The sequence below is a fragment of the Streptomyces sp. NPDC002476 genome, from assembly GCF_042889785.1.
Classification (GTDB): domain Bacteria; phylum Actinomycetota; class Actinomycetes; order Streptomycetales; family Streptomycetaceae; genus Streptomyces.
The window spans coordinates 57672-115342 of the sequence record NZ_JBIARH010000024.1 but is presented as its reverse complement, the minus strand read 5'-3'; the positions used below and the strand labels follow the sequence as shown (position 1 = coordinate 115342).

Below are 57671 nucleotides of genomic sequence, written 5' to 3'. Positions count from 1 at the left end.
GACAAGCTCAAGGACGTGGTCGCCGACGCCCCGGTCAAGGCGATAGAGATCAAGCTCTCCCAGGGCGCCAAGCCAGGGTTGGGCGGGATGCTGCCGGGCGCGAAGGTGACTCCGGAGATCGCCGAGATCCGGGGCATCCCGCTCGGCAAGGACTGCGCCTCCCCGTCGCGGCACACCGCGTTCAGCGATGTCGACTCGATGCTCGACTTCGTCGAGCTGCTCGCCACCGAGACCGGTCTGCCGGTCGGGGTCAAGAGCGCGGTGGGAGAGATGAGCTTCTGGCAGGAGCTGGCCACGCTGATGGCGCGTGGTGACCGCGGTGTCGACTTCGTCACCATCGACGGCGGCGAGGGCGGCACGGGGGCGGCGCCGCTGATCTTCAGCGACTCGGTGTCGCTGCCGTTCCGGATGGGCTTCTCCCGGGTCTACGGCACCTTCGCCGAGCTGGGGCTGACCGACGATCTGACCTTCATCGGCTCCGGCAAGCTCGGCCTGCCCGAGAACGCCGCGGTCGCCTTCGCCCTGGGCGCCGACATGATCAATGTGGGCCGCGAGGCGATGCTGTCGATCGGCTGCATCCAGGCGCAGAAGTGTCACACCGACAGGTGCCCCACCGGCGTCGCCACCCAGAACCCGTGGCTGGCCCGCGGCCTCGACCAGGCATCGAAGGCCACCCGGGCCGCTGCCTATCTGCGCACCCTGCGCAAGGAACTGATCAAGGTCTCGGCGGCCGTCGGCGTCGCCCATCCGGCACTCATCACGGCCACCGACATCGAGATCATGAACGGCGACTACGACGCCCGTACCCTGGCCGGTGTCTACGGCTACAAGGACGGCTGGGGCGAACTCGGCCCGCATCTCGCCGATGAGATCACCGCACTGCTCGCCACCAAGCCGACCTCTTTCCCGAAGCCGGCTGTCTGACCCGCCGACAGCGACAAGCACCGCGCTCACCGCTCTCCTGCCGGTGCGATCGACCTGCCGGACTGTGGGATCCGTGATCCGGGGCTGGTGAATCTTCGCCCACGGAATTTCGCGACGCCACCGGTCCGTTGCCCGTTCTTGTACGCACGCCGTCCCCCTCGGGTCTCGATCCTCGGATCTTAGGATCTACTGCCCTTGGGGGAGCGGTGAGTTGTCGGTCCGGCCCTACGATTTTCGGCCCGGTGCGCGAGGGCTGCTCACGAGGCGAGCGGCAGCACAGCAGGCGAGTGCCCGCTCAGAAGGTGAGGGCGTCGTCCATCTCGGTCTGCCAGTAGGTGACGAAGCCGTTGTTGCCCCAGTAGGTGTCGGCCGGGAGCTTCAGGTTGGCGGGGGAGCCCGTGGAGCCCGAGTTGCTCTTGGGCATGAAGTACACCGCGAGGCGAGTGCCCTTGTGCAGGTCGTTCATGTCGTCCTCGCCGCTCAGCCCGATGGAGGCGTAGGCGGACTGGCCCGGCTCAAGGGTGACCACGGCCTGCGGCATGCTGTCACGGAGGACCGGGAAGGCGGCCTGGGAGTCGTCGAAGCGGAGAGCCGGCGCGTGGTACGCGTAGCAGGGGCGGTTGCCCGTGTTGGTCGCGGTGAGCAGCAGGTGGTTGATGGGACGGCTCACCTTGCTGACGGTGACCTTGGTGTTGTCGCCGGTGCACGTGACGGGGGAGCTGTTGGTGTTGCCCTTGTTGCCGTTGCTCGTGCCGGCATTGCTCGTCCCGCTGCCGGAGCCCTTGGAGGTGCCGGCGGCGTTCTCGGCGGGGGCGTTGGCCTTGCTGCCCGCGTCCTTCGCGTTGTCGTCGGCGGTCTTGCCGGTGTCCGTGCCGGTCGTCGAGGACCGCTGGTCGCTGGTGCTCGCCACCGGAGCGGCGGCGCCCGCCTTTTCGGCCGCGGCGTCGTCGTCGCCGGTGCAGGCGGTGAGGGACAGGGCGGCCAGGAGCGCGGTGGCGGCGAGGCCGGTGGTGCGGAAGCGGTTGCTGCGCATGGTGAAGGTACTCCCCGTAAGAGTTGGTTCGAGCAGAGTCGAGTTGAGGTCTGTATGTGAGCTGAGGCCGTGTGCGGCACGGTGGTGAGGCCGCTCAGTGACGGCCGCTCAGGTACACCACGATCGCGGTCGTCACGATCAATACGCCGATGGCCACGGCATCGATGGGTTCGATGCGGAAGGGCGTTCGCATTGCGTCGTCCCGGTGGTTTCTGCGGTGTGGTCACAGATTGCAGGACATCGGATTCCGGCCGCAACGCCGAACGGGCCATTGGGGAAGCTGGAATGCCTGCGCGTACGCTGACCTGGGCAGATTCCACGTCCCTGGAACGGCGTTCCGGGACGGACGAGGAGGGGGAAGGCCGCAATGGCGACGCCGGAGGCCGAGGATTTCGCGGCCCTGCTGAAGGAACTGAAGGGACGGTCGGGGCTCAGCTACGGGGTGCTCGCCGGAAGACTGCACGTCAGCACGTCGACGCTGCACCGGTACTGCAACGGGGACGCCGTTCCCAACGACTACGCGCCGGTCGAGCGGCTGGGGCGTCTGTGCGGGGCGAAGCCGGACGAACTGGTGGAGCTGCACCGGCGATGGATCGTCGCCGATGCGGCGAGACGGCGCCCGGCACCGGCGGCGGCGGCCGAGTCCGCTTCCGCCCCTGCCTCGGACTCCGTCTCCGCCCCTGTCTCGGACCCCGGGACGGTTTCCGATGCTGCTCCTGATCCGGCTTCTGTTCCCGGACCTGCTTCCGGGGCCGCTTCCGCGCCGGGGACCGTTCCGGAGCGTGATGTTCCGGTGGCCGGTGGTACGGCTTCGGCCGAGGGGGCCGACGCGGGGCCCGCCGAGAGCGGTGACCGGGACGGCGGCAGTGCGGCGGACGACTGGAACGACATGGCCGCGACCGGGTCCGGGGCTGCGACCGCTACCGGCACGGCGGCCCGGTCCCGGCGGTTCCGGTCCTCGCCGCGCATCCGCGTCCTGCTCGCCGCGGCGGCCGTGGTCGCGCTCACCGTGCCGACCACGATCGTCGTCAGCAAGCTCTCCGGGACGGACGACAGCGCGTTGAGCAACGCCCCCATGGTGGACGGGGTGGAGAACAGCATGTCCGCGCCGCCCACGGCGGAGGACAGGAAAGGGACGACCGCATCACCGGGTACGCCGAGTGCTTCGGCCACGTCCGGAGCCACGCGGACCCCGTCCCTGAAGCCCGGGGGCGGGTCTTCCGGCTCCGCGGCGGCCGGGAGCGGCAGGGGGGCCGGAGCCGGTGGTACGCGGACGGGCGGGGGCCTGCCCGTGAGCGCCACGATCAGCTCGTACAACTGGGCGGCCCCCTGCGGGCAGTACTACGTCCTGGACCGGGAGCCGGAGAACGTGCCCCCGCCGCCCTCGCCGCAGGACACCCGCGGCTGGGCAAGGGCGCTCGGCGGGGTGGACGGCGGGCACATGCAGCTCGAACTGACCCTGCAGGGGAAGTCGGGCGACGCGGTGGTGCTGCACGACCTGCATGTGCGGCAGGTCGCCAGGAAGGCTCCGCTGCCGTGGTCGGCGTACTCGATGGGGGAAGGGTGCGGGAGCGGCATCACCCCGCAGACCTTCGATGTCGATCTCGACGACGGCCGGCCGGTGCTCAGGCCGGTCGCGGGCGAGAAGGCCGGCAAGCCGGTGCCGCCGAAGGATTTCCCCTTCCGCGTGACGTCCACCGACGTGGAGGTCTTCGACCTCGACGTCCATGTCGAGGCGCACGACGTCAGCTGGTACCTGGAGCTGGACTGGAGCAGCGGCGGCCGCAAGGGGACCCTGCGCATCGACGACGGCGGGAAGCCGTTCCGTACGAGCGCCATCGAGACCCGGCCGCTGTACAAATACCAGTACGACACGGTCCAGTGGGCGACCGAATGAACCACCGCGGCCGCCCACCGGGCTGGTGGGCGGCCGCGAGGTGATTCGTTCAGCTGTACTGAGAATCGCGCCAGAAGCACTCGAAGACGCTCAGAAGTACTCGGAGACGCGTCAGAGGCGCTCGGGGGTCCTGATGCCGAGCAGTTCCATGCCCTGACGCAGGGTGCGGGCGGTAAGGTCCGAGAGGAAGAGGCGGTTCTCGGCCACGTCCTGCGGGACGTCCGACTTCAGTACCGGGCACTGGTCGTAGAACGTCGTGAACAGCGACGAAAGCTGGTAGAGGTACGCGGCCAGGCGGTGCGGCTCGTACGCGGCGGCGACCTCGGCCACGACCTCGCCGAACTGGTCCAGGTGCAGGCCCAGTGCGCGCTCGGCCGGGGCCAGCTCCAGCTCCGGGTGCGCCTGCGGCTTCAGCTCGCCCGCCTTGCGCTTGATGGAGCAGGAACGGGCGTGCGCGTACTGGATGTACACGCTGGTGTCGCCGTTCAGCGACACCATCTGGTCCAGGTCGAACTTGTAGTCGCGGGCGGCCGACGTGGACAGGTCCGCGTACTTCACCGCGCCGATGCCGACCTGGGCGGCACGCTCCGCGATCTCCTCCTCGGTGAGGTCCTGGGCCTTCTCGCGCACGACGGCCGACGCCCGGTCGATCGCCTCGTCCAGCAGGTCCGCCAGCCGGACCGTTTCGCCCTCACGGGTCTTGAACGGCTTGCCGTCCTTGCCGAGCACCGTGCCGAAGGCGAGGTGCACGGCCTTGACGTCCTCGTTCAGCCAGCCCGCCCGGCGGGCCGTCTCGAAGACCATCTTGAAGTGCAGGGCCTGCCGCGCGTCCACCACGTACAGCAGGGTGGACGCCTTGAGGTTCTGGACCCGGTCGCGGATCGCGGAGAGGTCCGTCGCCGCGTAGCCGAAGCCGCCGTTCGACTTCTGCACGATCAGCGGCACCGGCTCGCCGTCGGTGCCCTTCACGTCGTCGAAGAACACGCAGAGCGCGCCTTCGGAGCGGACGGCGACGCCCGACTCCTCCAGCAGGCGGCAGGTCTCCGCCAGCATGTCGTTGTAGCCGGACTCGCCGACGATGTCGGCGTCGCGGATCTCCATGTCGAGCTTGTTGAAGACCGAGTAGAAGTAGATCTTCGACTCGTCGACGAAGCGCTGCCACATGGCGAGGGTCTCGTCGTCACCGGCCTGGAGCGCGACGACGCGGTCCCGGGAGCGGGCCTTGAACTCCTCGTCGGAGTCGAAGAGCGCGCGGGACGCCTTGTAGAGGCGGTTCAGGGAGGACATGGCGGCCTCGCCGTCGCCCTCGCCGCCCTCGTGGTTCAGCTCGCCCGGGTGCTCGATCAGGTACTGGATGAGCATGCCGAACTGGGTGCCCCAGTCACCGATGTGGTGCCTGCGGACCATGGTCTCGCCCGTGAACTCCAGGATCTGCGCCATCGCGTCACCGATCACCGCGGAGCGGAGGTGACCGACGTGCATCTCCTTGGCCACGTTCGGCTGGGCGTAGTCGATGACCGTGGTGCCCGCGGCGCTGTTGTACGGGACGCCGAGGCGGCCCTCGTCGTCCGCGTCGCGCGCGGCGAGGGTCTCGATGATCGCCCGGTCGCTGAGCGTGATGTTGAGGAAGCCGGGGCCGGAGACCTCGATCTCCTTGACCGGGCCGCCCGCCGGGACGGCCGCGGTGACCTGGGCGGCCAGCTCGCGCGGGTTGCCCTTGAGCTTCTTGGCCAGGGCGAGGATGCCGTTGGCCTGGAAGTCGGCCCGGTCGCTTCGTCGCAGCAGCGGGTCCGCGGTGCCGGCGTCCGGCAGTGCTGCCGTCAAGGCGTCCGCGAGCTGCTGCCGGAGCGTGGAAGCGAGGGAATTGACCGAGGCCATGGGCTTGGATGCCGTTTCCGTAGGGGTACAGGGGCACAGTGACGCGGCACGATGGCTGCGAAGTATCACACCAGTATTCCACGGTGGGTAAACCCGCTTTCCGGCGTCGCTGCCGGGTGTCGTCGCCGGTTCGGGGCCGGGCCTTGGCGGAGCCGTGTTCCGGCTCGGGTCCGGGCGCCGGCAAAGCCGTTTTCGTGCTACCGGTGGGACCTGGGAGAATGGTGGACGTCCCGTACCGGTTCGACAGGGCCTTCCGGTCCCCGATCGGTCCCATCCGTGCCGACCGGTTCCGAATGGCTCCGGCCGGTACTGACGGGTCACTGGTGCCGGCAGGCCGCTGGTACCGACCGGCCCCAGCAGACCTCGGCAAGTCCCGACAGGTCCCCCACAGGGGTCCCCGACAGGTTCCACAGAGGGTTTTGTCCCTACGAGTCCCACAAGAGAGAAGGACGTGCAGACCGTGGCTCAGAGTCAGAGCAGCACCGAGGCCGACTGGGTCTCCCGCTTCGCGGACGATGTCATCGCCGAATCGGAGCGTCGTGCGCCTGGCAAACCGGTCGTCGTCGCGTCCGGTCTCTCCCCGTCGGGCCCGATCCACCTGGGCAACCTCCGCGAGGTCATGACCCCGCACCTGGTCGCTGACGAGATCCGCCGCCGCGGTTACACCGTGCGGCACCTGATCTCGTGGGACGACTACGACCGCTACCGCAAGGTCCCGAACGGCGTCCCCGGCATCGACGAGTCCTGGGCGGAGCACATCGGCAAGCCGCTGACCTCGGTGCCCGCCCCGGCCGGGTCCACGCACCCGAACTGGGCCGAGCACTTCAAGGCCGCCATGACCGCCGCGCTGGGCGAGCTGGGCGTCGAGTTCGAGGGCGTCAGCCAGACCGAGAAGTACACCTCGGGGGCGTACCGCGAGCAGATCCTGCACGCCATGAAGCACCGCGCCGCCATCGACGCCGTGCTCGACCGGTACCGGACGAAGAAGGACCCGGCGGACGCGGCGGCCAAGGGCGGCAAGGGCGGCAAGAAGCCGCAGCAGAAGAAGGTCGACGAGGCGGAGCTGGAGGCCGAGGAGGGTTCCGGCGCGGCCGGCGAGGACGACGGCAGCGGCGGCTCGGCCGGCTACTTCCCGTACAAGCCCTACTGCGGCAACTGCGAGAAGGACCTCACCACCGTCACGTCGTACGACGACGACAGCACCGAGCTGAACTACACCTGCACGTCCTGCGGCTTCGCCGAGACGGTCCGGCTGAACGAGTTCAACCGCGGCAAGCTGGTCTGGAAGGTCGACTGGCCGATGCGCTGGGCCTACGAGGGCGTGGTCTTCGAGCCGAGCGGCGTGGACCACTCCTCGCCGGGCTCGTCGTTCGTCGTCGGCGGCCAGATCGTCCGCGAGGTCTTCGGCGGAGCGCAGCCGATCGGCCCGATGTACGCCTTCGTCGGCATCTCCGGCATGGCGAAGATGTCCTCCAGCAAGGGCGGCGTGCCGACCCCGGCCGACGCGCTGAAGATCATGGAGGCACCGCTGCTGCGCTGGCTGTACGCGCGCCGCAAGCCGAACCAGTCCTTCAAGATCGCCTTCGACCAGGAGATCCAGCGGCTCTACGACGAGTGGGACTCGCTGGTGCGCAAGGTGGCCGACGGCTCGGTGCTCCCCGCCGACGCCGCCGCGTACAGCCGGGCCGTGGGCACGGCCGCCGGTGAGCTGCCGCGCACGCCGCGCCCGCTGCCGTACCGCACGCTCGCGTCGGTCGTCGACATCACGGGCGGGCACGACGAGCAGACGCTGCGCATCCTGAGCGAGCTGGACCCGGAGAACCCGCTGACCTCGCTGGACGAGGCCCGGCCGCGTCTCGACCGCGCCGAGAACTGGATCACCACACAGGTCCCGGCCGAGGCCCGCACCATCGTCCGCGACGAGCCGGACAAGGAACTGCTCCGCTCGCTGGACGACCAGGGCCGGGAGTCGCTGCGGCTGCTCCTGGAAGGACTGGACTCGCACTGGTCGCTGGACGGTCTCACCACGCTCGTCTACGGCGTGCCGAAGGTGCTGGCCGGTCTGGAGCCGGACGCCAAGCCGACGCCGGAGCTGAAGGTCGCGCAGCGGTCGTTCTTCGCGCTCCTGTACCGGCTGCTGGTCGGCCGGGACACCGGGCCGCGGCTGCCCACGCTGCTGTTGGCCGTGGGCGCGGACCGGGTGCGCAAGCTGCTGGGCGCGTAACGGTTCCGGGGCGTCGCTGAAACGCGGATCGCCGGGTGCTGAATCCTCAGCACCCGGCGATCCGCGTCTGTGTGTCGTTACGCGTTTGTGTGCCGCTAAGGGCTGTCCCGTAATCCCCGGCGGGCGCGTGGCGTCAGCTGCGGCACCTCGCCGCGTTGTCGGAACGTCCGCGTACTGCCAGTATGCGGACGCCCCTCCGCCTTGCGATGCACCACATCCGACGCCGCGAGCTGGTCCACCACGGATTACGGGACAGCCCTCTACGCGATGTGGTTCTCGGTCATCTCGTTGTCGAAGCGCTGCTTGAAGCCCGGCAGCATACGGCGGAGCAGGGCCGCGCCGCGGGGGTGATGGACGTTGTACACGTCCGACAGGTGTATGTCGAGGACCTCGGCACTGGGGTGGGCCTGGTGCGTACGTGTGTACTCGGCGAAGACCTGGTACGCGATCGTCCCGAACTCGACCTCGGACTCGGCTTCGGAGCCGGTTTCAGGTCCGGTTTCGGGCCCGGAGGCGGTTTCCGGCCCGGATTCGGATTCGCGTTCCCGCGCCTGCTGCTGTGCCTGCTCCTGCTCCCGTTCCTGCAGCTGCGGCTGCGGCTGCGGCCGTTGCTGCCCCTGCCCCTGCTCCTGGGCCTGTGCCGGTTCCCGCTGCTGGTCCTGTGCCGGTGCGGGCTGGTGTTCCGGCTCGGTCTGCTGAGACTGGTGGGCCGGCTGTGTGCGCTCGGGCTGCTCGGCCTGCGGCATCGGCCGGGAGGCCGCGGTGCGCGGCTCGGGCACGGCGGCGATCGTCCCCACGTCGCCCAGCGGGCGGGTTCCGCCGGGGCCCAGCGGGACCTGGACCGGCATGGGCTCCAGGCCCTCGACGTACGTCGGGTCGTACGCGCTCTGGTATGCGTCGTTCGGCACCTGGGGCGCCGCGAACCAGGGGCTCTCGTGCGAGCCCGGGCCGTCCTGGGGCCACTCGCCGGCCGCCGCCTTGTCGCCGGGGCGAGCGTGTTGCGGCTGCTGCTGCTCGTAGTGGTGTGGGTGTCCGGGCTGCCGACCGTACGGCTGCTGCTGTTGCTCCGGGGGCCCCTGGTGCCCCTGTTGCTCTTGGTGCTGCTGAGGCGTGAGCGCCTGCGGGTGCGCCTGGGGCTGGGGCTGCGTCTGCGGCCCTGCGTACGGCAGCTCGGGCGGCAACTCGTCCGGCCCGGCCGCGGACAGGGCGGGCGCCGGGGGCAGGAGCGCCGGTTCGATGCCCGCCGCGGCCAGCCCGGCCCCGGCGGTCTCGGCCAGCGGAACGCCGTACTTCGCCAGGCGCAGCGGCATCAGGGACTCGACGGGCGCCTTGCGGCGCCAGCTGCGGCCGAAGCGGGCCTGGAGCCGTGCCTGGTAGATCAGCCGGTCCTGTTCGAGCTTGATGACCTGTTCGTACGAGCGGAGCTCCCAGAGCTTCATCCGTCGCCACAGCCGGAACGTCGGCACCGGGGAGAGCAGCCAGCGGGTGAGGCGCACCCCCTCCATGTGCTTGTCCGCCGTGATGTCGGCGATCCGGCCCACGGCGTGCCGGGCGGCCTCGACGGCAACCACGAACAGCACCGGGATGACCGCGTGCATGCCGACGCCGAGCGGGTCGGGCCAGGCGGCGGCGCCGTTGAAGGCGATCGTCGCGGCGGTCAGCAGCCAGGCCGTCTGGCGCAGCAGCGGGAACGGGATGCGCAGCCAGGTCAGCAGCAGGTCCAGGGCGAGCAGCACACAGATGCCCGCGTCGATGCCGATCGGGAAGACCAGCGAGAAGTCGCCGAAGCCCTTCTGCACGGCCAGCTCGCGCACCGCCGCGTACGAACCCGCGAAGCCGATCCCGGCGATGAGCACCGCACCGGCGATCACGAGTCCGATGAGTACCCGGTGGGTACGTGTCAGCTGCATCGCGGCCACCCGCGTTCCCCTCCCTGCTCGTTTGTTGAGAGCGACAGCCTGGCACACGCGTGCGAGAGGGCGTGGGGCGGGCGTCGCGGAGCGTGGTCGGGAGCCGGGGCGGCTCCGGCGCGTGGTCCCGGTGCCGACCCCGGGACCAGTCCTGTGAACGGGGCCGTTCCGCCCGTGACCGGCACCGTTTCCGGGCGAGCCGTACGGCCGAGCGGGTCGCATGGCCGAGCGGGTGGGAGCCGTCGATGTACGCCCACCCACCCGCCGGCTTCACCAACCTCGCGGGACAGCCCTTAGCTGGGCTTCTTCTCCGTGTCCTTCTCGCCGGGTGCGACCGACTTCCCGGACCCCGGCTTCGCGTCCGGTTCGCCGGACTTGTTCGGCGTGGTCGTGGCGTCCTGCTTCGCGTCACCGGCGGCGACCGCCGCCACGGCCTCCTTGGCAGCCTTTTCGGCGCCCTTCAGGATGTCCTCGGCGGACGGCGTCTTCGAACCCGCGTAACCGGCGCCGTTGTAGGTAAGGGTGACGACGACGTTCCCCGTACGCGCGACGACCGTCGCGTACTTGAAGTCCTCGCTCGTCTTGGTGAGGTCGTACGTGATCCTGGACGCCTGCTCGCCGATGCCCGTGACGGGCGCCTCGGCGACCTTCTTCGCACCCTCGGCCGCCTTGGCCTTGGCGACCTGCTTCGTGAAGTCCTGCTGCGCGCGCTCGGCGCCGCTGCCCAGGGTCTGGTCCGAGTCGAAGCGGGTGAAGCCGACGTCGAGCCAGCGGTACTGGGAACCCTTCACGCCCTTGTCGTCGAGACCGTTCCAGGAGCAGCCCGCGCGGTAGGAGGTGTCGCTGGACTTGGCCGCCGTGCCGTTCTTGGGCTTCGCCTCGGGAACCAGGGAGGTGATCGTCTTCTTGCCGATCGACGTGCACGGGTCGGGCAGCTGGGCGAACTTCGCCGGCTCGACGGTCGGTTCCGGCTTGGCCGCGTCCGGTGCCGTGGACGACGACGGCGAACCCGAGTTCTTGGTGTCCTTGTCGCCGGAGTCCGACGAGCAGCCGGCGACGACGAGCATCACCGGAACGGCGGCGCAGGCGAGTATGCGGGTGAGTCGCGGGGCTGAACGGTGCATGGTTCCTTCACTCGGTGGCGCGGCGGGCAGGGGTCGCGCCGGGGTTCGGGCGCGGTCCGCCGGGTGGCCGGGCACGGTCGGTCGGCGGGTGCCGGGCGGGTGCCCGGCGGGGTTCCGGAAGGCGTTCCGGACGGCCACCGTACGACGGACGGGGCTCGGGTGTGGCCCCGGACGGGGGTCTCGGGAGTGCGGTCGGCGGCGTCGCGGGGCGTGGAGGGCGCGGCTACTCGCTGAACTTCTCGACCAGCTCCCGGGCCAGCGATCGGGCTCTGTCCTGCAGTTCCTTGCTGTCGGGGACCACACCGGGGACGGTCGGCTGCTCGGTGTAGTCGACGGTCACGATGACGTTCGATGTGCGGAAGACCACGCTCACCACACGGTTCTGGGCGGTGGAACCGGCGCGGACGAGACGGTCGTCCAGGAACGCGCTGTCCCCGAGGCCGTCGAGGTTGCGCGGCAGCAGGCTGTCCTCCGCGCCGTCGCCGTTCTCGCCCTCGTCACCCGTGTCGGTCCCGCCGTCGTCGCTCGTGGGGGACGCGCTGGACGTGGTGTGCGGGACGGTGTCCGAAGCGGGTGGGGTCTGCTGCTCCGTGTCACCGGGCGTGGCGGACGGCGCGGTGAGGCCGGCGGCGGTCGCTTTCTTCGCGTACACCTCGCGGGCGCGGTCGTCGTCGCTCACCGAGGGGTTGTAGGACACGACGCGCTCGAAGTCGAGGGAGAGGGTGTGCGAGGAGCCGGGGGCCTCGGCCTTCCAGCGGCAGCCGACCCGGCGGTCCGTGTCGTACGTGACGTCGGCCGTGCCCTTGTACGCCTTCTTCTGCTGGTCCTCGGGCAGTTCGGCAGCGCCTGGGAGCAGGTCCTTCAGCGAGGACGGGGAGACGGCGCGGCAAGCGTCGAGAAGCGTGCGGTACTTGCCGGGGGCCGCCGTGGTGGCGGTCGCCTCGCCGGGCTTGCTGTCGGCGGCCGAGCCACCGGTTCCGGTGCCTGCACTGCAGCCGACGACAAGCGCTGCCAGCAGTGCGGTGCCGGGTACGTACGCCATTCGCCGCACGGTCCTGGGCTCCCTTCGCGCGAAAAACTGTTGCCGCTCTACGGCGGCCACTGGAGACAATGTGTATCGCACACGCCGCTGTGAACGCCGGTCGGGCGACTCATTTGCCGACCTTGGCGCCAGTTTTGCTCTTTCAGGCTTTTCGGGGGATTAGAGGAATTTATGTCGTATGTAGAGGTGCCGGGCGCCGAGGTCCCGATACGTATGTGGGCCGATCCCGCGTCGGTCGAGGACGTCGCGATGCGGCAGCTGCGCAACGTGGCCACCCTGCCCTGGATCAAGGGGCTCGCGGTCATGCCGGACGTCCATTTCGGCAAGGGCGCGACGGTCGGTTCGGTGATCGCGATGCACGGTGCGGTCTGTCCGGCGGCGGTGGGGGTGGACATCGGCTGCGGAATGTCCGCGGTGAAGACCTCTCTGACGGCCAATGACCTGCCCGGCGACCTGTCCCGGCTGCGCTCGAAGATCGAGCAGGCCATCCCGGTGGGGCGTGCGATGCATGACGACGCCGTGGCGCCCGACGGGCTGTACGGCTTCCGCGCACCGGGCTGGGACGACTTCTGGGCGCGGTTCGACGGGGTCGCCGAAGCGGTCCGGTTCCGTCGGGAACGTGCCACGAAGCAGATGGGGACGCTCGGTTCGGGCAACCACTTCATCGAGTTCTGTCTGGACGAGTCGGGCTCGGTCTGGCTGATGCTGCACTCCGGCTCGCGGAACATCGGCAAGGAACTGGCCGACTTCCACATCGGGCAGGCGCAGAAGCTGCCGCACAACCAGGACCTGATCGACCGTGACCTGGCGGTGTTCATCGCCGACACCCCGCAGATGGCGGCCTACCGGAACGACCTGTTCTGGGCGCAGGAGTACGCGAAGCACAATCGCGCCATCATGATGGCGCTCTTCCAGAACGTGGTCCGCAAGGAATTCAAGAAGGCCAAGGTCACGTTCGAACCGGTCATCTCCTGCCACCACAACTACGTGGCGGAGGAGCGGTACGACGGCATGGACCTGCTGGTCACCCGAAAGGGCGCGATCCGGGCGGGCTCCGGCGACTACGGAATCATCCCGGGCTCGATGGGAACCGGTTCGTACATCGTGAAGGGCCTCGGGAACGAGAAGTCCTTCAACTCGGCCTCGCACGGCGCCGGCCGCAAGATGAGCCGGAACGCCGCGAAGCGACGCTTCTCGACGCGCGACCTGGAGGACCAGACGCGGGGCGTGGAGTGCCGCAAGGACTCCGGCGTCGTGGACGAGATCCCGGCGGCGTACAAGCCGATCGAGCAGGTCATCGAGCAGCAGCGGGACCTGGTCGAGGTCGTCGCCAAGCTCAAGCAGGTGGTGTGCGTGAAGGGCTGACCCCGGACCGCACGCCGAAGCCCGCCGCCACGGGGGAGCGGCGGGCTTCGGTATGTGTGGGCGGTTTTGGACATCGGGCCCCGGGCGCGGGTGGCGTGCCGGGGCCCTTCGACGTTCCGGCCGAGGCCTGCCCGACCGGTTCGCGGTCCGGGCCGGAGACCGGCGAGGGCTCAGGCGGTGCGGGCCGGACGGGACAGCCCTTAGCCGCGGCTTGGGGTCCTATGAGTCTCAGGCGGTGCGGTGGACCTTGGTGTTGGACGCCTGGGCGCGGGGGCGGACGACCAGGAGGTCGATGTTGACGTGGCTGGGTCGGGTGACGGCCCAGGTGATGGTGTCGGCCACGTCGTCGGCGGTGAGCGGGGCCTCGACGCCCGCGTACACCTTGTCCGCCTTCTCGGTGTCGCCGCGGAAGCGGGTGGTGGCGAACTCCTCGGTCTTGACCATGCCGGGGGCCACCTCGATGACGCGGACCGGGGTGCCGACGATCTCCAGGCGGAGGGTTTCGGCCAGGACGTGTTCGCCGTGCTTGGCGGCCACGTAACCGCCGCCGCCCTCGTAGGTGGCGTGGCCCGCGGTGGAGGAGAGGATCACGATCGTGCCGTCGCCGCTCTCGGTGAGCGCGGGCAGCAGGGCCTGGGTGACGTTGAGCGTGCCGATGACGTTCGTTTCGTACATCTGGCGCCAGTCGGCGGGGTCGCCGGTCGCGACGGGGTCGGCGCCGAGCGCGCCGCCCGCGTTGTTGACGAGGACGGCGAGGCGGCGGAACGCGGTGGCGAACTCGTCCACCGCGGCGCGGTCGGTGACGTCCAGGGCATAGGCCGTCGCCTGATGGCCCGCCGCGTTGATCTCGGCGGCGAGCGCCTCGATGCGGTCCTCGCGGCGGGCGGTCAGAACCACGCGGTAGCCGGCGGCGGCCAGCTGCCGGGCGGTCGCGGCACCGATGCCGCTGCTCGCTCCGGTGATGACGGCGATCGGGCTGGCGGCCATGGCGGTCTCCTCGGGCAGCTGATCGGTACCGGGCCAGGATAGGCAGGCGCCGGGGCGGCGGTTGCGTGTGGTCGGTGGTCCTGCCCGGTCGGTGCTCGTGCCCGGTCGGCCGTCTTGCCCGGTCGGCCGTCCTGCCTGGTCGATGGTCGCTGTCGCGTGTGGTCAGTGGCTGCGGGGGGCGTACATGATCACGGCCATGCCGGCCAGGCAGATCAGCGCGCCGATCACGTCCCAGCGGTCGGGGCGGTAGCCGTCGGCGACCATGCCCCAGGCGATCGAGCCCGCCACGAAGACACCGCCGTACGCGGCGAGGATGCGGCCGAACTCCCCTTCCGGTTGGAGCGTGGCGGCGAAGCCGTAGGCGCCGAGCGCGATGACGCCCGCGCCGATCCAGATCCAGCCCCGGTGCTCGCGCACGCCTTGCCAGACGAGCCACGCACCGCCGATCTCGAAGAGTGCGGCGATGACGAACAGAACGACAGAACGGGCCACGGACATGGACGTCAGCGTGTCACGAGGGAGGGGAAGGGGGCGAAGGGGGGATGGAGACGGCAGGGAGGCGCGCCGAAACACGCCCCAGTCGGTAAATAAGGATAATTGCGGGCAATCGGTATCTTCGGTGCATGGCAATGACACGTAGAGCCGCGCCCATGGTGTCCGGCGTCGGGGTGGCTGTGGTCGTGGCTCTGGCCGTGGCCGTGGTGCTGGGAACGGGGCGCGCGGCCGCGGCCGGGCGCGCGGGTGTACCGGTGGTGGATCCGGCGACGAAACCGGTGGGCGGGCCCATGGCTGGTGGTATCGCGCCCGAGGCGGACGTGTCGCACCACGGGCATGTCTCGCTGTGGGGAACGGGGCTCGGGGTCTGGGTGCAGAGCCGGAGCCACGGCCCCTCCGACCTGGACGGCGTGACCCTGCGGGTACGCACATCCGTAGCACTCTCCGGGCGGCAGGAACTGTCGGAGGGTTGCCTCCAGGCCGACCGGTGGACCGTGCTGTGCCGGACGGCCACGCTGCGCGCGGATGCCCGGGACGGGCGGCAACTGGCCCTGGAACTCCAGCTGGCCGGGCGGCCGGACGAGGTCGTGGTGCGAATCGACACCCTGTGGAACGGAGGGGCGACCGACCGGAATCCGGAGAACAACGAGTACGAGGTGCTGGCTCCGGCCACCGGGGACGAGTACGTGTTCTGATGGCTGGTCAGGGGCGGGCCGGGGCCAAGGGCGGGGTCGTCAGCCGGTGGCTCCGGGAGTTCCGGAGACCTCGGAGGGGGCCGACGGCGCGCCGTCCTCATCCTGCCGGGCGTCGTTCCCCGGGGCGCTCCTCCGGTCGTTCCGCCCGTCGGGTCCCGCGTCGTCCTCCCGGCCGTCGTCCGGGGCCGCGGGCGCGAAGTCGCGGAGTGCCTTGGCGACGATCGCGTCGAGGTGGGAGTGGTGGGCTCCTCGCCAGTAGACGCGGTCGCATTGCGTGCACTGCGCGAAGACGTCGTAGGAGCGTCGGGTGCCGTGCTCCAGCAGGTCGCTGACGGAGTCCTTGTCGGCCTGCTTCAGCGGTCCGTTGCAGGCCGTGCACCTGGTCCAAGGGGCCAGGCGCGGGGCGAACCGTTCCAGCACATCGCGCAGTTGGTCCTCCGGCCGGTCGCTGTACACGTACGCCCCGGCCCAGATCTCCCGCCGGTGCAGGAGCCCGCGGTCCCGGGAGAGCAGTACGCGGCGCTCGTCCGCCGACCGGGCGGCCAGCGCGGCGTCGCCGATGTCCTCGCTCTCGTACGCGGCGTCGACCCCCAGCAGCCGCAGCCGCCGGGCGAGCGTGCCGAGGTGGACATCGAGAAGGAAGCGCAGGGGTGCCCCGGGGACGCGCTGGGGGCGTTCCACCGCGCGTACCTGGACCGATTCGCCCGCGCCCGGGATGTGCGAGACGGACACCGCACGGCCGTCGACCAGGATCTGCCCGGCTTCGGTGAGCGGGATGCCGAGCGACTCCACGACATGGCCGAGGGTGGAGGCGCCATCGGTGGTCACGGTCGAGCGTCCCCGGCGACGATCAGGGGAGACGAAGGGGCGCAGCTCGGGGGTGACTTCGAATTGGATCTCGGGTCCGTTCACCTCGTCAGGATGTCATCGGACCCGGCACCACAGCCAGGGAATTCGACGCCGGGATCCGGCAGGTGCCGTGAAACCGGTGACCGCTGTGGTCGAGGGGTGGCGGAACCGTATCGGAGGCAGGTTCTCGGGGGGTGCCGACGCGACTGCGTGGGCGGGCCCGGTTGCCCGCAGTGCCCCCATGACTTCGGCGACTGCGCGTCGGCCGAGAGCTTCTCGCATACCGCGAGGAGCGGGCGAAGCAGGCCGGTTGCCTGCACCTCAACCTCGACTCGGGCACGCACCGCACCGATGCTCACCGTTTCTACCTGCGGGAACGGCTGGACATCGTCGCGTTCCACTTCGACAAGGCGGTGGAGGCGGGCTGAGGCCTCAGGAGGAACAGGAGCCGGCGCGCAGCCGGACGGCGCGTGGGTGGGGCGTGGGCCTGGGCGAGCGAGTGGGGCGGCGCCTCGCCACGTTGTCGGGACCGGCCGCGTACGCCCGGTACGAGGGCTGCCCTCCGCCTTGCGATGCACCGCACCGGACGCCGCGGGTCCGGTTCCGGGCCGAGCGCCAGCAGGTACGCGTCGAGCGCCGCGACCCGGGCGTCCTCGTCGGCGGGGTCCAGGACGGCCGACGGCGCTACGGGCGGGACGAACACCTCGTCGACGGGAAGGCGCCGCCCCGTCCAGTCGGAGACCGGCCGGTCCGGCGCGAACGGGCGGAACCCGCCGGGCCTGAACTGGACGCCGCAGACCCGGCCGCGCCCCTCCAGCTTCTGTACGAAGAGCCCCGGAGCGATGCCGGAGACCTCGGCGTATCCGTTGCCGTGCGCCGGAGGCGCCGCGTGGCGCTGGAAGACCACGTTCACCGACGGATGCGGCACCAGATGGGAGGCGTACGGCTTCGCCAGGTCCCAGTCGACGAGCCAGTAGTGCTCCAGGTACGGCCGGAGGGCCGGCGCGGGCTCGCGGCGCCGGAAGCGTACCCGCGTGAAGAGTCCGGTGGCGTCGACGATGCCTCTGGTGTCGCGTCGAGGGCCGGCCATGCCGGTGATCCTACGGCCGCGGCGGGCCGGGGCCGCGGGTGTCGTGTTTTTTCAAGCGTCGGGCCGCCGCGGCGTGCAGGCTCGACGCATGAAGAAGATCAGCGAGTTGCTCGAAGCGGCCGCCGACCGGGCCGTTCCCGTGGTGGACGGGATCGCCGACACGGGTCTCGGGGACCCCACGCCGTGTGCGGAGTACGACGTGCGGGCCTTGATCAACCACCTCTTCCAGGTCGTCGTCGATTTCCAGGTGCTGGCGGCCAAGGGGGAGACCGACTTCGGCGAGGTGCCGGAGGCCGTGACGGGCGACTGGCGGGCCCGTTTCCGTGAGGAGACGGCGAAGCTGGCGGCGGCGTGGGGCGCGCCCGGTGCCGAGGAAGGAACGACGGGGCAGATGGGGCTCCCGGCCAGGACCGTCGGGAACATGGTGCTGGGCGATCTGACCGTCCACGCCTGGGACCTGGCGCGGGCCACCGGCCAGGAGTTCGTCCCGGACGAGTCCGTGCTGGACGAGATCGGCCCGGCACTGGCCGCGCTGGTGCCGACGGGCCGGGAGATGAAAGTGTTCGGCGAGCCGCACCCGGTACCGGAAGGGGCCGGTCCGTTCGAGCGGGTGCTGGCGCTGACCGGCAGGGATCCGGGGTGGACGCCGCCCGGCGCGTGACATCGGCACCGGCGGACAGCGCGGTGTGTGCCCGGCCGGTCGGTGCTTGGCCGCTGGGTGCCGGCCGGGCGGGAGTACGGCGGGGCACGCCCCGGTGCGCCCGGCCGGCTGTCCGGGCGGTGCCCGGTGGGCGGGGCGCCACGGGGCGTGCCCGGCGGTGCCGGGGTGGTGCGGCCGGGGCCGGGTGGCGTGTCCGGGGCATGCGGAGTGGGGGCACGGGTGACGCGGTCAACGGCTCCACACGTGCAGGGCGTCGCCGGTCTCCGGGACCGTGTACCAGGTGCCGTCGCCGAGGGCCGTGGCACCGCCGGACACCGGGAACGGGTACGTGATGCGTGCGCTCACCCGCATCCCCGCCGCGTCCGCGCTCACCAGCCAGTGGCGCTGCTCGCCGTACTCCCCGTCCCGTTCCGACGTTCCCGCGACGACGGTCTCCTCGTCGAGGAAGCCACCCGTGTAGTCCCAGAGGGCCACGTCGGCGTCGAGGTCGTCGGGGTCGGCCTCGGGGTGGCGAGGGACGCCGTCCTGGGCGTCGAGCTCACAGAACACGGAACCGTCCTCGGTGCGGTGCACGGCGAGCGTCTCCTCGTAGTGGGTGACCGTCAGGAACCGGTCGCCCGAGGGGCTCACCGCCATCAGGATCCGCTCGTCGTCGCAGAACCGCTCGACGGAGAGCCGTTGTCCGTCCCACCGGCCCCACAGCATCGGCACGCCGTCCTGGCCCTCGCCGACGCACAGCCCCATACGAGCGGGGTCGGGGTGCGGGACGTGTTCCGAACCGAGGGCCGCGGTCTCCGCGTCGACGCGGCCGAGCACCCGGCCGTCGGCGGCGTCGACGACCAGCCACTCGTCCTGCGCCCCGGGATCAGGACCGGTCGCCGCGAGGGGACCGCGTATGTGGGCCCACACGAGCGTGCCGTCCGCCGAGAACACGGCGGAACCCCTGTCCGCGTACCCGTGCGAATGGTCCGACGCGTACTCGTCGTACGTGGCGTGGAGCGTGTGGCAGGCGTCGTCCCAGCAGCCGTGCCGGATCTCCCAGCGCACCTCGCCCGCCGGATCCACGGCGCGCAGCGCGTGCACCCCGGCGAAGACCGCGAGATCGCCGTCCGGCGCCACCGCGCAGGCGCCGTAGCGGCTGGGCCAGGGCGCGGGGAAACGGATCACGGCTGCGTCCTCGAAGTCCGCACCGGTGGTGTCCGGACCGACAGGGCGGGGACCGACGGGGCCGGGACGGGTGGTGTCCGGGGCGACGGCGACCAGCTCGGCGTCGCCCCGCTGGACGAGCAGGCGTTTGCCGGACCGACGCAGGAGCCGCGGGGCACCTGCCGCGTCCCGGCCGCGGTCCAGCGGCGCAGCCAGCGTGACGACAAGACGGGCGGCGACTTCGGCCATGGGACGGCCCCCTCGTGCGGTGGTGCGTCGGTAGGTCTGCGCGCTGACGCCTGTGACGCGTCGGGGCATTGGTGCGTCGGCACGAGGAGAACCGTACAGCCGGGTAGTGACAGTTCGGGGCTCGATCGAGGTGTCAGGCGTGGTAAAGGTATGCGTTCGGGACGACGGCGACCGGGCAGGGCGCGTAATGCAGCATCGCGTGGTTCACCGTGCCGAGGTGCTGTGCGTGGGGTGTGTGGTGTCCGTGCCGTCCGCCGGTCCGGCTCGCGCCGACGACCAGGAGTTCCGCGCCCTCGGCGGCCTCCAGCAGCTTCTGGTGCGTCGGCCCCCGCACCACCGACCGCTGGACGACGACACCGGAGGCGCCGGTCGGGTCCAGCTTCGCGAGCACGGCCTCCAGGTGTTCCTCGGCCTGCCGGTGGTGGGCGGCGGTGGGGGAGCCGAAGAGCAGCGGATGGCTCCTGACCTCGTGGGCGGGGGCGCGCCAGGCCCGTACGGCGACCAGCTCGCCGTGCCGGGCCGCCGCGTGGGCGAGCGCGAAGAAGACGGCCGACGTCGGTTCCTCGGCGTCGCTGATCCCGACGACGACGCGGCCGGGCCGCGGTGGTGGGTCCGGTGCCCGCGCCGGGACCACCACGACCGGGCAGTGGGACCGGTTGGCGAGCGCGAGACTGACGGAGCCCAGGAGCATTTCGGCGATCCGGCCCCGGCCGCGGGAGCCGACGACCACCACGGCGGCGTCATGGCTCTCCGCGACGAGCGCCGCCACCGGGTCCTCAGGCAGCACATCGGCCTTCACATCCACCTCGGGGCCGAGTCGTCGCGCGCGTTCCTGGGCCTCGGCGACGAGATGCTCGGCCAGGATCTGGTCGGCGGGGCGCTCGGGGTCGGAGGCGGCATGTGCCCCTTCGTAGTGTTCCCACAGCGAGGCGTGCACGACGCGCAGGGGGAGCCCCGCGCATGTCGCTTCCGCCGCCGCCCAGTCGAGGGCGCGGAGACTGCCCTCGGATCCGTCCACTCCGACGACCACGGGGCGTCGCATCGCTTCCACGGCCTTCCGTCCCTCTCTCGTCTCGCTTCCGCCTCTTCTGTTTCTTCTGCTTCCGCTTCTTCCGTTGCCTGGTTTTCGTCCGCCCGTTCGGTCTTCCGGTCGTTCTCGTCCGGTCGTTCTCGTCCGGTGGTTCGTCGGCGTGCCCGGTCCTACGGCTCGATCGTCAGCACCTGATTCGTCGGGCGCCGGGGCGTACGCGGTCCCGTGGGCCCGTATCCCAGACGGATGATCATCTGTGCGTGCCCCGAGCCGAAGACCGGGTCGCGCAGGACCCAGCGCAGGTCAGGCCATTCGATGGGTTGGGTCGAGAACGACGTGGACACGCCGTGGAGGGTGGCCAGGAGCAGGACCCGTTCCAGGGCCTGACCGGCGCGCAGCCAGTCGACGGGGTGGTCGCTCGACGTGGTCAGCAGGGCCAGCTGCGGCCGCTTCTCGAACGGCACACGGGCCCGGCCGGGCAGTACGCCGGTGCCCACGAAGTCGCGGGTGGTCGCCTGCTCCTGGGCGTCGCGGGGGCCGAAGGCGTAGTCCGGGATCCCGTCGACGGGCGCCTCGGTCTTCGTGTCCCGGGTCCAGCGGTGCTGCTCCGCCTCCCGCCCGGGATCCCCGCGGTCGTACCCCTCGGCGTCCCGGATCAGCCCCAGCACGGTCTCCAGATGCGGCGAGGTCAGGAACGAGAAGTCGGCGCCCTCGGCGCGGGCTGCCGCGACGAGAAGCGCGCGGACGTCCTCCGGGACCAGCTCGTCGTCGAACGGGTAGCGGCTCGTGTGCCGCTCCCGGATCGCGGGATGGAGGGCGGCGAGTGCCTCGTCCTCGGCGAGCGCGCCCCCGGTCGGTGCCTCGCTCTCGGTCGGTGCCTCGCTCTCGGTCCGCGCCTCGCTTCCGGCCCGCGCCTCGTTCTCGTGGGCCGGCCGGGCGCCGGCGCGGACGCCGAGTCGTACGGAGGCCAGTACGGCGGGCGCCGACGGTTCGGGCAGCAGCGCGGTGACCGCTTCCAGGCCGTGGTGGGCGGCGGACACCCGCAGGTTGAGCAGGGCGGCACCGCAGCCCACGTGCAGCGCGCGGGTCGCCGGGTCCTCCTCCGGCAGCGCGCGGTCGAGGTCCGCGAGGAGAGCGAGCGTGTGGCCCGCGCGCGTGTAGCGGAACTGCCAGGGCTGGGCGTTGTGCATGGACGGGGCGGCGGTTGCATCGGCGACGAGGCCGGTCAGCGTCGCGTCGTCGAGTGACCTGGGCATCGTGACTCCCGGGTATCCGGAACGGTATTTTTCTGCCCTTCTGTTACGAACTCTCCCACGTCCTGGGTGATCCCACGCCTCGGGCGATCCCATGCCTCGGGCGGCCCCGCGCCCGCTGCGGCGGCCGCACGCCCGGCTGCCGGGCCCCTACCGGCCGGACCACCCGGTGCGTGCTTTGCCCGTACGGCGGTCGCGGGCCGGGCCGGATCCGTGGTGCCCACGCGCCGGAACCGTGGTGCGATGGGAGGAGCCCCGGCGAAAGGACCCCCGGAAGGACCGGCGAGGGTCCGAAGGAACCGGTGATGGCACCCCGGAAGGACCGGCGAAGGGACCCGAAGAAGGGGGCCAGCCCAAGGCCTGACCGAGGGATCGGGGGACTGACGGGGGACTGACGAAGGGAACGTCCGCTCATGGCAGCCGCCCCGTCCCTGACGCCGCCCATGCGCTCCGTACGAGCCGTCGTCCTCGACACCGACGGTGTGATCACCGACTCCGCCCGTAGCCACGCCGCAGCCTGGAAGAAGGCGTTCGACGCCGTCCTCTCCGGCATCGAGGGACAGCCGCCCTTCGACGCCGTGGACGACTACCTGCGCCATGTCGACGGCCGGTCGCGGCGGGACGGCGCGGCGGCGTTCCTGGCCTCCCGGGGGCTGGACCTGCCCGAGGGGGACCCCGGCGACCCGCCGGGCACCGGGACGGTGTGGGCGGTCGCCGCCCGCAAGGACGAACTGTTCACACGGGCCCTGCGCACCGAACACGTCGACGTCTGGCCCGGCACGGTCCGGCTCCTCGACGCGCTGCGCGACCGGGGGACGCCCTGCGCGGCCGTCTCCGCGTCCCGGCACGCGACCGAGCTGTTGACCAGGGCCGGGCTCATCGACCGGTTCGCCGCCGTGGTCGACGGGAACGAGGCGGGCCGGCTGCGGCTGCCGGGAAAGCCTGACCCGGCGCTCTTCGTGGAGGCGGCGCGGCGGCTGCGGGTCCCGGTCCGGGACACGGCGGTGGTGGAGGACGCGCTGGCCGGTGTCGAGGCCGGGCGGCGCGGCGGTTTCGGACTCGTGATCGGCGTGGACCGCACCGGTGGGCCCGACAGCACCGCCGCGCTGCGCCGTCACGGCGCCGACCTCGTGGTGTCCGATCCCGGTGACCTGCTGACCACGGGAGCGGCCGCGGGGGAAGCGACTGCCGGGGAAGGGGACGTGGCCGTCGGGGAAGCGGGCGCTGCGGCACCGGGCGCCGGGGAGGACCGATGAGCGACGCCTGGACCTGGTCGTACGAGGGATACGACCCGCGGGAGGAACGGCTCCGCGAGGCGCTGTGCACCCTCGGCAACGGCTGCTTCGCCACCCGGGGCGCCGCGCCCGAGACGTCCGAGGGCCCCTCGCACTACCCCGGCACCTACGCGGCGGGCTGCTACAACCGGCTGACCTCCTCGGTGCGGGGCCGCAGAGTGGAGAACGAGGACCTGGTCAACCTGCCGAACTGGCTGCCGCTGCGCTACCGCATCCGCCCCGAGGACGCCGCGCCGGGGCCGTGGCTCACGCCGGACCACGAGCAGCTCGTGGAGCACGGTCAGTGGCTCGACCTGAGCGGGGGCACGCTGACGCGTCGGTCCGTGTACGAGGACGGGGCGGGACGACGCCTGCGTGTGGAACAGTGCCGGCTGGTGCACATGGGGGACCCGCATCTCGCCGCGCTGCGTACGGTGTTCCGGGCCGAGGGATGGGCGGGCGAGATCGAGGTGGAGTCGGGGATCGACGGCGACGTCCGCAACGCCGGGGTGGAGAGATACCAGGACCTGTCGAACCGGCACCTCACCGGCTGGGTGACCGGCACGCACGACGACGGCGTGGTCTCGCTGCGGTGCCGCACGGTGGAGTCGGACATCGGGATCGCGCTGGCGGCCCGCACCTGGGCCGGGCGCGGGGCGGCCCGCACCCCTGGCCCTGGCCCCGCGACCGCAACCGCCCCCTGTGCCGGACCCGACCAGGACCCCGACGTCAGGGGCCCCGCGACCGCAACCGCCCCCGGCATCGCCGCCACGTCCGGTCCAGGCCCCGCGACCGCATCCGCCCCCGGCCCCGACGCCACAAACGCCCCTGGCCCGGTAGCCGCCCCCGGCCCGGTGACCGCCCTCGCCTCCGTAACCGCCTTCGACCCCGCGACCACCCCCGTTCCGCAGTTCCGGCAGACGCCTGTGTCGGTCTTCCGGCGGCTGGTGCTGCCGCTCGACCCGGGGGCCGACACCGTCGTCGACAAGACGGTCGCCCTCCACACCACGCGCGACCCCGCGATCGGCGGCCCGCCGCGGGCGGCGTCGGCCGCCGTCCGTGCGGCTCCCGGCTTCCCGAGCCTGCTGGCGTCGCACCGACGGGCCTGGGCCGACCTGTGGCGCCAGGTCCGGCTGGAGGTCCCCGGCGAGGCGGGCCGCATTCTGCGGCTGCACCTCTTCCACGTACTGCAGACGCTCTCGCCGCACACCGCCGACCTCGACGTGGGGGTTCCGGCGCGAGGGCTGCACGGTGAGGCGTACCGGGGCCATGTCTTCTGGGACGAGCTGTTCGTCCTTCCGTTCCTGAACCTGCACCTCCCGGAGGTCTCCCGAGGTCTCCTCGACTACCGCCATCGGCGGTTGCCCGCCGCGTGCCGGGCGGCGCGCGAGGCCGGCAGGGCCGGGGCGATGTACCCCTGGCAGAGCGCCGACACGGGACGGGAGGAGACGCAGGAACTCCACCTCAACCCGCACTCGGGGCGCTGGCTGCCCGACCGCTCCCGGCTCCAGCACCACGTCGGCTCGGCCGTCGCGTACAACGTGTGGCAGTACTGCCAGGCCACCGGGGACGTGGACTATCTGCACTCCAAGGGGGCGGAGATGCTGCTGCAGATCGCCAGGTTCTGGGCGGCGAGTGCCGCGTGGGACGGCTCCATGAGCCGCTACCGCATCCGCGGGGTCGTCGGCCCGGACGAGTACCACGACGCCTATCCGGGGTCCGGGACGGCCGGGCTCGACGACAACGCGTACACGAACGTGACGGCGGCCTGGGTCCTGTCGCGTGCGACGGAGCTGTACCGCGACCTCCCCGCGGGCATGCGGGGGCGGCTGCACGACCGGTTCCGGCTCGAACCCGACGAACCGGAACGTTGGGAGGACATCTCCCATCGTCTGCATGTGCCGTACCACCGGGGCGTCATCAGCCAGTTCGTCGGTTACGGGGAGCTGGCCGAGCTCGACTGGGAGCGGTACCGGAAGCGGTACGGGGACATCCGGCGGCTGGACCGGATCCTGGAGGCCGAGGGCGACACCGTCAACCGGTACCAGGCGTCCAAGCAGGCCGACGTGCTGATGCTCGGCTACCTCTTCTCGCCGCAGGAGCTCGCCGGCCTCTTCCGGCGGCTCGGGCATCCGCTGGACGACGACGTCTGGCGGGCCACCGTCGACTACTACCTCGTACGCACCAGCCACGGATCCACGCTCAGCTCGCTGGTCCACGCCTGGGTGCTGGCCCGGGTGTGCCGCGACGAGGCATGGGCGTACTGCCAGGAGGCGCTGGTCGGGGACGTGGCCGACGTCCAGGGCGGCACCACCGAGGAGGGCATCCACCTGGGCGCGATGGCGGGCACCCTCGACTTCGTGCAGCGCGGAATGACCGGGCTGGAGACCCGCGACGACGCGTTATGGCTGGATCCGGCCGCGCTGCCGGAGCTCTCGGAGTTCGGGATGCGCATCCGCTTCCGCCGGCACTGGGACGTGGACCTGCGGCTCAGGGACGGACGCGTACGGATCGCCGTACCGGGCTCGCTGCATCCGGCGGTCCGGGTCGTTCTCGGCGGCCACACCCATGTGATCGCACCCGGCACGTCCCGATGGCTGGACCTGCCCGCGAGTTCCCCGGAGGCACCGGGTTCCCCGGAGCCTCCGGCCTCCTCGGACCTCCCGGACGCCTCGCCGCCCGGCCCTGCGTGAGCGGCCGTCGACAGCACCTGCCCGGAGTCGTCGAGCGGAGACCTCGCATGGGACACCTCTCCGGAACCGTCGTCCCGTGAGCTGCCGGCGGCACGCCAAGTCACCCACGAAGCACGTACATTGAGGGGGGCCCGAGGGTGAGGCTCGCGCTGAATGGCAAAGGGGGCGTTCGCGTGATCGAGAAGGTCGTCGGTGGCATCGTCGTGGCTCTGCTGACCGCGGTTGGCAGGTTGCTGTGGAAGAACAGACGGCACCTGGCCCTGCTCCGCGTCCTCCTCACGCCGCGGAGCCGCACGCGTGTCTCCGTCGCCGTGCTGCTGCGCGTGCACGACGAGGACCACTACGTCCTCTTCGCCTCGGTCACCCGGCCGGGGACGTTCGGCCCGCCCGGTGGTGTGGTCAAGCACCACGAATCGGCGAAACCTGCGCTCGAACGGCTCGGTTTCGAACCCGAACGGCGTGCCCGGGCCGAGATGCGGCACGATCTGCGGGGCTTCCTGCCGGCCCTGCGGGTCCTGGGATTCGCCCGGTGGCTGCAACGAGGCGAGGGCCGCGAGGCGGCGACGGAGTGTCTGCGACGCGAACTCGTCGAGGAGTTGGGCGAGGTGGCGCACGACGAACTCGTCCCGCTCGCCCGGGAGGCCGGCTTCCGGCTCGTGCGCAGGGTCATCGACGGCCCGCGGAAGGTGCCGGGCGAGGAGTACCGGCAGATCCGCTTCTTCGAGGTGTACGACCTCGTCCTCGACAAGCCCGAGGCCGCCGAACTGCGCACGAGTCTCCTGGCGTTGGCCGTGGACGTCGACGAGTCCCTGGTCATCGGCGCGAGTCGGCGCGAGATGGCACGGGGACGCGCTCAGGCGCACGTGGTCCTTCCGCAGTCCGCGTTCCTCGTGGGGGACCGTCGGGTGCGCGAGGACATGACACCCGTGTCCTGACGGCACGACGCCGGTCGGGCGCCCCGGTCCCCGCCACCGCCCGTTCGCATTCGTCCGTTCCGCTTCCGCTTGCGTCCCGTTCACGTTCCGGGCCGGCTTCATGGGGCCGGCCCGGAACGCGGTACGCCGACGACCGGGCACGGCCGAGTCGATGCTCCGGAAGAGCGCGTTCGGCCACTGAAGAGTACGCAAATCCCGTTCCCGGACAGGAGTGCCGATGACCTCTCCCACCATGACTCCCGAAGAGTTCGAGGACGCGCTCGCCGTGACCAAGGCGGCCCTGCGCGACGCCCTCCTGGCCGATCCCGAACTTGAGCAGCGCCTCCCCAAGGCGAGCGGCGGCCTGGAGCGGGCCGAGGAGGAGATCGCCGCCGGGAGGTTCGTGGGACCGGTCTTCCAGATCGGCAACGCCGCACGTGACCTCGCGCTCAAGCACTACCTGCGTGCGGACTCCGAGCGGGCCCGTGAGCTGCTCCAACTGGCCGTCCGCTTGTACGAGTTCCACAATCCCACCGGGACCTACGACGGCTCGATCGAGACCTGTCGCAGGAATCTCGACGCCCTCGAAGAGAGCGCGCCGGTGGAGGTGACGGGGCTGGACGTGCCACCGAACTGGGAGCGTCTGCTCGACGAATGGCGGGGAGGCCAAGAGGGGGAGTCACCCGTCGAGGGCCTGATCGATCACCTGCGCGCACAGATCGCCGAGGTGCTCGGGAGGAGCGCCCCGGCCGCCGCCGAGCGGCTGACCTCCGTCATGGACGCGGACCTGCGCGGACTGGCGGAGCACCTCGCCGATGTCACGGTGCCGCTGGAGGACGCCCCCGCCCTCCACCAGCGAGCCAAGGACGCCCGGTGGGTGTCCCGGAGCGGGACCATCCAGTACGCGAAGGGCATGACCGCCGCCGAACCGCGGACGCTGCGGACGCAGTGGCTGACCAGCGCGCTCTGGAACCACTGCCTGCGGCACCATCTGCCGACCAACGACCACCAGACCGTCGCCGACGTCCTGGGCTACCTCCAGGTCTTCCAGATCGAGAACAGGTACCGGAACGACCAGCGCGAGCTGCTCCTGGCCGTCACGGAAGGAGCCGCGCTGCTCGCGGTCGGTGAGCTCCAGGTCTTCGAGCTGATGCGGGTGCCGCATGTGTACGGCTGGCTGAGGCATGCGGTCGGCATCCAGCTCCACATCGGCGGTCCCGATCCCGTGGACCCGGACGGCAGCCGCTACCACGAACGGGTGCTGGTGTCCCACGACCCCATGCGCTGGATCCATCCCGAGCACTGGGCGACACATCTGCTCGACCAGTGGGCGGACAGACGCGAGTACGGCAACAGCGTCGCCTTCATCCTGCTGATCCTCTCCGGCTGGAAGGCCGATCAGCTCGAACGCATGCTGGACGCGCTCTACCGAGGAGCGCCCGGGGCAGCCGGTGAGCGGGACGGCAGGGAGGGGAGGCACGGCATGGAGAGGGCCCGTGACTTCTGGCACCAGCAGGCGATGGACATGCTCGCCAGGACCCGTACCGTCCGCGTCGTCAAGAACGCCTGGGAACCGGGCGCCGCGACCGCGTCGAGCTCGTTGTCGATGCGCGACCAGGACGAGTTCGTGCAGTTGCCCAATCGTCTGCTCCAGGGCGTCGTCGCGGAACTCGCGCCCCGCTCGCACGGCACCGTGGTGCAGGGCGCGCTGTTCTCGGACCGGCCGGTACCGACGTTCCTGACGTTCAACAACTTCGGTCCGGTCGGTGTGCTCAAGATCGACGAAGCGGTCAAGGTGCGGCGGGAGAAGGAGAACTTCGACGAGTTCGGTGAGCTCCTGCATCCCTTCTACCGTTCGAGCAAGTGCGTCGTCGGCACCACGACCGTCCCCAACAGCAGCAATGGGCAGCGCTACCAGGGCATTCTCACGTCGTACGTCTTCCGCGACGGCGACGAGCCGACGACGCTGCGCGACTGGCTGTGCAAGCGCGTCGACCAGGACGGTGACGGCGACGCCGACGAGCCCGTCCCGTCGGCCGGAGGCCCGGCGGAGCCCGGCGCCGACGACGACCCCGCCGGCCGGCGGGGCGACGCCGTGGTCCGGAACGTCATCGAGGAACTCTTCCTCAAGGGGCTCGGCCCCTGGCTGAGCAATGCCAGCCGCACCATCGGCGACCTGCGCGGCGAGTACCCGGCCCTGCGCCCCGCCAGCTTCGAGCGGACCAGCTACGCCCCCGGAAAGGACGCCGAGTCCGAACTGGCCCACTTCCGTCTGCCCGAGGTCGCGGACACCTTCGGCATCACCGGTGGCCTGCCCGCGCGCCCCCGGTACCTGGAACCTCTGCTGAAGGACTCCGCCCTCGGTCACAGCCCGCTGATCACGGAACGCGACCGCCGGCTGACCAATCCGCTGTGGCTGGTGGCGCACGTCGCGGAGGTCCAGTCACCGGACGACGACACGGTCCCGCTCGTCGACTGGCTCCTGTACGACCGGCAGCACGGGCTGGCCACCAGGTCCTACCTCACCTGCGTCTCGCACGGGGACCTGCACGGCGAGAACGTCCTGGCGGGCGGCCCCGACGCCCGACGGCCCGCCTTGTACATCATCGATTTCGAGACCACGCACCGCGGCCACATCTGCAAGGACTTCGCCCGCCTCGAATCCGCCCTGTGGTCCCGGACCGTTCCCTGGAACCCCGAACAACTGGGCCAGATCAGGGACTGGTTCGGCAGGGCGCTGCACGGCGAGGCGCTGTGGGAGGCGCCGATCCCGAAGGACGCCGATCCGCACGTACGGCGCGTGCTGATCTGCGTCGCGAAGCTGCGTTCCATCCTCAAGGGCTGCGAGCAGCGGAACTGGCCGTTCGGCGCCCTGGAGTACCAGTGGGCCCTGCTCGCCTCGCTGCTGCCCTTCGCCCGCTACCGCGACCATAAATCCCCGGGCAACCGCTATCTGCCGTTCCTCCTCGCCGCCGATGTCGCCGACGCCCTCGTGACCAGGGCGAGCACATCGATGTGAGCGACGAGGGGCCCGTCCGTTCCTCTGCCGTCCCACGGACGGCGGGCGGGCGGGCTCCGCAGGACCTGGAGGACGGCATCCGCGCCCTTCGGGCGTATCTGTGTTCTTCGGTTACGGTTCTTCGGTCACGAGAATCCCGCTCAGGGCCACACCAGGCAGTACGCCTGATGCCCGGCGTCGTGCAGGCGGTGGCTGAAGTCCTGCCACTCGTGCAGCAGCCGGTAGACGTTGAACGCGTCGCGCGGGCCGCCGCGGTCGGGGACCGTGGACCAGATGAAGGCCGCGGCGCCGACCGACTCCTCGCCGACGCCGCGCAGCGGGTCGACGACCGTCATCGGGAGCTTGACCACCGCGTAGTCGGGGTGGAGGACGACCAGCTCCAGCGGGGGGACCCGGTGCAGGGGTATGCCCTGGATGCCGGTGAGGACCATCGCCGCCACCGTCTCCGGCTTGATCTTTGTGAACATGCCGCCCATGCCCAGCTCGTCGCCGCCGAGCTCCTCGGGGCGCATCGAAATGGGCACGCGCGCCGCGGTCGCCCCGTCCGGGGCACCGAAGTACTTGTACGTCACCCCCACCCGGCCACCACTCCTGCTCCCGGCCCCGCCGCCCTGTGCACCCCCGGGCCGCGCGCTCCGGCGGCGCTCCCCATCACGCCGGTGCCGCCCCCGTCGGGCAGGCTCGGGCCCCAGGCCGTCGGTCCCTTCGCCCACTCCGCCACCGCGATGCATATCTCGTCCACCCGACTACTACTGAGGAGACACGGCCCCCGCCGTGCAACCCGATCATCGTGTCAGTGACCTCCCCCGCGGGCGTGCGGTGAAACACCTGTCCCGCAAGACCGTGTGTGCCTCTGACACCATGGCTTGTGTGAGCTTCCCCCATCACGCCCCAGTCTCGCAGACGCGAGGGGGCTGAGCCCTTCCCTCACACGAGGAGAACACGTTCACACGAGGAGAACACGTTCCCCGCTCGCCGCGGTCAGGATTTCCGGCCCGGCCCACCGACCCTCGAATCGCAGATCAGGACCAAAGTGGCGTATTCATATCAAGCCCCCGTTTCCCAGACGCTCTTCGACCGCGCGTCCCTCGTGACGCCCGGTGGCGTGAACTCTCCCGTGCGGGCCTTCCGGGCCGTGGGCGGTACGCCCCGCTTCATGGTGTCCGGTACCGGTCCGTACCTCACCGATGCCGATGGTCGTGAGTACGTCGACCTCGTGTGCTCGTGGGGGCCGATGATTCTCGGCCATTCCCACCCCGAGGTGATCGCCGCGGTGCAGGAGGCCGTCGCGCGCGGCACCTCGTTCGGGACGCCCGGTGAGGGCGAGGTCGCGCTCGCCGAGGAGATCGTGGCCCGGGTGGAGCCCGTGGAGCAGGTGCGACTGGTGTCCTCCGGCACCGAGGCGACCATGTCCGCGATCCGGCTCGCCCGCGGCTTCACCGGCCGCGCCAAGGTGGTGAAGTTCGCGGGCTGCTACCACGGCCACGTCGACGCGCTGCTCGCCGCCGCCGGTTCCGGGGTCGCGACCTTCGGGCTCCCGGACACCCCGGGGGTCACCGGGGCGCAGGCGGGCGACACGATCGTGCTGCCGTACAACGACCTGGACGCCGTGCGGGCCGCGTTCGCCGCGCACCCCGGCGAGATCGCCTGCGTGATCACCGAGGCGTCGCCGGGCAACATGGGCGTCGTGCCGCCGGTCGACGGCTTCAACGCCGGGCTCAAGGAGATCTGCGCCGCCGACGGCGCCCTCTACATCTCCGACGAGGTCATGACCGGGTTCCGTACCTCGAAGGCGGGCTGGTTCGGGGTCGACGGGGTGCGCCCCGACCTGATGACCTTCGGCAAGGTGATGGGCGGCGGCTTCCCGGCCGCGGCCTTCGGCGGCCGGGCGGACGTGATGGCGTACCTCGCCCCCGCCGGCCCCGTCTACCAGGCGGGCACCCTCTCCGGCAACCCGATCGCCACCGCCGCCGGGCTCGCCCAGCTGCGGCTGCTCGACGACGAGGCGTACGCGAAGGTGGACGCGGTGTCCGCGGAGATCCGCGGTCTGGTCGGCGAGGCGCTGACCAAGGAGGGCGTGGCGCACACCGTGCAGTCCGCGAGCAACATGTTCTCCGTCTTCTTCACCGACCAGCCGGTGCGGAATTACGAGGACGCGAAGCGGCAGGAAGCTTTCCGCTTCACCGCCTTCTTCCACTCGCTGCTGTCGCAGGGCGTCTACCTGCCGCCGTCCGCCTTCGAGTCCTGGTTCGTCTCGACCGCCCACGACACGCGGGCCGTCGAGCGCATCGCCGCCGCCCTGCCCGCCGCCGCCCGCGCGGCATCGGAGGCCACGGCATGAGCGAGAACGGGAGCCGCGAGGGCGGCAAGGACATCACCGTCGTCCACCTGATGCGGCACGGCGAGGTGCACAACCCGGAGGGCGTGCTCTACGGGCGCCGCCCCGGCTACCACCTCTCCGAGCTGGGCCGGGAGATGGCCGACCGGGTCGCCGGGCACCTGAAGGGCCGCGACATCACTCACGTCGTCGCCTCCCCGCTGGAGCGCGCCCAGGAGACGGCCGCGCCGATCGCCGTGTCGCACGGTCTGGAGATCGCCACCGACGAGCGGCTCATCGAGGCCGCCAACGTCTTCGAGGGCAAGACCTTCGGCGTCGGCGACGGGGCGCTGCGCAAGCCGGACAACTGGAAGCACCTGACGAACCCGTTCCGGCCGTCCTGGGGTGAGCCGTACATCGAGCAGGTCGTACGGATGATGCGCGCCCTGGACGCCGCCCGGGACGCGGCGCGCGGCCACGAGGCGGTGTGCGTCAGCCACCAGCTGCCGATCTGGATCGTGCGGAGCTTCGTGGAGCGGCGGCGGCTGTGGCACGACCCGCGCAGGCGTCAGTGCACGCTCGCGTCGCTGACCAGCTTTACCTACCAGGGCGACAAGATCGTGTCGGTCGGGTACGGCGAGCCGGCCCGGGACCTGGTGCCGCCGCATCTGCGGGCCGGGGCGAAGCCGGTGAAGGGGAGGTCGAAGGCGTTCGGCGCCTGAGAGCCGGCGGGCTCTGAACCGGCGTCCGGGCACGGGCTCGGGACGGCGCGGACGGGGCGGGTTCCGGACCGGTGGGTCCGGTGCCCGCCCAGTCCCGTTCGACGATGCCCGCGCCGCCCTGGTGGCGCCCCTCCTCCCGTACGCGCTGCGCCCCGTCCCGTGCGCGGGTGCTCCTCCGTCCCGCGACGCGCCACATCCGACGCCACGCCGCGCGCTGATCCGCCAGGGATGACGGGACAGCTTTTGGGTTGTATGTTCGACCGCCGTCGTGCTCTGGTGCCGCAAAGAAATTTGTGCTAGATCGCGGAACCCTCGTGTTGTTTCCATCATCTAAGCCTTCGCCAGTTTGTATGGACTTGAGGCAAAACGACCGCAGATGATGGGGAACGCATGCGCGAGATCAGCCGAAGGGGTTTGCTCGGAGCCGGACTTGGGGCCGCGGCCGCCATCGGTTTGGCGGGATGCAGTACCTCCGGGACGGAGCAGGCCGGGGCTACGGAGGGGAAGGGCAGCGACGGGCGCGGTCGCGGGACCGGTCCCGCGAAGAAGGACGTCCGGCTGATCGGGGACGGTTCCACCGCGGACACCGGCAAGCAGCCGCACCAGCCCCCGGCGCCCGTCCCGCTCGAACCCGGTCAGACGCCGCCGCAGTTCGTGATCTTCTCCTGGGACGGGGCGGGCGAGGTCGGCAACGGTCTCTTCCCGCGTTTTCTGGAACTTGCCAAGAACCATGACGCGGCGATGACCTTCTTCCTCTCCGGTCTCTATCTGCTGCCCGAGTCGAAGAAATCCATGTACCGGCCGCCCAACAACTCGGTCGGCGCCTCCGACATCGGTTATCTGACCGATGATCACGTCAAGGAGACGATCAAGTACGTCCGTCAGGCGTGGTTCGACGGACACGAGATCGGCACCCATTTCAACGGGCATTTCTGCGCCGGTTCCGGATCGGTCGCCAACTGGAGCCCCGCCCAGTGGCAGAGCGAAATCGACCAGGCGATCTCCTTCGTCACCCAATGGCGCACCAATACCGGCTGGACCGATCTCGATCCGCTGCCCTTCGATTACCGCAAGGAACTGGTCGGCGCCCGCACCCCCTGTCTGCTCGGCCAGGACAACCTGCTGCCCACGGCCAAGAAGCTGGGCTGGCGCTACGACGCCAGTTCTCCGGGCGGGACGCAGGTGTGGCCGCAGAAGCGACAGGGCGTCTGGGACCTGCCGCTCCAGGCCATGCCCTTCCCCGGGCACAGCTTCGAGGTCCTCTCGATGGACTACAACATCCTCGCCAACCAGTCGCACAATTCGACCAAGGGAATGCCGTCACGTTATCCAGGGTGGCGCAAGCAGGCCACCGGGGCGTATCTCGCCGGATTCGACCGCGCGTATACGACGAATCGCGCCCCGTTCTACATCGGCAACCACTTCGAGGAGTGGAACGGCGGCATCTACATGGACGCGGTCGAGGAAACGCTCAAGAAGATCGCCGACAAGCCGGATGTGCGGCTGGTCTCCTTCAAGCAGTTCGCCGACTGGCTCGACGTACAGACCCCGGCCGTGCTCGACAAGCTCCGCACGCTGGGTGTCGGGCAGGCGCCCGAAGGCGGCTGGAACGCCTTCTTTAAACAAGTCTGACAACGGGCGTTACGGGCACTGAGGGGGGTGCCCGAGATCGCCGGAACCGCCATGCGAAACTTTTCACATGACCTATGCCCGGGCACCTCGACGCCGCTTCACCCTGCTCGCCGCCCCCGCGGCGGCCGTCGCACTCGCGCTCACGCTGACCGCGTGCGGAGGGAACGACGAAAAGGTCGGCGGTGGGGGCAGCACGAACTTCGTCTCGGGCAGCGGCGGGATCTCCACTGTCGCCAAGGGCGACCGCAAGCCCGCCCCGAAGCTCGACGGGGAGACCCTCGACGGCAAGCAGCTCGACGTCGCCGATTTCAAGGGCAAGGTCGTCGTGCTGAACATCTGGGGTTCCTGGTGCGGTCCCTGCCGAGGGGAGGCCAAGTACTTCGCGCAGGTGGCGAAGGAGACGAAGGACAAGGGCGTCGAGTTCGTCGGGATCAACACGCGGGACGCGCAGAAGGGTCCCGCGCTGAGCTTCGAGAAGGACTACGGCGTCCCGTACCCGAGCTTCTTCGACCCGACCGGCAAGCTCATGCTTCGTTTCCCCAAGGGTACGTTGCGCCCGCAGGCCATCCCGTCGACCGTGGTCCTGGACCGGGAGGGGAAGATCGCCGCCCGCTCCCTGGTCGGGCTCGATGCCGAGAGGCTGCACAAGATGATCGACCCGCTGATCGCGGAGAAGTGATTCCGTGCTCACCCTCGCCGCGCTTCCGGCGCAGAACGAGACCGTGACGAGCGGGGCGCTGATCGTCGCCCTGCCCATCGCGGTGCTCGGCGGGCTCGTCTCGTTCTTCTCGCCGTGCGTCCTGCCCCTCGTGCCCGGCTATCTCTCGTACGTCACCGGCATCAGCGGCACCGACCTGGCTCAGGCCAGACGGGGCCGCATGGTCGCGGGCGCCTCGCTGTTCGTGCTCGGCTTCACCGCCGTGTTCGTCTCCGGCGGCGCGCTCTTCGGCTTCTTCGGCCAGACCCTCCAGGAGCACAGCGAGGTCCTCTCCAAGGTCCTCGGCGTGCTGATGATCCTGATGGGGATCTTCTTCATGGGGCTGATGCCCTGGATGACCCAGCGCGAGTTCCGCATCCACAAACGGCCGGTGAGCGGACTGGCCGGGGCGCCCCTGCTGGGCGCCCTCTTCGGGATCGGCTGGACGCCCTGTCTCGGGCCCACGCTCAGCTCGGTGAGCATCCTCGCGATGGAACAGGGCACCGCAGGACGCGGGGCGCTCCTGACCGTCGCGTACTGCGTGGGGCTGGGCGTGCCCTTCGTGCTCGCTGCGGTCGCCTTCCGCAAGGCGCTCGGCGCGTTCGGCTGGGTCAAGCGCCACTACGCATGGGTCATGCGGATCGGCGGCGCGATGATGATCGTGACCGGTCTGCTCCTGCTGACCGGTCTGTGGGCCGACCTGATGCAGGTGATGCAGGGCTGGTCCGACGGCTTCACGGTGGGGATCTGAGGTTCCATGAGCAAGACCACGACCAACGCGAGCGGCGAGCACGAGGAGAAGGGGCGCGACGAGAGCGCCCCCGAACTCGGCGCGGCCGGCTCCCAGCTCTCCACCGCGCCCCGGGAGGAGAGCGAGGCCGCTCTGCCGGCCATGGGCGTCATCGGCTGGGTCCGCTGGTTCTGGCGCCAGCTCACCTCCATGCGGGTCGCGCTGATCCTGCTCTTCCTGCTGTCGCTCGGCGCCATCCCCGGCTCGCTGATCCCGCAGAACAGCGTGGACGAGATGAAGGTGCAGACCTTCAAGGAGGCCCACACCACCCTCACGCCGATCTACGAGAAGCTCCAGTTCTTCGACGTCTACAGCTCGGTGTGGTTCTCCGCGATCTACATCCTGCTGTTCATCTCGCTCATCGGCTGCATCGTGCCGCGCACCGGCCAGTTCATCGGCCAGCTGCGCAGCCGTCCGCCGGGCGCCCCCAAGCGCCTGACCCGGCTGCCCGCGTACACCACCTGGCGCACCGAGGCCGAGCCCGAGCAGGTCCGCGAGGCCGCGCTCGCCACGCTGCGCGGGCGCCGCTTCCGGGCCCACACGGTGGGGGACGCGGTCGCCGCCGAGAAGGGGTACCTGCGCGAGGCAGGGAACCTGCTCTTCCACGTCTCCCTGATCGTGATGCTGGTGGCGTTCGGCTACGGCCAGCTCTTCAAGTCCGAGGGCGCCAAGCTGATCGTCGAGGGCGACGGCTTCTCCAACACGCTGACCCAGTACGACGACTTCAAGTCCGGGTCGTTGTTCGACTACGACGGGCTCGTCCCGTTCAGCTTCAAGCTCGACGACTTCGTCGGCACGTACGAGCGCAGCGGCCCGCAGAAGGGCACGGCACGGACCTTCGAGGCCCGTGTGACGTACGAGAAGGGCGCGTACGGCAAGCCGCAGAAGAAGGTCATCGAGGTCAATGAGCCGCTCGTCGTCGACGGCACCAAGGTCTATCTGAACGCGCACGGCTACGCACCCGTCGTCTCCGTCAAGGACGCCTCCGGCAAGGAGGTCTACCGGAACGCCGTGCCGCTGCTGCCGAGGGACAACAACATCACCTCGACCGGCGCGATCAAGGTGCTGGACGGCTACCGGGACAAGAGCGGCAAGAAGACCCAGCTGGGCTTCCAGGCATTCTTCGTGCCGACCTTCGCGGGTGACGGCAAGGGCACGATGTTCTCCCAGTTCCCGGCCGCGGACATGCCCGTGCTCGCGCTCAACGCCTACCACGGCTACCTCGGACCCGACTCCGGGCTGGCGCAGAACGTGTACCAGCTGGACAAGAAGGAGATGCAGCCGTTCAAGGACGGCGAGGGCGGCGACCTCAAGCAGCGCCTCTTGGTCGGCGAAACGATGAAGCTGCCCGACGGCAAGGCCTCGATCACCTTCGAGGGCGTCGAGGAGTGGGCCAGCTTCCAGATCTCCGAGCAGCCCGCCAGCGGCTGGGCCCTCGGCGGTTCGGCCGCCGCGATCGCCGGGCTCGCCGCCTCGCTGTTCATCCAGCGGCGACGGGTCTGGGTGCGGGCCGTGCGCGGCGCCGACGGCGTCACCGTCGTCGAGATGGCCGGCCTCGGCCGCAGCGAGTCCGCCAGGCTCCCCGAGGAACTGGCCGATCTCGCCCTCACGCTCCACGACCGGGCGCCCTCCGCGCCCGACCCGGCGCCCACCGGCTCCGACGGCGACGCGCCCGACCCGGACACGGACGAGGGGCGGCCCGGCGGGCCGGGCCCCGACTCCGTTGAAGAATCCTCCGAAGAACCTGCCGAAGGGGCTGAGAAGTGAATCTCGCCGCCGCAACCAACGAGAGCCTGGCGAACATCAGCAATGTGCTGATCTATTCGTCGATGGCCGTCTACACCCTGGCCTTCTTCGCGCACATCGCGGAATGGGTGTTCGGGAGCCGCAGCAAGGTCGGCCGCACCGCCGCCGCCCTGACCGGGGCGCAGGCCGGGGCCGAGGGCGCCGGTGCGGGTGCCGCAGCGCCGGTGCGGGTCGCCCACGCCCAGCAGGGCGGCGGCACCGCCGTGCTCGACCGCCCGAAGATCGTCACGCGCGCCGCCGCGGGCTCCCGGGACGTCCCGGACGGCCCCGGCGCGGCCGGCGGCACGTTCAAGGGCGACCTGTACGGGCGCGTCGCGATCTCCCTGACCTTGGTCGCCTTCCTCGTCCAGGCGGGTGGCGTCGTCGCCCGCGCGCTGTCCGTGCAGCGCGCCCCCTGGGGCAACATGTACGAGTTCTCCATCACCTTCTCCACGGTGGCGGTCGGCACGTACCTGGTCCTCCTCGCGCTGGGGAAGAACGTCCGCTGGATGGGGCTGCTCCTGGTCACCACCGTCCTGCTGGACCTCGGCGTCGCGACCACGCTGCTCTACACGGCCAGCGACCAGCTGGTGCCCGCGCTGGACTCGTACTGGCTGTGGATCCACGTCTCCACCGCCATCCTCTGCGGCGCCGTCTTCTACATCGGCGCGGTCGCCACCCTGCTCTACCTCTTCCGCGACAGCTACGAGGCCAAGCTGGCGGCCGGCGGGAAGCCGGGAGCCTTCGCCCGGTCCGTGCTCTCCCGGCTGCCGGCCGCCGGTTCGCTCGACAAGTTCTCGTACCGCATCAACGCCGCGGTGTTCCCGCTGTGGACGTTCACGATCATCGCGGGCGCCATCTGGGCCGGTGACGCGTGGGGCCGCTACTGGGGCTGGGACCCCAAGGAGGTCTGGTCCTTCATCACCTGGGTCGCGTACGCCAGCTACCTGCACGCCCGCGCCACGGCCGGATGGAAGGGCCGCAAGGCCGCCTACCTGGCACTCCTCGCCTTCGGCTGCTGGCTGTTCAACTACTACGGCGTGAACATCTTCGTCAACGGCAAGCACTCCTACGCGGGCGTCTGACGACCGCCCCCCGCGGGTGGCCCGAGGACCGGCCCCCGTCGTTCCCCTCCGTGCGGGGACGACGGGGGCCGGTCCTCGTCCGTGCACGGGTGCGGATCGCGCACCCTCGGGCCACGCTGGATGCATGACCGATGCGACCCCCGTCATCGAGCACGGCACCAGCGAGACCCACGGCGACCTGCACGTCCTGCATTTCCTGCTGCGGCTGCCCCATCCCGTCCCCGAGGTGTGGACGGCCGTCGCCAGCGCCGAGGGGCTGCCCGGCTGGCTGGCCGCCGCCGACACGTTCGAACCACGCGTCGGCGGGGCGATCACGCTGCGCTGGCTGAACACCGGCCCCGACGGGAACGCCGCCGTCGCCTCGGGCACGGTCACCGCCTGGGACGTCGAGCGGGTCGCCGAGTACACCCTCGAAGGACCGCACGGCCGCGTCCGCTTCCACCTGGAACCGCCGCGCGGCGACCATGTGCTGCTGCGTTTCACCAACGAGGTCCGGGGCGACGACGCACTGCGCCTGGACTGCCTCGCCGGCTGGCACGACCACTTCCGCTACCTCGTGGACGCGCTGGACGGCTGCCCCGCCGACTGGTCGAGATGGACGCCGGTGCGCTGGGCGGGGCTGCGCGAGGAGTACGCGGCCGGGACGTGAGGCGGGCGTCGGCGGCGGGGTCGGGACGTGAGGCGGGCGTCGGCGGCGGGGCCGCGCCGTGCGGGGCCCGACGCGGCGTACGGCCTCACGGCCCCGAGGACGGCGGCAGACAGCTCGGGCCCGGAGGCGTCCGTTCCGGCCAGGCGATCGCCACGAACCGCTGACGGGCGTCCTCCGGCGCCAGCTCCACCACCGGCACCGCCTTGTTGTACGGGTTCCCGTGATTGTCCAGGCAGATCCAGCCACTGGCCCCCGGCACCCGCAGCGACCCCTTCACCCGCGGCCACTGCTCGCCCACGTCCGCGGGCGCGGGCAGCAGCTTGCCGTCCGGGGTCGCCTGCCGGATGCCGCGCACCGCCAGCGTCAGCGCGTCGTACGCGATGATGACCTGCCCGTCCGTCAGGTCCTGGTGCCCGGTCGGCCCGATCGGGCCCACGGGCGCGCGCCCCACCGCGGCCAGCAGGTCCAGGAAGCTCCGGTAGTCCGCCGGGGAGCCGCCCGTGAGCGACTTCCCCTTTCCTCCCTGCTCCATGGCCGTCCAGGTGTCCGGATGCGCCAGGGACGCGTAGCGCACCGTCACCCCGCGGCGCAGCGCGCCCCGGTCGAGCTTCTCGTCGCTGCCGAGGTACGAGCCCTCGTCGCCGGTCAGGATCGTGAACGGGCGCCGCTGGCAGCCCCGGGACCCGAGCGCGTTGACGAACTGCCGCAGCTGGGTGTGGCGTCCGGCGAAGAACACCGTGTCCGCGTCCGTGTCGCAGATCAGGTGCGTGATCTGCTGGAACGTGTTGGCCGTGGTGCCCTCGTCGTTCGGGTCGCTGCGCGAGGTGAACAGCTGCGGTTCGTAACGGGTGCCCTTCACCAGCGAGGTGAACGCCGCCCGCAGCGTGTCCGTGTAGTGGTCCCCGGTCCGGGTGTCCTGCACCAGCAGCGCCTTGTCGGCCTTCACCTGCCCGAAGTGCGCCAGCGCCCGCGCCTCGTCGCGGTTGGTCGGCGAGACCCGCGCCAGGCCCGGGAACGGGTCGCCGCCCGGACCGTTGGCAATGTCGTCCGCGGTGATCGTGGTGCCGACGACCGCGATGTGCGCGGCGGTCAGCTCCTCGACCGCGTTCCTGACCTGGGCACTGCTGGTCGCCACCCCCGACACCGCGCGCAGGTGGTCCGGCGCCCCGGTCATCGCCTTCAGCCGCTCCACCGCCGGCCGCCACAGCAGGTTGTTGCTCCCGGTGTTGGCGAGCACCAGCCGGATCCCGGGCACCTGGCCGTTCGACAGATGGTTGGCCCGGTACTGGGCGGCGAACGCGCCCTGCAGCTCGCGCTGCATCTTCCTCTGCATCGCCTCGTCCTTCGACGTGAGCGGCAGCAGCAGGGCGACCGTCGCGTACCGGCCGGGCTTCAGCGTGGCGTTCTCCCGGGCGATGGCCCTGGCGACCTCGGTGAGCTTCGGCCGCCCGAAGTCGTAGCCGTCACCGGAGACCCCCACGCACTCGTCGCTGCCCGGCGGACGCTCGACGCCCGGCACGCAGGCGCGGTTCTCGGGGGCGGTGAGCCGGCCGATGCCGTACCAGCCCGACGTGACGACCAGGGCGCCCGCCACCACCGAGGTGACGACCTTCTGCCGTGCCGTGTACCAGAGGCGGTATCGCAGTGGATTACGCATCCGAGCCACCCTCCCCGCGTCGCGTGCCGCTCGTGCCCGTGCCCGTCGTGCCGCCCGCTCCGCCCGTCGCCCCCGGCGGCATGGACAACGGCCGCCAGGCCCTGATGTCCCGAGGCCAGTGCGTCGCCGCGTCCCACAGCACGCTGTTGCCCGACGGATGGACGCCGGACAGCTGCCGCAGTTCGTGCGCCATCTTCTCGACCACCTCGTCGTCCGGCAGGACCAGCGGATCGGACAGCAGCCACACCGCGTGCAGCAGCCTGCGCAGCCGCAACTGGATCTCCACGGCCCGCTCGCCCAGCCCCCCGAGCCCCGTCTCGCCGTCCGGCAGCGCGTCGGTCGCCTCGCGGCCGAGGGCCACCGCCCGCCGCGGGTCGGGCCCCGGACGGCCGGGCGCCCGCGGATACGGCGCCGAGGCGATGAACCGCAGCGAGTCGAGCCAGTCCGTCACCTCCGCGTCGGCGAACCGCTCCCGCAGATGCGTCACGCAGTCCCTGGACCTGCCCAGCACCAGCTCCTGGTGCAGCCGGTGCCGGACGCTCGGCATCCGGCCCCCGGGCGCGTAGGCCGTACGCAGCGTCTCGTGCACCGCGCGCCAGACCGCGTAGTACGGATGGTCGTCGTCCTGGAAGCGCAGCCGGTGCAGCAGCAGCGCCCGCAGCAGCGGATCGGCGACGAAGAACTCGGGACCGACCGGCCAGCCCTGCGCCCGCAGCGCGTCACGCACCCGCAACGCCACGTCGCCCTCCAGCGACCGGTCGCGCAGCCGGGCCGTGGCCAGCAGCCGCGCCGACTCCTCGCCGTGCGCGGCGGCCAGCACGCACAGCATGCCGAGCTGCTGTCCGGGCACCAGCCGCGCCAGCAGTTCGTCCGCCACCCGCACCGGGGGCCGGTCCTCGCGCAGTTCCACGGAGTGGTCCAGCAGCGCCCCCGGCACCAGGTCCGCCCCCGCGGCCCGGTCCGGCCGCCCCGGGCCGGTCCCCGCCGCCCGCGCCAGCGCCTCGCCCGTCGCCTGCGCCAGCAGCGCCACGCCCAGCGGGCGCCCGCCCGTCAGCCGGTGCACCCCGCGCGCCAGCCCGGCCGGGGCGCGGCCCGCCGGATCCTGCCGGTCGAACACCGTCTGCACGTCCGCCGGGGCCAGCGCCGTCAGCTCCACGGCCAGGATCCCCGAGGTCACCTCCGAACCGCGCGCCCAGTGCGAACCGTGCGCCACCTCGGGCAGCCGCCTGTGCGTCGCGTGGGTCAGCCCCTCGTGGTCGTGGGTCCGGGAGGTGGCGAACACGGCGATCCGGTCCCGCACCCCGGCGGCCCGTCGCCGCAGCAGCGGCTCGACCAGCCGGCGGCCCAGTTCCGTGTGCGCGTTGTCCAGCAGCAGCACCGGACGCCCCCGCCTGGCCCCGCGTGCCAGGCCCTCGTACGCCCGGACCAGATCCGTGACCAGCGCCAGCACCAGATGGTCCTCGGCCCGGCGGCGCAGATCACCGCCGCGTTCGAAGTCGACCGCCAGCTGCCGCAGCCCGATCCGGCCGTTGCCGCCCGCGTGCGGATAGCTCCCGTACCAGTCCGCGGTGCGCCGCTGGAACCGGCCGAACGACTCCTCCAGCACCGTCTCGACCGTGGCCTCCGCGACCAGTCCGGCCAGCGGGGCCACCGCGTCGAAGGCGCCGGCGGCCAGCTTCGTCAGCACCTTGGTCACCCAGCCCGTCGCCGCGTCGCCCCGGGTGTCGACGGTCGCCAGCACCGGGCCCAGCGCCTGGAGGTCCCGCTGCGCCCGCGTCTCGTCCTCCCGCGTCCAGGAGATCGAGGCGACCGCCACCAGACCCAGGCTCAGCCGGGGAAAAGGCACCGGCCGCGCGGCCCGCACCCGCGCCGTCAACTGGGCGGCGAGCTCCGGCAGCGCACCGGTGACCGGGGTCCAGCCCGGCCCCGGGTCCGCGGGCGGCACGACCGCCTCGCAGTCGACCAGGGCGACCGGGGTGACCTCCCGGTACAGCCTGCGCAACTGCTTCAGCACGGCCGTCTTGCCCATGCCGCGCCCGCCGGTGAGCACGGCGACCGGCGGATCGTCGCGGTGCTCGTAGGCGACCCGGGCGGAGCCGTACGGGGCGAGACCGGTCAGGCGCGCGGCGAGTCCGTCGGCGCCGAGGATCGCCTCACGTCCGTACAGATCTCTGTCCACAGCACCCCCAGCGCCGCCGCCCACTCCGATCTGTCACACCGTCAACAACAGGGTATCGGGAGGCTGTTGGGGTGAGGAGAGGATTTTCGAAGGATCGGCGAATCCGGTGTACGAAGTGATCGGCGCGTGAAGCAGCCGGGCACGCGAAGCAGCCGGGCATGGGCCCTGGGGCCCTGGCGGACGGAACGGCGACGGCCACCGCGTGCCGGGTGGCACACGGTGGCCGTCATGGTCAGTCGGACCGCGGGCGGCGGTCCCTGCGCGGTCAGGACGCGGGCGGCGTCGAACCCTCGGGCCCGGTCTCGTTCTCGCGGCGCTTCAGCTCCTCCTCGCGGCGGCGCAGATCCGCCTCCCAGTCCTTGAGGAGCGACTCGTCCTTCTTGTTCTCCTCGCGCAGCGTCTTCAGGAACTCCGGATTGTCGTCCGGGGCGACCCACTGCGTGCGGTGGTTGCGGTGCCATTCGGACGGCGTGCGGCCCCCGGCGGGCGCGTGACGCATCTTGCCCGCGGCCAGCCACACGATCGGGCCCACGATCCAGAACAGCAGGATGATGAAGACCCAGGCGATCTTCGGCAGATGCTTGGCCTCGTCCTCGGGAGTGTTCAGGCAGTCGATGAACGCGTAGATCGTCAGAGCCAGAGGCAGGAGATACATCAAGGCCCGGAACATGATGGAAGGTCCCCCTGAGGAGAGTTGGCGGGGCTTGTCCGCCCCGGTGTGGGCCCAGGGTAACCGGTGCCGCCGACAGCTCGGCGTGGAGCCGGGCGGGGTGGGGTGGCCGCGGACGCGCAGCCCGGCCGAGGGATGCATATCGCGGTATGCATCCCGTATGTCTTCTACGACGCGTATCACTGTCACGCTGCCCAGCGACCAGGTGGCGGAGCTCCGCAAGCTCACGGACAACGTGTCCGGCTATGTGGCAGAGGCGGTGGCTCGTCAGATCAGACACCAGCTCCTGGGCGACTACCTGTCGCGTCACGAGGAGGAGCAGGGCAGCTTCACCGAGAAGGAACTCGCGGAGGCCCGGGCGAAGATCTTCGGTGCCGCTGGCGGTGCCAGGCACCCGGACGCCGGGTGAACGAGCACGTCGAGACTGTCGTCCTGGACTCGCAGGGGCTCTCGGCCTGGATCGCGCAGGATCGCAAGCTTCTCGCGATGCTGAAGGTGTTCCACGGTATCGGGGCCGATCTTGTCATCGGGGCGAACACCGTCGTGGAGGTCGGTCATGCCCGCGTGAACATCCCTCGCCTCAACTGGGTGCTGTCGCGGGTCAAGGTGGAACCGGTGACGGAACAAGCCGCCAAGGCCGCGGCCGAACTCCTCAAGGCGGCCGGTCCGCACTGTCACAAGTACGCCATCGGCGCCACTGTGGCCGAAGTCGCGCTGCGCCTGCCGAAGCCTGTCGCGTTGCTGACATCGGACGTCGACGACATGCTCGAACTCTGCGGTGACCGCGTTCGTGTCATCGGCCTTTGACGTGTAGGCATCCCGCTCGCGGGGACACCCGGGCCGTCCCGACACGGTGCCCGCCGGGCCGTCACGCGCCCGGCGCCGGACCGCCGGCGCCGCCCGCCGGGACCGGGCCACCCCCGGTGGTCGGCGGCAGTGATGACAAACTGGACGGCATGGCTTATGACGATCTTCGTTCCCTGCTCCGGGCGTTGGAGCGCGAGGGCGACCTCAAGCGCATCAAGGCCGAGGTCGACCCCTACCTGGAGGTCGGCGAGATCGTCGACCGGGTGAACAAGGCGGGCGGTCCGGCCCTGCTCTTCGAGAACGTCAAGGGGTCCTCGATGCCCCTGGCCATGAACGTCTTCGGGACCGACCGGCGACTGCTCAAGGCGCTCGGGCTGAAGTCGTACGCGGACATCGGGGACAAGATCGGCGGGCTGCTCAAGCCGGAGCTGCCGCACGGCTTCGTCGGGGTGCGCGAGGCGTTCGGGAAGCTCGGCTCGGTGGTGCACGTGCCGCCGAAGAAGGTGAAGACGGAGAACGCCCCCGTCCAGGACGTGGTGCTGACCGGCGACGACGTGGACCTGGACCGGCTGCCCGCGCTCTTCACCTGGCCCGGGGACGGCGGCTCCTTCTTCAACCTGGGGCTCACCCACACCAAGGACCCGGAGAGCGGCGTACGGAACCTGGGCCTCTACCGGCTCCAGCGGCACGACCGGCGCACCATCGGGATGCACTGGCAGATCCACAAGGACAGCCGCAACCACTACCAGGTCGCCGCCCGGCGCGGGGAGCGGCTGCCGGTCGCGATCGCGTTCGGGGCGCCGCCCGCGGTGACGTACGCCTCCACCGCCCCGCTGCCGGGGGACATCGACGAGTACCTGTTCGCCGGGTTCCTCCAGGGCAAGCGGATCGAGATGGTCGACTGCAAGACCGTGCCGCTCCAGGTCCCGGCGCAGGCGGAGGTCGTCCTGGAGGGCTGGCTGGAGCCCGGGAAGATGCTGCCCGAGGGTCCGTTCGGCGACCACACCGGCTTCTACACCCCGCAGGAGCCGTTCCCCGCGCTGACCATCGACTGCGTGACCATGCGACGGCGTCCGCTGCTCCAGTCGATCGTGGTGGGCCGCCCGCCGACCGAGGACGGGCCGCTGGGACGGGCCACCGAGCGGTTCTTCCTGCCGCTCCTCAAGATCATCGTGCCGGACATCGTGGACTACCACCTGCCCGAGGCCGGCGGGTTCCACAACTGCGCGATCGTCTCGATCGACAAGAAGTACCCGAAGCACGCCCAGAAGGTGATGAGTGCCATCTGGGGGGCGCACATGATGTCGCTGACCAAGCTGATCGTGGTCGTGGATTCCGACTGCGACGTCCACGATCTGCACGAGGTGGCGTGGCGGGCGCTCGGCAACACGGACTACGCGCGCGACCTGACCGTCACCGAGGGGCCGGTCGACCACCTCGACCACGCCTCCTACCAGCAGTTCTGGGGTGGCAAGGCGGGCATCGACGCGACCCGCAAGTGGCCCGAGGAGGGGTACACGCGGGACGGGGGCTGGCCGGAGATGGTCGAGTCGGACCCCGGGACGGCGGCGAAGGTCGACCGCCGGTGGAAGGAATACGGACTGTGAGCGCCGCCGACGCAGCACTGGGCTCGGAGCCCGTACGGCCGAACAACGGCAAGGTCAAGGCGTTCCTGCGGCTCGTGATGATCGAGCACTCGGTCTTCGCGCTGCCCTTCGCGTACATCGCCGCGCTGACCGCGATGTTCCGGGCCGACAAGTCGGTCCACTGGGTGGAGCTGCTGCTCGTCACCGTCGCGATGGTGGGGCTGCGGACGTTCGCCATGGCCTGCAACCGGATCATCGACCGGGAGATCGACGCCCGCAATCCGCGCACCGCGAACCGGGAACTGGTCACCGGCGCGGTGTCCGTGCGCTCGGCGTGGACGGGGGCGCTCGTCGCCGTCGTGGTCTTCCTGGGCGCAGCCGCCCTGCTGAACCCGCTCTGCCTGGCGCTGGCGCCGGTCGCGGTCGTGCCGATGGTGGTGTACCCGTACGGCAAGCGGTTCACCACCTACCCGCACGCCATCCTCGGCATCGCGCAGGCCATGGGCCCGGTCGGTGCCTGGCTCGCGGTGACGGGCAGCTGGTCGTGGGAGGCGCTGATCCTCGGTCTCGCGGTCGGGATCTGGATCGGCGGTTTCGACCTGATCTTCGCGTGCCAGGACGTGCAGGCGGACCGGGCGCACGGGGTGCGGTCGGTGCCGGCCCGGTTCGGGATCCCGGCGGCGCTGTGGGGGGCGCGGGTCTCCCACGTGGTGACGACGGTGCTGCTGGTCTGGTTCGGCCTGGCCACCGAGGCGGGGGTGCTGTACTGGATCGGCATGGCGGTCGTCGCCGTCGCCTTCGTGTACGAGCACCGGGTGGTGCGTCCGCACGACCTGTCCCGGCTGAACCGGGCGTTCTTCTCCGTCAACGGCTTCATCGGGATAGCGCTGTTCGTGTGCGCCCTGCTGGACCTGGTGGTGCGCGGCCTGACGGTGTAGGCGGGGCGCCGAGCGGGTCGGGCCACGGCTGGGAGCGGAGCGCCGGGCCGCCCTTCTTGGCCGGTGCGCCGAGGACCGACACGTCCGTGCTTCCCGCCGCCGAGGCCCGATCGGGCCTCGGCGCGCGTCACGGCCCTCCTCGCGCCACTGACCCGGACGCGCGGGCACGCCCCCGGTCAGGGCCCTCGGTCGGGGGTCCGGTCAGGGCAGGAACGGGGTGGCCGTCGCGTCGTCCCCGCGGCCGGTACGGGCGGTGCGGCCGGCGCGGCGGCGGAACACGAACGCCGCCGCGACGCCCGCCGCCAGCCCGAACAGGTGCCCCTGCCAGCTGACCGAGGTGTTGGCGGGGGATATCCCCAGCAGGATCGACGAGCCCCATATCGCGCCGACCAGCAGGCCGATCCCGATGTCGAGCGGTCTGCGGTCGACGAAGCCGCGGACCAGCAGATAGCCGAAGAGGCCGAAGACGAGTCCGGAGGCGCCCGCCGTGTTGGAGTGGGCGGGGGAGAGCAGCCAGACGCCGAGGCCGTCCACCACGATGATCAGCGCGGCGACGGCCGCGAAGCGGCGGATGCCGCCCAGCGCGGCCAGGAAGCCGAAGACCAGCAGCGGCACGCTGTTGGACGCGACGTGGCCGAAGCCGAAGTGGATGAAGGCCGCGGGCACGATGTCCAGCAGTTCGGCGGGGTGGCGTGGCTCGATCCCGTACGTGTCCAGCGCGTGGCCCGTCGACACGTCGACGACTTCGAGCACCCAGAGGAACGCCACCCACCCCAGCATCAGCTTGGCCGCGGCCTTCGCCCGGTCGGCCCGGCCCCACGCCGGCGCCTGCGCCCGGCCCGGGCCGGCGCTGCGATTCGGCCATGCGGTCATCGTGGTCCCCCGCGTCCGGTGTCGTCGCCGATTCGGTCCGTCCTTCAACCGTCTTCCGTCAGTCAGAACGCCCGACGCCCCTCGCTCGGTTCCTGCGCCGTGCGGCCGGATAGGCTCGGGGGCGTGGAATCCGGGATTTCAGTGAGTCAGCAGCGGCGACAGCCTTGGATCGTGGGGGTTTCCGGCGCTTCGGGCACTCCTTTCGCCGCCGCCGTGCTGCGCGGTCTGCTGGCCGCGGGCGAGAGCGTGGATCTGGTGGTGAGCCGGGCGTCGCGGCTGACGCTGCTGGACGAGACCGGGATCGCGTTCCGCGACGCGCACTGGCGCGAGGATCTGCGGACCTGGCTGGCGCGCGGGGCGGACGGGAAGCCGCACACCTTCGACGTGGGCGGGGCGGAGATCGAGCGGGTACGGCACTGGGCGGCCGGTGATCTCGGCGCGGGGCCGTCCTCGGGGTCGTACCCGGCGAAGGGGATGCTCATCGTGCCGGCCTCGACGGCGTGCGTGGCCGGGGTGGCGCTCGGGCTGTCGAAGGATCTGCTCCAGCGGGCCGCGAGCGTGACGCTCAAGGAGCGGCGCAAGCTGGTCGTCGCCGTGCGGGAGACCCCGTTGAACGGGCAGACGCTGAAGCACCTGGTGAGCCTGGACGAGGCGGGCGCCGTGGTGCTGCCCGCCTCTCCGGGCTTCTACGCGGGGGCGACGCACATCCAGCATCTGGTGGACTTCGTCGCGGGGCGGGTACTGGACGCGGCGGGGGTGCCGCACGACCTGTACCGCCGGTGGGAGGGAGAACTCGGTGGTGGCTCCCGCGGCGTGTAGGACCTGGCCCGCGGAGTCCGGCGAGTGCGAGTACGGGGCCGTCGGGCCCGTGGTCAGCGCTTCTTCGGGGCGCGCGCGATACGGGCGCGGTCGATGCGACGCGCGGCGGCGGGCTGGTGGGCACGCGAGCGGTTGGCCAGGTCCTGCAGCTCGCGCATACGGGCGTAGGCCATCTCGATCGAGTACACGGTGTTCTCACTCCTGAAGATTCGAAAGCATTTTTTGGATGTACGGGAACTTTTGCAGGCGATGAAGCCTGCATGCCTTAGATTCTACACGTAAACTCGCGATACTGCTGAACAATGGAAGGTTTCAGTCACATGGACGCGGTGGACAGGCAGCTCATCCAGGCACTCAGGGAGAACGGCAGGGCCTCGTACGCCGAGCTGGGACGGCTGGTGGGGCTCTCCGGGCCCAGCGTCACGGACCGGATCAACCGGCTGGAATCCGCCGGTGTCATCACCGGGTACCGCGCCACCGTCGACGCCGCGGCCCTGGGGCTCGGCGTCACGGCCCTGATCGGCATCTCGCTCTCCGACGCGGCCGATCACGAGGACGTGGCGCGCCGGCTGAAGGACCTCGCGGAGATCGAGGACGCGTGGTTCATCGCGGGCGACGACTCGTACATGCTCAAGGTGCGGGTCGGTGACGTGGACGGGCTGGAGCGGACCATCCGCCGCCTCAGCGGCACGAAGGGCGTCTCGCGCACCCGTACCACGATCGTGCTCTCCACCAAGTGGGAGAACCGGGTCGGGGAGCTCCCCGAGGAGATGTAGTGCCGGGAGCGGCAGCCCTTGCCCGGAAGGAGCGCCGTCCGGTCCGGTGGGTGCGGTCGCAAGGCGGCCGGAAGATCTCGTAGCGGCGCTGCGTGGGCTTTCGGCCAGTGCCACGAGCGCGTGCGCCGGGCGGAGCGACGGGGTGGGCGTAGCCGGGAGCGGCGCTAGGCGTAACGTGGTGGAACCCCCGGGCGCCCGGGGGTTTCGCCCGGTACCGCCGGGAAGGCCCCGGTGCCGCCGGGGAGGGGTTCCCGGTGTCGCCGGGAACGGCACAGCACGTCGACAACTGGGAGGCAGCCGCATGGACGTCGGGCTCAAGCGCGAACTGGAGGAGAAGGTCCGCGCGGGGGAGCGGCTGACCCGTGAGGACGGCATCGTCCTCTACGAGTCGGACGACCTGGCCTGGCTCGGCGGCCTCGCCCACGAGGTGCGCACCCGCAAGAACGGTGACGTGGTCCACTTCAACGTCAACCGGCACCTGAACATGACCAATGTGTGCACGGCCTCGTGCGCCTACTGCTCGTTCCAGCGCAAGCCGGGCGAGAAGGACGCGTACACCATGCGCATCGAGGAGGCGGTCCGGCTCGCGAAGGCGATGGAGGGCGAGAACCTCACCGAGCTGCACATCGTCAACGGGCTGCACCCCACCCTGCCGTGGCGCTACTACCCGCGCTCGCTCGGCGCGCTGAAGGAGGCCCTGCCGCAGGTCTCCCTCAAGGCGTTCACCGCCACCGAGATCCACCACTTCGAGACCATCTCCGGGCTCTCCGCCTCCGAGATCCTCGACGAGCTGATCGAGGCCGGTCTGGAGTCGCTGACCGGCGGCGGCGCGGAGATCTTCGACTGGGAGGTCCGGCAGCACATCGTGGACCACGACACCCACTGGGAGGACTGGTCGCGTATCCACCGCCTGGCGCACGAGAAGGGGCTCAAGACCCCGGCGACCATGCTGTACGGGCACATCGAGGAGCCCCGGCATCGCGTCGACCACGTGCTGCGGCTGCGTGAGCTCCAGGACGAGACCGGCGGCTTCCAGGTCTTCATCCCGCTGCGCTACCAGCACGACTTCGTGGACATGAAGGACGGCAAGATCCGCAACAGGCTCCAGGCGCGCACGACGATGGCGACCGGTGCCGAGGCGCTGAAGACCTTCGCGGTCTCGCGGCTCCTGTTCGACAACGTCCCGCACGTCAAGGTCTTCTGGGTGATGCACGGCGTGCAGACCGCCCAGCTCGCGCTCCAGCACGGCGCGGACGACATGGACGGCTCGGTCGTCGAGTACAAGATCACCCACGACGCGGACAATTACGGCACCCCGAACAAGCTCAGCCGCGAGGACCTGCTCGACCTGATCCGCGACGCGGGCTTCCGGCCCGTCGAGCGCAACACCCGGTACGAGATCATCCGCGAGTACCCGGGCCCGGACACCGAGCGGCGCGAGTCGCCGCAGCCGATGCGCGTCTGACAGCCCTGGTGCCCCTTCCGGCGTACCAGTCCCGATGAGCGGTGCGAGAGCCCTGGCCGACCGGCCGGGGCTCTCTCGCGTACCGGGCCGCGCCGCCCCGCGCGGCTTCGGAACGGGCCCCGCGCCCTTTTGGCGCGGCCCTCCGAAGTGCTCGATTCCGGGGCATGCTTCACTGGTCGGGCAGGATTGCAGGACCGTCGTACGTCGAGAAAGGGGCCAACTGTGTCCGCTGCCAGGCCGAGCGCGACCATTCGGTACACCGCGATGCGCCTCAGCATCTTCGTCGGCTGCTTCGTGGTCGCAGCCGTGGCCGTCCATTTCGGCCTGGTTCCCTCCGGGGTGCGCGACTCCAACCCCTTCTGGGTGATCCTCCTCGCCCTGATCCTGTCCGCGCCGCTCAGCTTCGTGCTGCTGCGCAAGCAGCGTGACGAGATGTCCGCCCAGATCGCGCCCAGGATCGAGCGGGCCAAGCGGCGCCTCGAGGAGAACCGCACCCGCGAGGACAGCGTCGCCCCGTGAGGGCCGCGGTGAGGACCGCGGGACCGTGACGAGTGCCGCGTGGGACCACGTCGGCCCGCGAGGGCCGTGGCGAGGCGCCCGGAACGGCGTGAGTCCGTCCGCGCGGGCCGCGTAAGGTTCCTCACACCTTTGACGGAACCCCGGTGCCGGAGCAGTTGCTCCGGCACCGGGGTTCCGTCGTTCCCGCCTGCGTGCGCGGGGTGTTCGCGTGCGCGGGGCGGTTGTTCGTGTGCGCGGGCGGCCCCGGTCCCGCACCCGCACCCAAAGAAGACCTTTGAGGTCCTCAAAGTTCAAGTGTTAACGTGATTGGCATGAAGACAGCGGTGCGCCCTCACGAAGCCGCGAGCGTCCCGCTCGTGGCGCGCCTGCATGTCGATCTCTGCCGCTGCATGTCCGCGGTCTGTCGGCCGCGCATGAACGCGGTCTGTCGCCGCAGCCTCTGAGACAGCGTTCGAACCGGCACCATGCGGCGGCGCCGCCCCGACGCGGGCGCCGCACCCCCCGTCCCCGTACAACGTCCTCCCGCACGGCGTCCTCGTGCGCCCCGATGCGTCACATCTGGAGTGTGTCCGTGTCCGCGACCCCCGCGTCCACCGCCGCCACCGACAGCCCGTCCGGTTCCGGTTCCGGTTCCGGTTCCGGTTCCGGTTCCGGTTCCGGTTCCCGCATACCCAAGGTCCCGTTCTGGGCCCAGATAGTCGCCGGTCTCGTCCTCGGTGTCGTCCTCGGGTGGATCGCCCGCAGCTACGACATCGACTGGCTCCACACCACGCTCGACAAGGTCGGCCACCTCTTCGTCCAGCTGCTGAAGCTGGCCGTCGCACCGCTCGTCTTCTTCGCGATCCTGGTGTCGATCACCAACCTGCGCAAGGTCAACAACGCCGCCCGGCTGGCCACCCGCACCCTGCTCTGGTTCATGATCACCTCGCTGATCGCGGTCGCCATCGGTCTCGCGATCGGCCTGGTGACCAACCCGGGTGCCGGGACCGGCCTCACGCCGAAGGACGGCAAGCTGCCGCAGCACGCCGGATCCTGGCTCGACTTCCTCACCGGCATCATCCCGAACGACGTGATCACCCCGTTCACCGAACTGAACGTGCTCCAGATCGTGTTCATGGCCGCCGTCGCCGGCATCGCCGCGCTCAAGCTCGGTGAGAAGGCCCAGCCGATCCTCACGCTCAGCGAGTCCGTCCTGGAACTCCTCCAGAAGGCGCTGTGGTGGGTCATCCGGCTCGCCCCGATCGGCACCGTCGGCCTCATCGGCTACGCGATCGCCGACTACGGCTGGGACCTGATCGGCAAGTACGCGACGTTCACCGCCGATGTCTACATCGGCTGCGCCCTGGTGATGTTCGGGGTGTACCCGCTGCTGCTCGCCACGGTCGCCAAGCTCAGCCCGATCCAGTTCTTCAAGGGTGCCTGGCCGGCGATCCAGCTGGCCTTCGTCTCCCGCTCCTCGGTCGGCACGATGCCGGTCACCCAGAAGGTCACCGAGCGCCTCGGCGTCCCGAAGGAGTACGCGTCCTTCTCGGTCCCGTTCGGCGCGACCACCAAGATGGACGGCTGCGCCGCGATCTACCCCGCGCTCGCGGCGATCTTCATCGCGCAGATCTTCGACGTGCAGCTGAACGTCGGTGACTACGTCCTGATCGCGTTCGTCTCGGTGATCGGTTCGGCGGCCACCGCCGGTCTCACCGGCGCGACGGTCATGCTGACCCTGACTCTGTCGACGCTGGGCCTCCCGCTGGAGGGCGTCGGTCTGCTCATGGCGATCGACCCGATCCTGGACATGATGCGGACGGCCACGAACGTGGCCGGTCAGGCGCTGGTCCCGGTGATCGTCTCGGCGCGCGAGAAGATCCTCGACCACGAGGCGTACGCCACGGCCTCGTCCTCCCCGGTCGACGGCTCCGACGGCTCCGACGACTTCGACGACTCCGGTGACTCCGGCGGCTCGGAGGCGCGTGACGCCGAGCCGCGGCGGGTGCCGGTCACCGCTTAGCCGACGGCAGCCCGCCGCGCGTGGGCCCCTCCTCCGCTCCTTGGGTTCCAGGAGTCGGGGGAGGGGCCCACGGCGCGTTCCGGGGCGGGTGCGGCGGCCCGGGGCGGGTGCGGCGCTCAGGGCCGCTGGAAGACGACCTCCGGGTTGGCGGGTGTGGGGCCGTTCAGCAGCGGCTGGGGCCGGCCCTTCAGATGCAGGTCGAGGAAGGCCTCCGCCGCGGGTCCCAGGGCCCACTTTGGGCCCTGGGCTGGGCCCGTTGGGTCTACTGCGGAACCAGGACTTCCGGCACGCTTGCCCCGTTCCACAGATCGACGCCACCCCCCACATCCCGGATCCTGACTCGGAGGAAATCCGCGCATGCGCACGCGCTCGATACGTATCGCCCTGCTGGGCCTGGTGGCCCTGGTCGCGGGTCTGCTCACCGCGACCCCCGCGGCGGCGGCACCCAACTTCAAGGCACCGTTCCCCTGCGGCCAGACCTGGACCTACGGCCACCACTCGGCGGAGGTCAGGCAGGCCCTCGACTTCATACGCGCCGACGGCGGCACCACGGCCGGCTCCCCCGTCCTCGCCTCGTCCGGCGGGACCGCATACCGCTACTCCCAGCCCAGCGGGGCCGGCAACTACATCGCCATCGACCACGGCGGCGGCTGGAAGACCTACTACTTCCACCTCGCCTCGTACTCCGTCGCCGACGGCGCCTCCGTGTCCCAGGGGCAGCAGATCGGCACCACCGGTTCCACCGGCAACAGCAGCGGCGCCCACATCCACTACGAGCAGCTCTACAACGGTGTCGGGCAGACCATCGCGATCAACGGGAAGTCCCTGGCGCCCTACCCCGGCTCGTACAACAGCAAGTACCTGACCAGCGACAACGGCTGCGGGGGCGGCGGCACCGGAAAGTACTGGGTGGACACCTTCGCCAACGCCACGGGCTACGCGGCCCCCAACACGGCCGACGCGCAGGGCGTCCTCAACGCGGGCACGAACTACGTGTACTGCAAGGTGTGGGGAGCCCAAGTCGGTTCGGGCTCCAGCTACAACCACTGGTGGCTGAAGACCGACCTGGACACGGTGTACGCGGGCAAGAACGGGCGCGGCGCGTACGTCTCGGCGTACTACCTGTCGCGCTGGGGCAATGACGAGGCCCGCGACAACAACGGCACAGTGATTCCGAACTGCTGACGACAGGTCCGCATCCGCCCGGCCGACGCGAGGCGTCCCGGGCGGATGCGGGCCCAGGGGCGCCCCGGGCAGCCGGGACGCCCCTGGGCCCAAAGGTCCCGAGGCCCGGTCGTCCCCGAACCCCCGGCGTAGGCTCGGAACATGGGCGAAGAGGTGGACCGCGGTTCCAACTGGGCGGCGACGCGCACGTGGGTCGAGAAGAGTCTCGCACCGGGTGAACGCATCGAAGGTGTCGAGCAGTTGCGCGGCGGCTGGACCTCGTGGATGCGCCGGCTGGACGTCTCCGGGCCGCAGGGTGCGCGGGCGCTCGTGCTGCGGTCCTTCGTCAAGCCCTTCTACGTACGGCACGCCCCGGGGCTGCTCAGCCGCGAGGCGGACATCCTGCGGCTGCTGGCGGACGGCACCGGTGTCCCGGCCGCGCGGTTGGTGGCCGTCGACGCCCGGGCCGAGCACTGCGACCATCCCTCACTGCTGATGACCCTGCTGCCCGGACGGGTACGGGTCGACGACGCCGGGGCGCCGGACCGCATCGGGCTGCTGGCCCGGCAGTTGGCCGACATCCACGCGGTACGGGTGACGGACGCGACCCGGCCGCGTACGTACGAGGCGTGGACCGCTCCGGACCGGGTGCGGGTGCCCGCCGCGACCGCGCGGCCCCGGCTCTGGCGGCGGGCGGTCGACGTCATCCGCCGTGAGCCGCCGTCGTACGAGCCCCGGTTCCTGCACCGCGACTTCCACCCGGGCAACGTGCTCTTCGCCGAATCCGGGACGGGCGTCCGGGTCAGCGGGGTCGTCGACTGGGTCGAGACCTCGTGGGGCCCCGCCGACCTGGACGTCGCCCACTGCTCGACGGCCCTCTCCCTGCTGCACGGCGTACCGACCGGTATGGGCTTCGTCGATCAATACACGTCTGCGGGCGGGCGGTTGGCGGACGGCGACGCGGACCACCTCTACTGGCGCCTGCTGGACGCGCTTGCCTACGCGCCGGACGCGGAGAAGACCGCGATTCCGTGGCGGGAGCTCGGACGGACCGACCTCACCCCTGACGTAGTCGCGGCCCGCCTGGAAGACTACGTCGAGAGCCTGTTCGACCGTTTCGGCTGATCCGTGCGGCCCGCGTGCCGACGTACTGGCCGTCGCGCCGGGTCGGGCACCCCCCGGTCGAGGCTCCGGGCAACACGTGTGAGTGGCACGGAACGTACGTGACGCACCCCTCAACTCGGTTATTCCGCAAGGCAGTCGATTGACCCTGCGATGGCCTCCCGGCTGACCGCCGTGAGGCGGGAAGTCCCTCGTCACCGGGCTCGTCGACAGGAGCCCGACGCATACCCGCGGGTGTCGTACGCAAGGTAAAAGACGGCGTGCACGTCGGTAAAGGGCCGGTCATGTCGGTATAGCTATACCCGTCTTCGCAAGAGGACGGACCGAGTCCCGTGCGGACCGGGTGCCGCCGTCGCCTGCCCGACGCAGGGGAGCGGCGTCCCCGTATCTGCCGTACCGGCCGGTCGCCGAACCATCCACATCCGTGAGCCCCGATCCGGCCTCCCGTGCCCCGGCGGCTCCCGGCCCGCCACGTCACGCCGCCGAAGTCCCGTCACTCCGGTCCGGCGACGCCCGGAATCCGGGCCCACCGGACGGGGCCGTCGCACCTCGGACCGGCTTCGCGGCCACGCGGCGGCTCCCCGACCCATGAACCAACCAGGCGTCAAAAAGGAGAAGTTGTGCGATACGGAAGTGTGCTGAGGCAAGAAGTCCGGTCCCCGGGGACGACTCCGCTCATCGGCATCTACGACATGTACTCGGCGTCCGTCGTGGCCCGGCACTACGACGGTTTCTTCGTGTCCGGATTCGGCTTCGCCGCCTCCCACTACGGGCTTCCCGACATCGGGTTCATCGCCTGGCCGGACATGGTGGCCTTCGTGGAGCGGCTGCGGCTGGCCTTCCCCTCCCACCACCTGCTGGTGGACATCGACGACGGTTACGTGGATCCGGAGGTCGCCTGCCACGTGGTGCAGCGGCTGGAGCGGATCGGCGCCTCCGGCGTCATCCTGGAGGACCAGAAGCGCCCCCGCCGGTGCGGTCACGCGGACGGGAAGCAGGTGCTGCCGCTGGAGGAGTACCTGGAGAAGCTCGACCTCGTGCTGGAGAGCCGCCAGGACCTGGTGGTCGTCGCCCGCACGGACGCCACGGAGGAGGACGAGATCCTGCGCAGGGCCGAGGCGCTGGCCGGGACGGACGCCGACGTCGTCCTGGTCGACGGGGTCCGCAGCATCGAGTGGATCAAGCGAATCCGCCAGGTGATCGGTGACAAGCCGCTGTTGTTCAACCAGATCGCGGGCGGCAAGTCGCCCCGTCTCTCGCTCACCGAACTGACCGAGCTGGACTGCCAGGTGGCCATCTACAGCACTCCCTGCCTGTTCGCCGCGCATTCCGCGATCGACACCGCGCTGGCGGACCTCAAGCGGGCCGACGGGCGGCTTCCCGAGTTCGATCCGGTCGAGGGAATCGGGGTGCGGCGGTCGACGGAACTGCTGGAGCGGAACATCAGCAGGCACCACCCCGCCCCGGCCTCCGCCCCCGTCCACGAGCCCGCGGTCGCCTGACGAGGGCGTTCGACACAGATGACACGGGAGGCGGTGATCCGGACCCGGACGGCCGCACGGCCCGGACCACCGCCTCCCGGACCGTACGCCGGGGCCCCGTGTCGCGTCCCGCGCCCCTCGTGGCCCCGGCGCACCCGAACCCCGAGGACCCACGGGCCCAGGG

At 71.0% G+C, this 57671-nt stretch carries 49 protein-coding genes (1 of these 49 only partly in view); 31 read left to right on the top strand and 18 right to left on the bottom strand.

The annotated features are described in order from the left end of the window. Positions 1-924: the 3' portion of an FMN-binding glutamate synthase family protein gene (locus ACFYXM_RS25115; protein WP_389292524.1), read on the top strand. 621 nt of this gene lie to the left of the window's left edge; only the last 924 of its 1545 coding nucleotides appear in the window; its start codon lies beyond the left edge, outside the window; its stop codon occupies positions 922-924. A gap of 295 nt (positions 925-1219) precedes the next feature. On the opposite strand, the gene ACFYXM_RS25110 is transcribed toward ACFYXM_RS25115, so the two are convergent. Further along, entirely contained in the window at positions 1220-1957 is a 738-nt protein-coding gene (locus ACFYXM_RS25110; protein WP_389292522.1) for a DUF4232 domain-containing protein, read from the bottom strand. Between the two features lie 367 nt (positions 1958-2324). Here ACFYXM_RS25110 and ACFYXM_RS25105 point away from each other — a divergent pair, with 367 nt between their 5' ends. Beyond that, positions 2325-3854, top strand: coding sequence for a helix-turn-helix domain-containing protein (locus ACFYXM_RS25105; protein WP_389292520.1), 1530 nt, complete (start codon positions 2325-2327; stop codon positions 3852-3854). Positions 3855-3965: 111 nt separating this feature from the next. On the opposite strand, the gene argS is transcribed toward ACFYXM_RS25105, so the two are convergent. Continuing rightward, on the bottom strand, positions 3966-5732 hold the full coding sequence (argS, locus tag ACFYXM_RS25100; protein WP_389292518.1) for an arginine--tRNA ligase: 1767 nt from the start codon (positions 5730-5732) through the stop codon (positions 3966-3968). 451 nt (positions 5733-6183) lie between these two features. On the opposite strand from argS, the gene lysS reads away from it, so the two are divergent. Continuing rightward, the gene (gene lysS, locus ACFYXM_RS25095) at positions 6184-7956 is read left to right on the top strand and encodes a lysine--tRNA ligase (protein WP_389292516.1); all 1773 of its coding nucleotides are present in this window, start codon (positions 6184-6186) and stop codon (positions 7954-7956) included. 260 nt (positions 7957-8216) lie between these two features. Here lysS and ACFYXM_RS25090 read toward each other — a convergent pair whose 3' ends face one another. From ACFYXM_RS25090 to ACFYXM_RS25080, 3 genes are all read right to left on the bottom strand, one after another. Beyond that, positions 8217-9875, bottom strand: coding sequence for a DUF2637 domain-containing protein (locus ACFYXM_RS25090; protein ID WP_389292514.1), 1659 nt, complete (start codon positions 9873-9875; stop codon positions 8217-8219). A gap of 284 nt (positions 9876-10159) precedes the next feature. Further along, positions 10160-10990, bottom strand: a complete 831-nt coding sequence (locus tag ACFYXM_RS25085) for a DUF3558 family protein (RefSeq protein ID WP_389292512.1) — start codon at positions 10988-10990, stop codon at positions 10160-10162. A 223-nt stretch (positions 10991-11213) separates the two neighbouring features. Then, entirely contained in the window at positions 11214-12032 is an 819-nt protein-coding gene (locus ACFYXM_RS25080) for a DUF3558 domain-containing protein (RefSeq protein ID WP_389292510.1), read from the bottom strand. Between the two features lie 171 nt (positions 12033-12203). On the opposite strand from ACFYXM_RS25080, the gene ACFYXM_RS25075 reads away from it, so the two are divergent. After that, entirely contained in the window at positions 12204-13397 is a 1194-nt protein-coding gene (locus tag ACFYXM_RS25075) for an RtcB family protein (RefSeq protein WP_362026571.1), read from the top strand. Positions 13398-13625: 228 nt separating this feature from the next. Here ACFYXM_RS25075 and ACFYXM_RS25070 read toward each other — a convergent pair whose 3' ends face one another. Both ACFYXM_RS25070 and ACFYXM_RS25065 read right to left on the bottom strand, forming a co-directional pair. After that, positions 13626-14384 (bottom strand): SDR family NAD(P)-dependent oxidoreductase, encoded by a 759-nt coding sequence (locus ACFYXM_RS25070; RefSeq protein WP_389292508.1) that lies wholly within the window; start codon positions 14382-14384, stop codon positions 13626-13628. 162 nt (positions 14385-14546) lie between these two features. Continuing rightward, on the bottom strand, positions 14547-14882 hold the full coding sequence (locus ACFYXM_RS25065) for a YnfA family protein (RefSeq protein WP_389292506.1): 336 nt from the start codon (positions 14880-14882) through the stop codon (positions 14547-14549). A gap of 125 nt (positions 14883-15007) precedes the next feature. Here ACFYXM_RS25065 and ACFYXM_RS25060 point away from each other — a divergent pair, with 125 nt between their 5' ends. Beyond that, positions 15008-15574 carry a hypothetical protein gene (locus ACFYXM_RS25060; protein WP_389292505.1) on the top strand — a complete coding sequence of 189 codons (567 nt, stop codon included), beginning with the start codon at positions 15008-15010 and terminating at the stop codon, positions 15572-15574. A gap of 39 nt (positions 15575-15613) precedes the next feature. On the opposite strand, the gene ACFYXM_RS25055 is transcribed toward ACFYXM_RS25060, so the two are convergent. Further along, on the bottom strand, positions 15614-16486 hold the full coding sequence (locus ACFYXM_RS25055; RefSeq protein ID WP_389292504.1) for a Mut7-C RNAse domain-containing protein: 873 nt from the start codon (positions 16484-16486) through the stop codon (positions 15614-15616). A gap of 191 nt (positions 16487-16677) precedes the next feature. On the opposite strand from ACFYXM_RS25055, the gene ACFYXM_RS25050 reads away from it, so the two are divergent. Then, positions 16678-16851: a hypothetical protein gene (locus tag ACFYXM_RS25050; protein ID WP_389292547.1), complete on the top strand. Its 174-nt coding sequence runs from the start codon at positions 16678-16680 to the stop codon at positions 16849-16851. Here the strand turns inward: ACFYXM_RS25050 and ACFYXM_RS25045 are convergent. Then, positions 16788-17513 carry a DUF6597 domain-containing transcriptional factor gene (locus ACFYXM_RS25045; RefSeq protein WP_389292502.1) on the bottom strand — a complete coding sequence of 242 codons (726 nt, stop codon included), beginning with the start codon at positions 17511-17513 and terminating at the stop codon, positions 16788-16790. The genes ACFYXM_RS25050 and ACFYXM_RS25045 overlap by 64 nt on opposite strands. An 88-nt stretch (positions 17514-17601) precedes the next feature. On the opposite strand from ACFYXM_RS25045, the gene ACFYXM_RS25040 reads away from it, so the two are divergent. Next, positions 17602-18174, top strand: coding sequence for a TIGR03086 family metal-binding protein (locus ACFYXM_RS25040; protein ID WP_389292501.1), 573 nt, complete (start codon positions 17602-17604; stop codon positions 18172-18174). 228 nt (positions 18175-18402) lie between these two features. On the opposite strand, the gene ACFYXM_RS25035 is transcribed toward ACFYXM_RS25040, so the two are convergent. From ACFYXM_RS25035 to ACFYXM_RS25025, 3 genes are all read right to left on the bottom strand, one after another. Further along, a complete protein-coding gene (locus ACFYXM_RS25035) occupies positions 18403-19569 on the bottom strand; it encodes a hypothetical protein (protein ID WP_389292499.1) in 1167 nt (388 codons plus the stop codon). 133 nt (positions 19570-19702) lie between these two features. Beyond that, positions 19703-20611, bottom strand: coding sequence for a universal stress protein (locus tag ACFYXM_RS25030; RefSeq protein ID WP_389292545.1), 909 nt, complete (start codon positions 20609-20611; stop codon positions 19703-19705). A gap of 158 nt (positions 20612-20769) precedes the next feature. Next, positions 20770-21855: a nitroreductase gene (locus ACFYXM_RS25025; RefSeq protein ID WP_389292498.1), complete on the bottom strand. Its 1086-nt coding sequence runs from the start codon at positions 21853-21855 to the stop codon at positions 20770-20772. A gap of 410 nt (positions 21856-22265) precedes the next feature. On the opposite strand from ACFYXM_RS25025, the gene ACFYXM_RS25020 reads away from it, so the two are divergent. The 4 genes from ACFYXM_RS25020 to ACFYXM_RS25005 all read left to right on the top strand — a co-directional run bounded on the left by ACFYXM_RS25020 (position 22266) and on the right by ACFYXM_RS25005 (position 29752). After that, complete coding sequence (locus ACFYXM_RS25020; protein ID WP_389292496.1) at positions 22266-23108, top strand: HAD family hydrolase; 843 nt, start codon at positions 22266-22268, stop codon at positions 23106-23108. After that, positions 23105-25819 carry a glycosyl hydrolase family 65 protein gene (locus tag ACFYXM_RS25015; protein WP_389292495.1) on the top strand — a complete coding sequence of 905 codons (2715 nt, stop codon included), beginning with the start codon at positions 23105-23107 and terminating at the stop codon, positions 25817-25819. Before ACFYXM_RS25020 ends, ACFYXM_RS25015 begins: the two co-directional genes overlap by 4 nt. Positions 25820-25992: 173 nt before the next feature. Beyond that, on the top strand, positions 25993-26754 hold the full coding sequence (locus ACFYXM_RS25010; RefSeq protein WP_389292493.1) for a hypothetical protein: 762 nt from the start codon (positions 25993-25995) through the stop codon (positions 26752-26754). A 217-nt stretch (positions 26755-26971) separates the two neighbouring features. Continuing rightward, positions 26972-29752, top strand: coding sequence for a hypothetical protein (locus ACFYXM_RS25005; RefSeq protein WP_389292484.1), 2781 nt, complete (start codon positions 26972-26974; stop codon positions 29750-29752). Positions 29753-29892: 140 nt separating this feature from the next. Here ACFYXM_RS25005 and ACFYXM_RS25000 read toward each other — a convergent pair whose 3' ends face one another. Continuing rightward, positions 29893-30483 carry a hypothetical protein gene (locus tag ACFYXM_RS25000; protein WP_073787168.1) on the bottom strand — a complete coding sequence of 197 codons (591 nt, stop codon included), beginning with the start codon at positions 30481-30483 and terminating at the stop codon, positions 29893-29895. 302 nt (positions 30484-30785) lie between these two features. Between ACFYXM_RS25000 and hemL the strand changes: the two genes are divergently transcribed. From hemL to ACFYXM_RS24960, 8 genes are all read left to right on the top strand, one after another. Continuing rightward, on the top strand, positions 30786-32093 hold the full coding sequence (hemL, locus tag ACFYXM_RS24995; protein WP_389292482.1) for a glutamate-1-semialdehyde 2,1-aminomutase: 1308 nt from the start codon (positions 30786-30788) through the stop codon (positions 32091-32093). Then, complete coding sequence (locus ACFYXM_RS24990; protein WP_389292480.1) at positions 32090-32791, top strand: histidine phosphatase family protein; 702 nt, start codon at positions 32090-32092, stop codon at positions 32789-32791. Before hemL ends, ACFYXM_RS24990 begins: the two co-directional genes overlap by 4 nt. A gap of 390 nt (positions 32792-33181) precedes the next feature. Beyond that, on the top strand, positions 33182-34423 hold the full coding sequence (locus ACFYXM_RS24985) for a hypothetical protein (protein ID WP_389292479.1): 1242 nt from the start codon (positions 33182-33184) through the stop codon (positions 34421-34423). 67 nt (positions 34424-34490) lie between these two features. Next, positions 34491-35102 (top strand): TlpA family protein disulfide reductase, encoded by a 612-nt coding sequence (locus ACFYXM_RS24980; protein ID WP_389292477.1) that lies wholly within the window; start codon positions 34491-34493, stop codon positions 35100-35102. A gap of 4 nt (positions 35103-35106) precedes the next feature. Continuing rightward, positions 35107-35871 (top strand): cytochrome c biogenesis CcdA family protein, encoded by a 765-nt coding sequence (locus ACFYXM_RS24975; protein ID WP_389292475.1) that lies wholly within the window; start codon positions 35107-35109, stop codon positions 35869-35871. Between the two features lie 6 nt (positions 35872-35877). Further along, positions 35878-37677, top strand: coding sequence for a cytochrome c biogenesis protein ResB (locus tag ACFYXM_RS24970; protein ID WP_389292473.1), 1800 nt, complete (start codon positions 35878-35880; stop codon positions 37675-37677). After that, a complete protein-coding gene (gene ccsB, locus ACFYXM_RS24965) occupies positions 37674-38780 on the top strand; it encodes a c-type cytochrome biogenesis protein CcsB (RefSeq protein ID WP_389292471.1) in 1107 nt (368 codons plus the stop codon). The genes ACFYXM_RS24970 and ccsB overlap by 4 nt, the downstream gene beginning before the upstream one ends. 124 nt (positions 38781-38904) lie before the next feature. After that, positions 38905-39429, top strand: coding sequence for an SRPBCC domain-containing protein (locus ACFYXM_RS24960; RefSeq protein WP_389292470.1), 525 nt, complete (start codon positions 38905-38907; stop codon positions 39427-39429). 85 nt (positions 39430-39514) lie between these two features. Here the strand turns inward: ACFYXM_RS24960 and ACFYXM_RS24955 are convergent, their stop codons facing one another. From ACFYXM_RS24955 to ACFYXM_RS24945, 3 genes are all read right to left on the bottom strand, one after another. Beyond that, positions 39515-41086 (bottom strand): ABC transporter substrate-binding protein, encoded by a 1572-nt coding sequence (locus tag ACFYXM_RS24955; protein ID WP_389292468.1) that lies wholly within the window; start codon positions 41084-41086, stop codon positions 39515-39517. Beyond that, a complete protein-coding gene (locus ACFYXM_RS24950) occupies positions 41079-43265 on the bottom strand; it encodes a hypothetical protein (protein ID WP_389292467.1) in 2187 nt (728 codons plus the stop codon). Before ACFYXM_RS24950 ends, ACFYXM_RS24955 begins: the two co-directional genes overlap by 8 nt. A 265-nt stretch (positions 43266-43530) precedes the next feature. Beyond that, a complete protein-coding gene (locus tag ACFYXM_RS24945; RefSeq protein WP_389292465.1) occupies positions 43531-43935 on the bottom strand; it encodes a PLD nuclease N-terminal domain-containing protein in 405 nt (134 codons plus the stop codon). Positions 43936-44095: 160 nt separating this feature from the next. On the opposite strand from ACFYXM_RS24945, the gene ACFYXM_RS24940 reads away from it, so the two are divergent. The 4 genes from ACFYXM_RS24940 to mqnP all read left to right on the top strand — a co-directional run bounded on the left by ACFYXM_RS24940 (position 44096) and on the right by mqnP (position 47266). After that, on the top strand, positions 44096-44344 hold the full coding sequence (locus ACFYXM_RS24940; RefSeq protein WP_389292463.1) for a hypothetical protein: 249 nt from the start codon (positions 44096-44098) through the stop codon (positions 44342-44344). Next, the gene (locus ACFYXM_RS24935) at positions 44341-44742 is read left to right on the top strand and encodes a DNA-binding protein (RefSeq protein ID WP_389292461.1); all 402 of its coding nucleotides are present in this window, start codon (positions 44341-44343) and stop codon (positions 44740-44742) included. Before ACFYXM_RS24940 ends, ACFYXM_RS24935 begins: the two co-directional genes overlap by 4 nt. A gap of 149 nt (positions 44743-44891) precedes the next feature. Next, positions 44892-46349: a menaquinone biosynthesis decarboxylase gene (locus ACFYXM_RS24930; RefSeq protein ID WP_389292459.1), complete on the top strand. Its 1458-nt coding sequence runs from the start codon at positions 44892-44894 to the stop codon at positions 46347-46349. Next, positions 46346-47266, top strand: a complete 921-nt coding sequence (gene mqnP / locus ACFYXM_RS24925) for a menaquinone biosynthesis prenyltransferase MqnP (protein WP_389292457.1) — start codon at positions 46346-46348, stop codon at positions 47264-47266. Before ACFYXM_RS24930 ends, mqnP begins: the two co-directional genes overlap by 4 nt. A 201-nt stretch (positions 47267-47467) precedes the next feature. Here mqnP and ACFYXM_RS24920 read toward each other — a convergent pair whose 3' ends face one another. After that, entirely contained in the window at positions 47468-48139 is a 672-nt protein-coding gene (locus ACFYXM_RS24920; RefSeq protein ID WP_389292455.1) for a rhomboid family intramembrane serine protease, read from the bottom strand. 141 nt (positions 48140-48280) lie between these two features. Here ACFYXM_RS24920 and ACFYXM_RS24915 point away from each other — a divergent pair, with 141 nt between their 5' ends. Then, entirely contained in the window at positions 48281-48958 is a 678-nt protein-coding gene (locus ACFYXM_RS24915; RefSeq protein ID WP_389292544.1) for a UbiX family flavin prenyltransferase, read from the top strand. Between the two features lie 53 nt (positions 48959-49011). Here the strand turns inward: ACFYXM_RS24915 and ACFYXM_RS24910 are convergent, their stop codons facing one another. Then, a complete protein-coding gene (locus ACFYXM_RS24910) occupies positions 49012-49146 on the bottom strand; it encodes a hypothetical protein (RefSeq protein WP_351519641.1) in 135 nt (44 codons plus the stop codon). A gap of 132 nt (positions 49147-49278) precedes the next feature. Between ACFYXM_RS24910 and ACFYXM_RS24905 the strand changes: the two genes are divergently transcribed. The 7 genes from ACFYXM_RS24905 (at position 49279) to ACFYXM_RS24875 (ending at position 57508) form a co-directional block, all read left to right on the top strand. Continuing rightward, entirely contained in the window at positions 49279-49734 is a 456-nt protein-coding gene (locus tag ACFYXM_RS24905) for an Lrp/AsnC family transcriptional regulator (protein WP_389292542.1), read from the top strand. Positions 49735-50035: 301 nt separating this feature from the next. Beyond that, positions 50036-51199: an aminofutalosine synthase MqnE gene (gene mqnE / locus ACFYXM_RS24900; protein WP_389292453.1), complete on the top strand. Its 1164-nt coding sequence runs from the start codon at positions 50036-50038 to the stop codon at positions 51197-51199. Positions 51200-51421: 222 nt separating this feature from the next. Further along, positions 51422-51718, top strand: a complete 297-nt coding sequence (locus tag ACFYXM_RS24895; protein ID WP_389292451.1) for a DUF4229 domain-containing protein — start codon at positions 51422-51424, stop codon at positions 51716-51718. Positions 51719-52289: 571 nt separating this feature from the next. Then, positions 52290-53720, top strand: a complete 1431-nt coding sequence (locus ACFYXM_RS24890) for a dicarboxylate/amino acid:cation symporter (RefSeq protein WP_389292450.1) — start codon at positions 52290-52292, stop codon at positions 53718-53720. Between the two features lie 357 nt (positions 53721-54077). After that, a complete protein-coding gene (locus tag ACFYXM_RS24885) occupies positions 54078-54905 on the top strand; it encodes a M23 family metallopeptidase (RefSeq protein WP_389292448.1) in 828 nt (275 codons plus the stop codon). A gap of 141 nt (positions 54906-55046) precedes the next feature. Continuing rightward, the gene (locus ACFYXM_RS24880) at positions 55047-56009 is read left to right on the top strand and encodes a phosphotransferase family protein (protein WP_389292447.1); all 963 of its coding nucleotides are present in this window, start codon (positions 55047-55049) and stop codon (positions 56007-56009) included. 617 nt (positions 56010-56626) lie between these two features. Further along, positions 56627-57508: an oxaloacetate decarboxylase gene (locus ACFYXM_RS24875; RefSeq protein WP_389292445.1), complete on the top strand. Its 882-nt coding sequence runs from the start codon at positions 56627-56629 to the stop codon at positions 57506-57508. Positions 57509-57671: the final 163 nt, after the last annotated feature.

Bases quoted from the DNA above. Each gene is read 5' to 3' on its own strand.
- ACFYXM_RS25110 (WP_389292522.1), bottom strand. From the start codon at position 1,957: ATGCGCAGCAACCGCTTCCGCACCACCGGCCTCGCCGCCACCGCGCTC.
- ACFYXM_RS25105 (WP_389292520.1), top strand. From the start codon at position 2,325: ATGGCGACGCCGGAGGCCGAGGATTTCGCGGCCCTGCTGAAGGAACTG.
- argS (WP_389292518.1), bottom strand. From the start codon at position 5,732: ATGGCCTCGGTCAATTCCCTCGCTTCCACGCTCCGGCAGCAGCTCGCG.
- ACFYXM_RS25085 (WP_389292512.1), bottom strand. From the start codon at position 10,990: ATGCACCGTTCAGCCCCGCGACTCACCCGCATACTCGCCTGCGCCGCC.
- ACFYXM_RS25080 (WP_389292510.1), bottom strand. From the start codon at position 12,032: ATGGCGTACGTACCCGGCACCGCACTGCTGGCAGCGCTTGTCGTCGGC.
- ACFYXM_RS25075 (WP_362026571.1), top strand. From the start codon at position 12,204: ATGTCGTATGTAGAGGTGCCGGGCGCCGAGGTCCCGATACGTATGTGG.
- ACFYXM_RS25070 (WP_389292508.1), bottom strand. From the start codon at position 14,384: ATGGCCGCCAGCCCGATCGCCGTCATCACCGGAGCGAGCAGCGGCATC.
- ACFYXM_RS25065 (WP_389292506.1), bottom strand. From the start codon at position 14,882: ATGTCCGTGGCCCGTTCTGTCGTTCTGTTCGTCATCGCCGCACTCTTC.
- ACFYXM_RS25060 (WP_389292505.1), top strand. From the start codon at position 15,008: ATGGCAATGACACGTAGAGCCGCGCCCATGGTGTCCGGCGTCGGGGTG.
- ACFYXM_RS25045 (WP_389292502.1), bottom strand. From the start codon at position 17,513: ATGGCCGGCCCTCGACGCGACACCAGAGGCATCGTCGACGCCACCGGA.
- ACFYXM_RS25040 (WP_389292501.1), top strand. From the start codon at position 17,602: ATGAAGAAGATCAGCGAGTTGCTCGAAGCGGCCGCCGACCGGGCCGTT.
- ACFYXM_RS25035 (WP_389292499.1), bottom strand. From the start codon at position 19,569: ATGGCCGAAGTCGCCGCCCGTCTTGTCGTCACGCTGGCTGCGCCGCTG.
- ACFYXM_RS25030 (WP_389292545.1), bottom strand. From the start codon at position 20,611: ATGCGACGCCCCGTGGTCGTCGGAGTGGACGGATCCGAGGGCAGTCTC.
- ACFYXM_RS25025 (WP_389292498.1), bottom strand. From the start codon at position 21,855: ATGCCCAGGTCACTCGACGACGCGACGCTGACCGGCCTCGTCGCCGAT.
- ACFYXM_RS25020 (WP_389292496.1), top strand. From the start codon at position 22,266: ATGGCAGCCGCCCCGTCCCTGACGCCGCCCATGCGCTCCGTACGAGCC.
- ACFYXM_RS25015 (WP_389292495.1), top strand. From the start codon at position 23,105: ATGAGCGACGCCTGGACCTGGTCGTACGAGGGATACGACCCGCGGGAG.
- ACFYXM_RS25005 (WP_389292484.1), top strand. From the start codon at position 26,972: ATGACCTCTCCCACCATGACTCCCGAAGAGTTCGAGGACGCGCTCGCC.
- ACFYXM_RS25000 (WP_073787168.1), bottom strand. From the start codon at position 30,483: ATGCATCGCGGTGGCGGAGTGGGCGAAGGGACCGACGGCCTGGGGCCC.
- ACFYXM_RS24990 (WP_389292480.1), top strand. From the start codon at position 32,090: ATGAGCGAGAACGGGAGCCGCGAGGGCGGCAAGGACATCACCGTCGTC.
- ACFYXM_RS24985 (WP_389292479.1), top strand. From the start codon at position 33,182: ATGCGCGAGATCAGCCGAAGGGGTTTGCTCGGAGCCGGACTTGGGGCC.
- ACFYXM_RS24980 (WP_389292477.1), top strand. From the start codon at position 34,491: ATGACCTATGCCCGGGCACCTCGACGCCGCTTCACCCTGCTCGCCGCC.
- ACFYXM_RS24970 (WP_389292473.1), top strand. From the start codon at position 35,878: ATGAGCAAGACCACGACCAACGCGAGCGGCGAGCACGAGGAGAAGGGG.
- ACFYXM_RS24960 (WP_389292470.1), top strand. From the start codon at position 38,905: ATGACCGATGCGACCCCCGTCATCGAGCACGGCACCAGCGAGACCCAC.
- ACFYXM_RS24955 (WP_389292468.1), bottom strand. From the start codon at position 41,086: ATGCGTAATCCACTGCGATACCGCCTCTGGTACACGGCACGGCAGAAG.
- ACFYXM_RS24945 (WP_389292465.1), bottom strand. From the start codon at position 43,935: ATGTTCCGGGCCTTGATGTATCTCCTGCCTCTGGCTCTGACGATCTAC.
- ACFYXM_RS24940 (WP_389292463.1), top strand. From the start codon at position 44,096: ATGTCTTCTACGACGCGTATCACTGTCACGCTGCCCAGCGACCAGGTG.
- ACFYXM_RS24930 (WP_389292459.1), top strand. From the start codon at position 44,892: ATGGCTTATGACGATCTTCGTTCCCTGCTCCGGGCGTTGGAGCGCGAG.
- ACFYXM_RS24920 (WP_389292455.1), bottom strand. From the start codon at position 48,139: ATGACCGCATGGCCGAATCGCAGCGCCGGCCCGGGCCGGGCGCAGGCG.
- ACFYXM_RS24905 (WP_389292542.1), top strand. From the start codon at position 49,279: ATGGACGCGGTGGACAGGCAGCTCATCCAGGCACTCAGGGAGAACGGC.
- mqnE (WP_389292453.1), top strand. From the start codon at position 50,036: ATGGACGTCGGGCTCAAGCGCGAACTGGAGGAGAAGGTCCGCGCGGGG.
- ACFYXM_RS24885 (WP_389292448.1), top strand. From the start codon at position 54,078: ATGCGCACGCGCTCGATACGTATCGCCCTGCTGGGCCTGGTGGCCCTG.
- ACFYXM_RS24880 (WP_389292447.1), top strand. From the start codon at position 55,047: ATGGGCGAAGAGGTGGACCGCGGTTCCAACTGGGCGGCGACGCGCACG.